50 protein-coding genes, 1 tRNA gene and 1 pseudogene (2 of these 52 running past the window's edge) are annotated in these 57,671 nt (G+C 71.4%); 24 read left to right on the top strand and 28 right to left on the bottom strand.

All coding sequences use genetic code 11. The annotated features are described in order from the left end of the window. A protein-coding gene (locus AB0B98_RS15315) for a phosphatase PAP2 family protein (protein ID WP_357363155.1) crosses the window boundary here: on the top strand, positions 1-92 show its 3' end. It extends 616 nt beyond the left edge of the window; 92 of the gene's 708 nt are visible here — the last part of the coding sequence; its start codon lies off the left edge, out of view; its stop codon occupies positions 90-92. A 19-nt stretch (positions 93-111) separates the two neighbouring features. Here AB0B98_RS15315 and AB0B98_RS15310 read toward each other — a convergent pair whose 3' ends face one another. The 6 genes from AB0B98_RS15310 to AB0B98_RS15285 all read right to left on the bottom strand — a co-directional run bounded on the left by AB0B98_RS15310 (position 112) and on the right by AB0B98_RS15285 (position 5,462). After that, positions 112-1,290: a MarP family serine protease gene (locus AB0B98_RS15310; RefSeq protein WP_091403296.1), complete on the bottom strand. Its 1,179-nt coding sequence runs from the start codon at positions 1,288-1,290 to the stop codon at positions 112-114. A gap of 63 nt (positions 1,291-1,353) precedes the next feature. Beyond that, on the bottom strand, positions 1,354-2,046 hold the full coding sequence (locus AB0B98_RS15305) for a CoA pyrophosphatase (RefSeq protein WP_357363153.1): 693 nt from the start codon (positions 2,044-2,046) through the stop codon (positions 1,354-1,356). Next, a complete protein-coding gene (locus AB0B98_RS15300) occupies positions 2,043-2,738 on the bottom strand; it encodes a redoxin family protein (protein WP_357363151.1) in 696 nt (231 codons plus the stop codon). The genes AB0B98_RS15305 and AB0B98_RS15300 overlap by 4 nt, the downstream gene beginning before the upstream one ends. Beyond that, complete coding sequence (gene nth / locus AB0B98_RS15295; RefSeq protein WP_357363149.1) at positions 2,735-3,523, bottom strand: endonuclease III; 789 nt, start codon at positions 3,521-3,523, stop codon at positions 2,735-2,737. The genes AB0B98_RS15300 and nth overlap by 4 nt, the downstream gene beginning before the upstream one ends. A 41-nt stretch (positions 3,524-3,564) precedes the next feature. Continuing rightward, entirely contained in the window at positions 3,565-4,743 is a 1,179-nt protein-coding gene (locus AB0B98_RS15290; protein WP_357363148.1) for a CapA family protein, read from the bottom strand. Positions 4,744-4,754: 11 nt separating this feature from the next. Further along, positions 4,755-5,462 carry an adenosylcobinamide amidohydrolase gene (locus AB0B98_RS15285; protein WP_238667242.1) on the bottom strand — a complete coding sequence of 236 codons (708 nt, stop codon included), beginning with the start codon at positions 5,460-5,462 and terminating at the stop codon, positions 4,755-4,757. A gap of 143 nt (positions 5,463-5,605) precedes the next feature. On the opposite strand from AB0B98_RS15285, the gene AB0B98_RS15280 reads away from it, so the two are divergent. The 9 genes from AB0B98_RS15280 to AB0B98_RS15240 all read left to right on the top strand — a co-directional run bounded on the left by AB0B98_RS15280 (position 5,606) and on the right by AB0B98_RS15240 (position 16,879). Continuing rightward, positions 5,606-6,283: a Crp/Fnr family transcriptional regulator gene (locus AB0B98_RS15280; protein ID WP_007466162.1), complete on the top strand. Its 678-nt coding sequence runs from the start codon at positions 5,606-5,608 to the stop codon at positions 6,281-6,283. 114 nt (positions 6,284-6,397) lie between these two features. Beyond that, positions 6,398-7,141 carry a metallophosphoesterase family protein gene (locus tag AB0B98_RS15275; protein ID WP_357363146.1) on the top strand — a complete coding sequence of 248 codons (744 nt, stop codon included), beginning with the start codon at positions 6,398-6,400 and terminating at the stop codon, positions 7,139-7,141. A gap of 507 nt (positions 7,142-7,648) precedes the next feature. Beyond that, positions 7,649-8,254, top strand: a complete 606-nt coding sequence (locus AB0B98_RS15270; protein WP_091403316.1) for a TetR/AcrR family transcriptional regulator — start codon at positions 7,649-7,651, stop codon at positions 8,252-8,254. 38 nt (positions 8,255-8,292) lie between these two features. Beyond that, positions 8,293-9,090: a TIGR03084 family metal-binding protein gene (locus tag AB0B98_RS15265; RefSeq protein ID WP_357363144.1), complete on the top strand. Its 798-nt coding sequence runs from the start codon at positions 8,293-8,295 to the stop codon at positions 9,088-9,090. Continuing rightward, positions 9,087-10,763, top strand: coding sequence for an acyclic terpene utilization AtuA family protein (locus AB0B98_RS15260; protein WP_357363142.1), 1,677 nt, complete (start codon positions 9,087-9,089; stop codon positions 10,761-10,763). The genes AB0B98_RS15265 and AB0B98_RS15260 overlap by 4 nt, the downstream gene beginning before the upstream one ends. Continuing rightward, positions 10,760-11,956 carry an acyl-CoA dehydrogenase family protein gene (locus tag AB0B98_RS15255; RefSeq protein ID WP_238667245.1) on the top strand — a complete coding sequence of 399 codons (1,197 nt, stop codon included), beginning with the start codon at positions 10,760-10,762 and terminating at the stop codon, positions 11,954-11,956. Before AB0B98_RS15260 ends, AB0B98_RS15255 begins: the two co-directional genes overlap by 4 nt. 55 nt (positions 11,957-12,011) lie before the next feature. Next, positions 12,012-13,613 carry a carboxyl transferase domain-containing protein gene (locus AB0B98_RS15250; RefSeq protein WP_357363140.1) on the top strand — a complete coding sequence of 534 codons (1,602 nt, stop codon included), beginning with the start codon at positions 12,012-12,014 and terminating at the stop codon, positions 13,611-13,613. A 69-nt stretch (positions 13,614-13,682) separates the two neighbouring features. Beyond that, the gene (locus tag AB0B98_RS15245; protein WP_357363137.1) at positions 13,683-15,692 is read left to right on the top strand and encodes a biotin carboxylase N-terminal domain-containing protein; all 2,010 of its coding nucleotides are present in this window, start codon (positions 13,683-13,685) and stop codon (positions 15,690-15,692) included. Further along, the gene (locus AB0B98_RS15240) at positions 15,689-16,879 is read left to right on the top strand and encodes an acyl-CoA dehydrogenase (protein ID WP_238667248.1); all 1,191 of its coding nucleotides are present in this window, start codon (positions 15,689-15,691) and stop codon (positions 16,877-16,879) included. The genes AB0B98_RS15245 and AB0B98_RS15240 overlap by 4 nt, the downstream gene beginning before the upstream one ends. A gap of 140 nt (positions 16,880-17,019) precedes the next feature. Here AB0B98_RS15240 and AB0B98_RS15235 read toward each other — a convergent pair whose 3' ends face one another. The 4 genes from AB0B98_RS15235 to AB0B98_RS15220 are packed head-to-tail and all read right to left on the bottom strand — an operon-like array spanning position 17,020 to position 20,547. Then, on the bottom strand, positions 17,020-18,033 hold the full coding sequence (locus AB0B98_RS15235; protein ID WP_357363135.1) for a hypothetical protein: 1,014 nt from the start codon (positions 18,031-18,033) through the stop codon (positions 17,020-17,022). Further along, on the bottom strand, positions 18,030-18,377 hold the full coding sequence (locus tag AB0B98_RS15230; protein ID WP_238667250.1) for a PadR family transcriptional regulator: 348 nt from the start codon (positions 18,375-18,377) through the stop codon (positions 18,030-18,032). Before AB0B98_RS15230 ends, AB0B98_RS15235 begins: the two co-directional genes overlap by 4 nt. 53 nt (positions 18,378-18,430) lie before the next feature. After that, complete coding sequence (locus AB0B98_RS15225; RefSeq protein WP_238667251.1) at positions 18,431-19,609, bottom strand: hypothetical protein; 1,179 nt, start codon at positions 19,607-19,609, stop codon at positions 18,431-18,433. Further along, a complete protein-coding gene (locus AB0B98_RS15220; RefSeq protein ID WP_357363133.1) occupies positions 19,606-20,547 on the bottom strand; it encodes a transporter substrate-binding domain-containing protein in 942 nt (313 codons plus the stop codon). The genes AB0B98_RS15225 and AB0B98_RS15220 overlap by 4 nt, the downstream gene beginning before the upstream one ends. Before the next feature lie 168 nt (positions 20,548-20,715). Here AB0B98_RS15220 and AB0B98_RS15215 point away from each other — a divergent pair, with 168 nt between their 5' ends. Then, positions 20,716-21,057 carry a hypothetical protein gene (locus AB0B98_RS15215; protein ID WP_238667253.1) on the top strand — a complete coding sequence of 114 codons (342 nt, stop codon included), beginning with the start codon at positions 20,716-20,718 and terminating at the stop codon, positions 21,055-21,057. Here AB0B98_RS15215 and AB0B98_RS15210 read toward each other — a convergent pair. The 7 genes from AB0B98_RS15210 to AB0B98_RS15180 all read right to left on the bottom strand — a co-directional run bounded on the left by AB0B98_RS15210 (position 21,044) and on the right by AB0B98_RS15180 (position 29,024). Beyond that, positions 21,044-22,540, bottom strand: a complete 1,497-nt coding sequence (locus tag AB0B98_RS15210; RefSeq protein WP_238667254.1) for a serine/threonine-protein kinase — start codon at positions 22,538-22,540, stop codon at positions 21,044-21,046. The genes AB0B98_RS15215 and AB0B98_RS15210 overlap by 14 nt on opposite strands. Before the next feature lie 30 nt (positions 22,541-22,570). Further along, a complete protein-coding gene (locus AB0B98_RS15205) occupies positions 22,571-23,074 on the bottom strand; it encodes a hypothetical protein (protein ID WP_354940006.1) in 504 nt (167 codons plus the stop codon). A gap of 202 nt (positions 23,075-23,276) precedes the next feature. Beyond that, on the bottom strand, positions 23,277-26,927 hold the full coding sequence (locus AB0B98_RS15200) for an adenylate/guanylate cyclase domain-containing protein (RefSeq protein ID WP_238667256.1): 3,651 nt from the start codon (positions 26,925-26,927) through the stop codon (positions 23,277-23,279). Beyond that, on the bottom strand, positions 26,924-27,760 hold the full coding sequence (locus AB0B98_RS15195; protein WP_357363130.1) for an MBL fold metallo-hydrolase: 837 nt from the start codon (positions 27,758-27,760) through the stop codon (positions 26,924-26,926). The genes AB0B98_RS15200 and AB0B98_RS15195 overlap by 4 nt, the downstream gene beginning before the upstream one ends. 123 nt (positions 27,761-27,883) lie before the next feature. Next, positions 27,884-28,345 (bottom strand): RidA family protein, encoded by a 462-nt coding sequence (locus AB0B98_RS15190; protein WP_357285030.1) that lies wholly within the window; start codon positions 28,343-28,345, stop codon positions 27,884-27,886. Continuing rightward, complete coding sequence (locus AB0B98_RS15185) at positions 28,342-28,497, bottom strand: DUF4177 domain-containing protein (protein WP_007466198.1); 156 nt, start codon at positions 28,495-28,497, stop codon at positions 28,342-28,344. The genes AB0B98_RS15190 and AB0B98_RS15185 overlap by 4 nt, the downstream gene beginning before the upstream one ends. A 44-nt stretch (positions 28,498-28,541) precedes the next feature. After that, positions 28,542-29,024, bottom strand: coding sequence for a hypothetical protein (locus AB0B98_RS15180; protein ID WP_357363128.1), 483 nt, complete (start codon positions 29,022-29,024; stop codon positions 28,542-28,544). Between the two features lie 716 nt (positions 29,025-29,740). Between AB0B98_RS15180 and AB0B98_RS15175 the strand changes: the two are divergent. The 3 genes and pseudogenes from AB0B98_RS15175 to AB0B98_RS15165 all read left to right on the top strand — a co-directional run. Then, positions 29,741-30,193: pseudogene (locus AB0B98_RS15175) on the top strand (hypothetical protein); the annotation flags it as partial. A gap of 26 nt (positions 30,194-30,219) precedes the next feature. Beyond that, positions 30,220-31,197 carry an ArsA-related P-loop ATPase gene (locus tag AB0B98_RS15170; RefSeq protein ID WP_357363126.1) on the top strand — a complete coding sequence of 326 codons (978 nt, stop codon included), beginning with the start codon at positions 30,220-30,222 and terminating at the stop codon, positions 31,195-31,197. A gap of 53 nt (positions 31,198-31,250) precedes the next feature. Next, positions 31,251-32,402 carry an ArsA-related P-loop ATPase gene (locus AB0B98_RS15165; RefSeq protein WP_357285040.1) on the top strand — a complete coding sequence of 384 codons (1,152 nt, stop codon included), beginning with the start codon at positions 31,251-31,253 and terminating at the stop codon, positions 32,400-32,402. Between the two features lie 6 nt (positions 32,403-32,408). Here the strand turns inward: AB0B98_RS15165 and AB0B98_RS15160 are convergent, their stop codons facing one another. Further along, the gene (locus AB0B98_RS15160) at positions 32,409-32,729 is read right to left on the bottom strand and encodes a WhiB family transcriptional regulator (protein ID WP_030328078.1); all 321 of its coding nucleotides are present in this window, start codon (positions 32,727-32,729) and stop codon (positions 32,409-32,411) included. 407 nt (positions 32,730-33,136) lie between these two features. Here AB0B98_RS15160 and AB0B98_RS15155 point away from each other — a divergent pair, with 407 nt between their 5' ends. Further along, positions 33,137-35,581, top strand: a complete 2,445-nt coding sequence (locus tag AB0B98_RS15155) for a transglycosylase domain-containing protein (RefSeq protein WP_357363125.1) — start codon at positions 33,137-33,139, stop codon at positions 35,579-35,581. Positions 35,582-35,692: 111 nt separating this feature from the next. Here AB0B98_RS15155 and AB0B98_RS15150 read toward each other — a convergent pair whose 3' ends face one another. Beyond that, positions 35,693-36,148 carry a GatB/YqeY domain-containing protein gene (locus AB0B98_RS15150; RefSeq protein WP_357363123.1) on the bottom strand — a complete coding sequence of 152 codons (456 nt, stop codon included), beginning with the start codon at positions 36,146-36,148 and terminating at the stop codon, positions 35,693-35,695. Between the two features lie 25 nt (positions 36,149-36,173). Between AB0B98_RS15150 and AB0B98_RS15145 the strand changes: the two genes are divergently transcribed. After that, positions 36,174-37,067 (top strand): metallophosphoesterase, encoded by an 894-nt coding sequence (locus AB0B98_RS15145; protein WP_357363121.1) that lies wholly within the window; start codon positions 36,174-36,176, stop codon positions 37,065-37,067. A gap of 216 nt (positions 37,068-37,283) precedes the next feature. Then, positions 37,284-37,357, top strand: a tRNA-Pro gene (locus tag AB0B98_RS15140). A 155-nt stretch (positions 37,358-37,512) separates the two neighbouring features. Here the strand turns inward: AB0B98_RS15140 and fxsT are convergent. After that, on the bottom strand, positions 37,513-39,513 hold the full coding sequence (gene fxsT, locus AB0B98_RS15135) for an FxSxx-COOH system tetratricopeptide repeat protein (RefSeq protein ID WP_357363119.1): 2,001 nt from the start codon (positions 39,511-39,513) through the stop codon (positions 37,513-37,515). A gap of 465 nt (positions 39,514-39,978) precedes the next feature. Next, positions 39,979-40,452 (bottom strand): hypothetical protein, encoded by a 474-nt coding sequence (locus tag AB0B98_RS15130; RefSeq protein WP_357363118.1) that lies wholly within the window; start codon positions 40,450-40,452, stop codon positions 39,979-39,981. Positions 40,453-40,602: 150 nt separating this feature from the next. Between AB0B98_RS15130 and AB0B98_RS15125 the strand changes: the two genes are divergently transcribed. Further along, positions 40,603-41,886 (top strand): MFS transporter, encoded by a 1,284-nt coding sequence (locus AB0B98_RS15125; RefSeq protein ID WP_357363116.1) that lies wholly within the window; start codon positions 40,603-40,605, stop codon positions 41,884-41,886. Between the two features lie 547 nt (positions 41,887-42,433). Here the strand turns inward: AB0B98_RS15125 and AB0B98_RS15120 are convergent. Further along, positions 42,434-44,140, bottom strand: a complete 1,707-nt coding sequence (locus tag AB0B98_RS15120; protein WP_357363114.1) for a bifunctional metallophosphatase/5'-nucleotidase — start codon at positions 44,138-44,140, stop codon at positions 42,434-42,436. 278 nt (positions 44,141-44,418) lie between these two features. On the opposite strand from AB0B98_RS15120, the gene AB0B98_RS15115 reads away from it, so the two are divergent. After that, positions 44,419-45,216: an alpha/beta hydrolase gene (locus AB0B98_RS15115; protein ID WP_357285068.1), complete on the top strand. Its 798-nt coding sequence runs from the start codon at positions 44,419-44,421 to the stop codon at positions 45,214-45,216. Between the two features lie 46 nt (positions 45,217-45,262). On the opposite strand, the gene AB0B98_RS15110 is transcribed toward AB0B98_RS15115, so the two are convergent. Together AB0B98_RS15110 and AB0B98_RS15105 are read right to left on the bottom strand one after the other, a co-directional pair. After that, positions 45,263-45,913, bottom strand: coding sequence for a histone deacetylase (locus AB0B98_RS15110; RefSeq protein WP_357363112.1), 651 nt, complete (start codon positions 45,911-45,913; stop codon positions 45,263-45,265). A 9-nt stretch (positions 45,914-45,922) separates the two neighbouring features. After that, complete coding sequence (locus tag AB0B98_RS15105) at positions 45,923-46,702, bottom strand: phosphodiesterase (RefSeq protein WP_238667270.1); 780 nt, start codon at positions 46,700-46,702, stop codon at positions 45,923-45,925. 204 nt (positions 46,703-46,906) lie between these two features. On the opposite strand from AB0B98_RS15105, the gene AB0B98_RS15100 reads away from it, so the two are divergent. Further along, entirely contained in the window at positions 46,907-48,316 is a 1,410-nt protein-coding gene (locus AB0B98_RS15100) for a sensor domain-containing diguanylate cyclase (RefSeq protein ID WP_357363110.1), read from the top strand. Positions 48,317-48,514: 198 nt separating this feature from the next. Here AB0B98_RS15100 and AB0B98_RS15095 read toward each other — a convergent pair whose 3' ends face one another. Together AB0B98_RS15095 and AB0B98_RS15090 are read right to left on the bottom strand one after the other, a co-directional pair. Beyond that, entirely contained in the window at positions 48,515-49,576 is a 1,062-nt protein-coding gene (locus AB0B98_RS15095) for an aspartate-semialdehyde dehydrogenase (protein WP_357363108.1), read from the bottom strand. A 5-nt stretch (positions 49,577-49,581) separates the two neighbouring features. Continuing rightward, the gene (locus AB0B98_RS15090; protein WP_238667273.1) at positions 49,582-50,847 is read right to left on the bottom strand and encodes an aspartate kinase; all 1,266 of its coding nucleotides are present in this window, start codon (positions 50,845-50,847) and stop codon (positions 49,582-49,584) included. 259 nt (positions 50,848-51,106) lie between these two features. On the opposite strand from AB0B98_RS15090, the gene AB0B98_RS15085 reads away from it, so the two are divergent. Then, positions 51,107-51,895: a hypothetical protein gene (locus AB0B98_RS15085; RefSeq protein ID WP_238667274.1), complete on the top strand. Its 789-nt coding sequence runs from the start codon at positions 51,107-51,109 to the stop codon at positions 51,893-51,895. Between the two features lie 84 nt (positions 51,896-51,979). Continuing rightward, positions 51,980-52,510 carry a nitroreductase family protein gene (locus AB0B98_RS15080; RefSeq protein ID WP_238667275.1) on the top strand — a complete coding sequence of 177 codons (531 nt, stop codon included), beginning with the start codon at positions 51,980-51,982 and terminating at the stop codon, positions 52,508-52,510. 13 nt (positions 52,511-52,523) lie between these two features. Here the strand turns inward: AB0B98_RS15080 and AB0B98_RS15075 are convergent, their stop codons facing one another. Continuing rightward, on the bottom strand, positions 52,524-53,510 hold the full coding sequence (locus AB0B98_RS15075; protein ID WP_238667276.1) for an ArsR family transcriptional regulator: 987 nt from the start codon (positions 53,508-53,510) through the stop codon (positions 52,524-52,526). Between the two features lie 77 nt (positions 53,511-53,587). Here AB0B98_RS15075 and AB0B98_RS15070 point away from each other — a divergent pair, with 77 nt between their 5' ends. Next, positions 53,588-54,859, top strand: coding sequence for an MFS transporter (locus tag AB0B98_RS15070; protein ID WP_357363105.1), 1,272 nt, complete (start codon positions 53,588-53,590; stop codon positions 54,857-54,859). Positions 54,860-55,096: 237 nt separating this feature from the next. Then, the gene (gene leuA / locus AB0B98_RS15065; protein WP_357363103.1) at positions 55,097-56,848 is read left to right on the top strand and encodes a 2-isopropylmalate synthase; all 1,752 of its coding nucleotides are present in this window, start codon (positions 55,097-55,099) and stop codon (positions 56,846-56,848) included. Positions 56,849-56,877: 29 nt separating this feature from the next. Here leuA and AB0B98_RS15060 read toward each other — a convergent pair whose 3' ends face one another. Then, on the bottom strand, positions 56,878-57,671 hold the 3' portion of the coding sequence (locus tag AB0B98_RS15060; protein WP_238667279.1) for an MFS transporter. It continues 700 nt past the right edge of the window; the window shows 794 of its 1,494 coding nt (coding positions 701-1,494); its start codon lies off the right edge, out of view; its stop codon occupies positions 56,878-56,880.

The following is a 57,671-nucleotide window of genomic DNA, read 5'->3' as shown; positions in this document are numbered from 1 at the left end:
TCATGGCCCGTGCCGTGCTGGACCGGGGGCTGCGGTGGGGACGGGCGAAGCTACCGACCGTCGGGCGTCGCCCCCTGCCGGCTCAGGGCTGAGCTGGCCGCGCAGCGACGCTCAGGTGCACTCACCGGTGGCGACCTGCCGGTTGCGTTCGGCACCGGCCAACGCCACCGGGCGGGCCTCGGCCGCCGTCACGGCGAAGCCGGTGTTCGGGTCGTCGGACGCCGCCGCGAAGATCACGCCGAGCACCAGGCCGTTGGCGGAGAGCAGCGGACCGCCCGAGTTGCCGCTGCGAACCAGCGCCCGGATCGTGTAGATCTCCCGGGTCACCTCACTGGACGAGTAGATGTCCGGTCCCTTGATCCGGTCGACGTCCCGGACCCGCGCCGACTGCGCGTTGTACGGGCCGTCGAGCGGGAAGCCGAGCACTATGGCGTCAGAGCCGCTGCCCGCGTTGCCGGCGGCGAACCGCAGGGACGGCCCGGGCAGCCCGGGCACGAGCAGCACCGCCAGATCCCGGTTCGGGTCGTAGACCACCACCTTGCCGTCGTACCGCTCGCCGCCCAGCTCCACGGCGACCGAGCGGGTGCCGGCCACCACGTGCGCGTTGGTCATCACCCGGTCGTCCGCGTACACGAAGCCGGAGCCCTCGATCCGGCGTGAGCAGCTGGGCGCGGAGCCGAGCACCTTCACCACCGACTGCTGACCGCTGACCACCACCTGCGAGCCGGCCAGAGCCGGGTCCGGCGGATCGACCTGCCGGGCCCGGGTGGGCGCGAGGTCACCGAAGACGTCCGGGAACCCGTCGGTGTCGACGGTGTCCTCCAGCGCCGTGGACAGCTGCTGGGCCTGCTCCGGCAGGACCTGGTTGACCACCGTGATCAACGCGCTGTTGCGGACCGAGGCGGCAAGCCAGGGCACCGAGGACGAGCCGAGCGGCACGGCGACCAGCCAGGCGAGCAGGAGCACCGCGAACAGCGAGACGAGCGCCCCACCGACGTCGTCGGCCCGTTTGCCGACGTCGCTGGTGATCGTCTTACGCAGGTGCGAGCCGAGCCAACCGGCCAGTGCCTGCCCGACAACTGCCAGCCCGAAGATGGCCACCAGCGAGATCAGGACACGGGTGCCGGCGTCGACGAACTGTCTGGCGAACAGCGGCCCGAGCTGGAGACCCAGCAGCAGACCCAGGAAGAAGCCGGACAACGACGTGACGCCGATGACGAAACCCTGGCGGTATCCGCTGATCGCGAACACGAGCATGAGCAGCAGCAGGACGAGATCCACGACGGACACGGGTCAAGCGTACGGGCAGTGTGCCCACCGGATGACCATCGCTTGCGGATGGTGACCGTGCGGTCAGCGCAGGGCGTTCTCGTCAGCCTCGTCGGTGCCGGCGGACGGGGCCGGTGTCGCACCGGTCGGCGGAAGCTCCACCACCCGGCCGCGCGACCACGGACGGGCCCAGCCGCCCATCTCGAGCAGGGTGGCGAGCACCCCGGCGGTGAAGCCCCAGACGAGCATCCCGCGCGCCGAGAACGCCGGCCCGATCCAGCCGCTCGGGTGCCGGACCAACAGTCGGTTGGCCGGATCGACCAGCTCGCTGACCGGCAGGCGGGCGACGTGAGCCACCTCGGCCGGCTCCCGTGGGTGCACGGGGTGCGGGTCGTGCCACCAGGCCAGCACGGGCGTGACCACGAAGTCGCTGACCGGGATCCACAGTTTCGGCAGCTCCGCCAGCACTGTCACGCTGGCCGGGTCGAGGCCCACCTCCTCGTTCGCCTCACGCAGGGCGGTGGCGCGGACGTCGGCGTCCTCCGGGTCGGCCGCACCACCGGGAAAGGCGGGCTGGCCGGCGTGGTTGCGCAGGGTGGCGGCGCGTTGCAGGACCAGCACGTCGGGGCCCGCGCCGGGCTGCTCGCCGAGCAGCACCAGCACGGCGCTCTCCCGACCGCCCTCGGCGGGCGTGACCAGCCTGGTGAAGTCCTCGGCGCGGGCGGTGCCCAGCCGGGTCAGCAACGGCTCGATCCATTCGGGGGGCCGACGGTTCACGCCGGCACCGCCAGGCCGAGGTGCTGGCCGACCAGCTTGGCGAGCTTCGCGTCGTCGAGAGCGCCGCTGGCGTCGATGTGCCGGACCTGACCGTCGGCGTCGACGAAGAGGGTCAGCGGAATCGCGTTGCGCTTCAGCTCGCGCTGGAGCGCCTCGCCCTGGTCCACAAGGATCGGGAACCGGACGCCGAAGTCCTCACCGATGGACTGGGCGCCGCCCCGGCTGTCCCGACTGTTGACCCCGACCACCTGGAGCTGACCGGCGGCCCGCTCGCTGAGGCGCTGGAAGGCGGGCAGCTCCTTGCGGCACGGCGGGCACCAGGAAGCCCACACGTTGATCACCGCCGGTCCGGCCACCTCCCGCAGCACTACCGGAGCACCGCCGGTGAAGCAGGAGAGCGTCAGCTCCGGCAGCGCCGACCCGCCAGCGGCGCGGGCCGTCGGGCCGGGCGTTCCGGGGGCCGTCGGGCTTGAGCCGGGCGACGCCGGGACCGCCGTTGCCGGGGTCGCCGTCCCGGAACCCTGTGCCGCGGCAGTGGGTGCCGTGCTCAGCGCGGCGCAGTCCCGGAACGGGGACGGACGCTCGGCGGCGGCCGGGCGGGGGGCTGGCTCGTCGTCGGCGGTGCCACTGGTGCAACCGGTGACCGCCAGCAGCAGCGGCAGGACGGCGAGGGCGAGGCGTCGGCGGTTCACGGCACCTCCGCCGCGATCGCCTGCGCCGGGACCAGCTCCGGATCGACCCCGGCAGCCACCGCCAGGTCGCGCGCCCGTGGGCCCTTGAGCAGCTTGGCGGCGGCCGCCGGCTCGGTCGGGCCGGTGCCGTACGAAGGGCAGAGCTTCGCGAGCGTGCAGGCGCCGCAGGCCGGCTTGCGGGCGTGGCAGACCCGTCGCCCGTGGAAGATGATCCGGTGCGAGAGCATGGTCCAGTCGCGCTTGTCGTACATGGCGCCGATCGCGTGCTCGATCTTGACCGGGTCGGTCTCGGTGGTCAGCCGCCACCGGTGGACCAGCCGCTGGAAGTGCGTGTCGACTGTGATGCCCGGGACGTCGAAGGCGTTGCCCAGGATCACGTTGGCGGTCTTGCGGCCGATGCCGGGGAGCGTCACCAGGTCGACGAGCCGGCCCGGGACCGTGCCGTCGTACCGGTCGAGGAGGGCCTGACCGAGCTTGAGCAGTGAGTCGGTCTTGTTGCGGTAGAAGCCGGTGGGCCGGATCAACTCCTCCATCTCGCCCCGGTCCGCGGCGGCGTACGCGGCAGCGCTCGGGTAGCGGGCGAAGAGCTTCGGGGTGACCTCGTTGACCTTCTTGTCAGTGCACTGTGCGGACAGGATCGTGGCGACGGCCAGCTCCAGGGCGTTGGAGTGGTCCAGCTCACAATGCGCGTCGGGATGCGTCTCGGCCAGCACCCGGCCGATCTTGCGGGCACGGCGTTTGCGCCCGAGATCGGTCTCGCTGGCACCGGGAGGGCTACTGGTCACGACGGTCAGCCTACGTCGCACCCCGGACGCTTCTCCTCGGGTCAGCCGGCGGTCGGCGCCGAGATCTTCCCCTGCCCGTCCAGGCGAGCGCCGCCCTTCGGGAAGTCGGCGCGACTCAACTCGGTGACCAGGCCCAGGCCCCGATCGTCCGGGTCCATCGTCGGCTTGCCCGCCGAGTTCATGTACGTGGAGGTGAACGAGCCGCCGGCCCAACTGCCGTCCGGCTTGAGCGACACCTTCAGCACCCCGCCCCAGCCGAGGCGACCGTCGTTGCTCAGCGAGTTGCCGCCGCCGGCGAAGTTGCCCAGGCTGTACGCGATCAGGCGCCCCTGGTAGAACTCCATCCCGCGCAACACGTGCGGGCCGTGCCCGACGATCAGGTCGGCGCCAGCGTCGATCATGGCGTGCGAGAACTTCACCGGGTCGCCCCGGTTTTCGCCCAGGAACATCTCGGTGCCCGGCTTCACCCGGGTCTTGTCGACGCCCTCGCCACCCATGTGCACCTGCACCACGACCAGGTCGGCCATGGTGGCGGCCTTGGCGACCACCGCCTTGGCCTTGTCGATGTCGACGAGGCTGTTGGACCAGACGTACGACGAGAACCCGGCGACGGCGACCTTGACGCCCTTGACGTCGACCACTGTGATCTCGTTCGGTGCGCCGGTGTGCTCCAGGTCGTACTTCTTCAGCGCCTTCTGGGTGTTCTCGTAGCCCTTGGGCCCGTAGTCGTAGCCGTGGTTGTTGGCCTGGTTGAGCACGTCGAAGCCGGCGTCGCGCAGGTGGGCGGCGTACTCCGGCGGGGCGCGGAACTGGAAGCAGCGGGTGGAGTTCGCCCCGCACTTGCCGGTGCCGGTGTCGACAGTCAGCGGCTCCTCCAGGTTGCCCATCACCAGGTCGGCCTTGAGGGCCGCGGTGACCGAGTTGAAGAAGCCCTTGCCGCCGGCGGCGGGCAGCCGAGCGGGCGCGTTGCCCATGATGATGTCGCCGGTGGCGGAGAGCGAGATCGCGCCACCCTGCCCGGACGATGCGGACCCGGTGGCCTTCGGGCCGGCAGTGGAGACCGGCGCGCCGGTGCCACCACCTCCCGCGCCGGGCTGCCAGACGGGTGCCTCACCACCGGGGTCGGCACAGCCGGCGACGAGGAGGGCGGCCAGCAGCGCGGCGAGGCCGAGGGCGACGCGGCGGCGCGGGCGGGACGCGAGGGGGGCGGGAGCGTACATCGCCCGCGACCCTACCGGTCGTTAAACACGCCAACGACAGCCGATCGGGTGGACTTTGCGCCAGTGAGCTGGTCGGACCACGGCACGACCGGCCGGGAACCACCGGCGAGCACCGCCGCGTGCACCGCTCGGGCGAGCGGGGCGCCCCAGGTGGAGCGCGGTCCGCCGTACGCGGCCTCCGGCCCGTCCACCGGGCAGAGCACTGTGACAGCGTCGGTGGGCGTGCCGGTCCCCGGAACCCCCAGCTCGGTGATCGCCTGGGTCTTCGCCTCGGTAGCGGTGGCCACCGCGTTGACCAGCGCCGAGTCGGCGAGCCGGGCCGGCACGTACACCACGATGTTGACAGTGCCGACGCGTTGGGTGAGCGCGGCCGGCGTCGGCGCGGCCGCGGGCACCGGCGTGCCGAGCCCGACGGTCGCCCAGGCCCGCACCCCGGCGTCGGTTCGCGCCACCACCTCGGTCACATCGACGCCGGTCAGCAGACCGATCCCGGGCCCGTCGAGGGCCAGCTCGGCGGCGAGCGAGGCCAGGTGCGCCGCCGGGTCCTCCCGGTCGTACGACATCGGTACAGTCGCGTTCAACACCCACCGCCGGACCCCGATGCCACCGCCCAGCGGAGCGCTGCTGACCGCCCGCAGGGGCACGTCCGCGCGCCAGACGAGCAGCGGTACGTGCCGCCCGTCCTCGGGGCGGCTGGTCAGAGTCGGCTCGTTCAGCACGTCGGGCAGGTTACGCCCTGCGATCACGATTCCAGGGGCGACCTCTGATTCATGCTCACGTGCGCCTAGACTTGGCGGCGCGCGAGGGGATCAGCGGACGGCGGCCCCGGCCGACGGACGGCACGCGCAACCGGAGGTGCGCAATGGACGAGGTACTGGCCCGCAGCGGGATCTTCCAGGGTGTTGACCCGGAAGCTGCCGAGGCGCTTGCCAAGGAGATGGAGACGATCGAGGTCCGCAAGGGCGAGATCGTCTTCAATGAGGGCGAGCCCGGTGACAGCCTCTACATCCTGCTGTCCGGGAAGATCAAGGTTGGTCGCCGCGCAGCGGACGGCCGGCAGAACCTCATCGCGGTGATGGGGCCGTCGGACATGGTCGGTGAGCTGTCGCTCTTCGACCCGGGTCCGCGTACGGCGACCGCCACCGCGGTGACCGACACCCGGCTGGTGCGGCTGCGTAAGCAGGCGCTGCGGCCGTGGCTCAACAACCGCCCGGAGATCGCCGAGCAGTTGCTCCGGGTGCTCGCCCGGCGGCTGCGCCGGACCAACGACTCGCTGGCCGACCTGATCTTCACGGACGTGCCGGGCCGGGTCGCCAAGAACCTGCTCCAGATGGCGGGCCGCTTCGGCACCCGCGACGGCGGCGTTCTGCGGGTGACCCATGACCTCACCCAGGAGGAGATCGCCCAGCTCGTCGGCGCCTCCCGGGAGACGGTCAACAAGGCGCTGGCCGACTTCGCCTCGCGCGGCTGGCTGCGTTTGGACGGCAAGAGCATCATCATCCTGGACCCGGAGCGCCTGGCCCGTCGCGCCCGCGTCTGAGCAGCACCAAACGTCCCCGCCCACCGTCACCGACGGTGGGCGGGGACGTTTCTGCCGTCTGCCCGACGCAGAATCGCTGGTGTGGAGGCGGTGCCCCTGGTGAGGCTGGGGCCCATGATGAACCGAGTTGCGGTGCTCTCCGACATCCATGGTGTCCTACCGGCGCTGGAGGCCGTACTGGCCGAGCCGGACGTCGCCGCCGCCGATCTGATCGTGCTCACCGGCGACATCGCGGCCGGCCCGCAGCCGGTCGAGGTGCTGGACGTGCTCGCCGAGCTGGGCGACCGGGTGTGCTGGGTCGGCGGCAATTGCGAACGCGAGCTGGTCGAGGCCCGGGCCGGCCGCCCGGCGTCGATCGAGGTGTCGAACTGGGCCGCCGGGCAGTTGCGCGACGACCAGGTGGCCCGGCTCGCCGCGCTGCCGGCGACTGTGACGCTGGAGATCGACGGCCTCGGGCCGACGCTGTTCTGCCACGCCACGCCCCGTGACGACGAGGAGGTCGTGCTCGTCGACTCCCGGATGGCGCGCTGGGCGGAGGTGTTCGACGGTCTCCCCACCGAAGTTTCCACGGTGGTCTGCGGCCACACGCACATGCCGTTCACCCGGCTGGTCGACCGGCGTCTGGTGGTCAACCCGGGCAGCATCGGCATGCCGTACGGGGGCGCGGGCGCGTGGTGGGCGCTGCTCGGGCCGGGCGTCCAGCTACGCCGCACCGCCTTCGACGTGGACGCGGCCTGCGCTCGGGTGGCTGCCGAGTCGACCTTCCCCGACGCCGCCGCCTGGGCCGACGAGTACCTGCGCTCCCAGCACAGCGACGCCGACGCGCTGACCGTCTTCGGCCCCCGCGACGGCCGCTGAGCCGGCCGGCAGACGGCCGGCGGGCGGCGGGCGGCGGCGGGCGGCGGGCGGCGGCGGGCGGCGGCGGGCGGCGGCGGGCGGCGGCGGGCGGCCGCAGGCTGCGGCGGGCGGGATACCGGTCAGGGAGCCTTTGGAGCTGAATCGTTTGCGGCATCAGCAGTAGGTGATCGGCAGGCCGAACCGCGAACGCGGGCGACGGGCGCGGGCGACGGGCGACGGGCGACGGGCGACGGGCGCGGGCGACGGGCGACGGGCGCGGGCGACGGGCGACGGGCGACGGGCGACGGGCGCGGGCGACGGGCGACGGGCGCGGGCGACGGGCGACGGGCGCGGGCGACGGGCGACGGGCGCGGGCGACGGGCGATTCGTTTGTGACATCAGCTCCATAGCGAGACCAGCAACCAAAGCCCACCTCCCGCGCCGCCCGCGCCGCGAGCCCACCCGAGCGTCGCGGGTTCAGAAAAAGTCAGTCTTGACTGTTTGTTTCGTAGGCAGCAGGCTGTCTCAGTGCCCACCGCATCGACGCGTGTCCCGCAGCAGGAACGCAGCCGCGCCACCCAGGCCCGGCTGCTGGAGGCGACAGTCGACTGCCTGATCGAGCACGGTTGGTCCGGCACCACCACCACAGTCGTCGCGGCGCGGGCCGGTGTTTCGCGTGGGGCACAGCTGCACCACTACCCGACGAAGGCGGCGCTGGTGACGGCCGCGGTGGCCCATCTGGCCGAGCGCCGGGCCGACGAGTTGCGCACCGAGGCCGAGGCGCTGCCGGCTGGTCCGCAGCGGTTGGACCGGGTCGTCGACCTGCTCGCCGTGGCGTTCACCGGGCCGCTGTTCGTGGCCGCGCTCGAGCTCTGGGTCGCCGCCCGCACCGATCGGGAGTTGCGGGACGCCCTGGTGCCGTTGGAGGCGACGGTCGGGCGGGAGATGCACCGGCTCACAGTCGCCCTGCTCGGTGTCGACGAACGTCGACCCGGTGTCCGCGAAGCGGTGCAGGCGACGCTCGATCTGCTCCGGGGGCTCGGGGTGGCCAACCTGCTCAGCGACGACTCCGCCCGTCGGGCCGCCCTGTTGACCACCTGGAAGCGCCAGCTCGCCACCCTGCTCACGCCCTGACCGCCGGCCGCACCCGGCCACCACCGACCGGAGGCACCATGGTCGACCTCAGCGATCTGCTCACGGACCTGGCCGACGAGTCCGCCCAGCTGGACGCCCTGGTAGCGCCACTACCCGTTGCCGACTGGGCGAGGCCGACCCCGGCCCCGGGCTGGAGCATCGGGCATCAGATCGCCCACCTCGCCTGGACCGACCACGTCGCGCTGTTGGCCGCGACCGATCCCGAGGCGTTCTACGCGACGGTCACCGCAGCGCCGGACGTGACCCGACTCGTCGACGTCGGCGCCGAGGAGTTCCTCGCCCCGCCGGCCGAGCTGCTCGCCCGCTGGCGGGCCAGGCGCACCGCGCTCGTCGACGCGCTGGCCGCCGTTCCGGCCGGCGGCAAACTGCCCTGGTACGGCACCCGGATGTCGGCCACCTCGATGGCCACCGCCCGGATCATGGAGACCTGGGCGCACGGCGGGGACGTGGCCGATGCCCTCGACGTGGTCCGCCCCGACAGCGACCGAATCCGGCACGTGGCACACCTGGGCGTGCGTACCCTCGGGCACGGTTTCGCCGCGCACGGCCGGGAGGCACCGACAGCGCCGGTCCGGGTCGAGCTGGTCGGGCCCGGCGGGGAGGCCTGGAGTTGGGGTCCGGCGGACGCCGCCGACCGGGTCACCGGCCCGGCTCGGGACTTCTGCCTGCTGGTCACCCAGCGCCGACACCGCGCGGACCTCGCTCTGGTCGCCACCGGGTCGGTCGCCGACGAATGGCTCGACGTGGCGCAGGCCTTCGCCGGGCCGCCGGGCGACGGCCGGCAGCCGGACGGCGGGATCGGGGCAGGGGCGTGATCCGCATCGGCAACGCCTCCGGCTTCTACGGCGACCGGTTCACCGCCTGGCGGGAGATGCTCGACGGCGGTGAGCTGGACGTGCTGACCGGCGACTATCTCGCTGAGTTGACCATGCTGATCCTGGCCCGGGACCGTATGCGCGACCCCGACCTGGGCTACGCGAAGACGTTCCTGCGGCAAATGGAGACCTGCCTCGGCACCGCCCTCGACCGAGGGGTGCGGATCGTGACCAACGCCGGCGGGCTGAACCCGGCCGGCTTGGCCGCCGCCATCGAGAAGCTCGCCCACCGGCTCGGCCTACCGACCCAGGTCGGGTACGTCGAGGGCGACACGATCCAGCGACCGGACGCGTTGAGCGCGAACGCCTACCTCGGCGCGTTCGGGATCGCCGCCTGTCTCGACGCAGGCGCGGATGTGGTGGTCACCGGCCGGGTCACCGACGCGTCGCTGGTGGTCGGCCCGGCCATCGCCCGGTACGGGTGGGGCCGCGACGACCTCGACGAGTTGGCCGGGGCCACCGTCGCGGGGCACCTCGTCGAGTGCGGCGCGCAGGTCACCGGCGGCAACTTCAGCTTCTTCACCGAGCTGCCCGACGGCGGCCACCGGCCCGGGTTCCCGATCGCCGAGGTGTACCCCGACGGCTCATCGGTGCTCACCAAGCATCCGGGCACCGGCGGCGCGGTCACAGTGGAGACGGTCACCGCCCAACTGCTCTACGAGATCGGCGGGCCCGCGTACCTCGGGCCGGACGTGGTCACCCGACTGGACACTGTGACGCTTCACCCCGAGGGGGCGGACCGGGTCCGGGTTTCCGGCGTGCGGGGCACGCCGCCACCTCCCACGCTGAAGGTGGGCGTCAACAACCTCGGCGGCTTCCGCAACTCGATGACGTTCGTCCTGTGCGGTCTGCACATCGAGGCGAAGGCGGCAGTGGTCCGGGGGCAGATCGAGGAGGCGGTGGGCACTGACGGGCTGGAGTTCACCCTTGCCCGGACCGACCATCCGGACGCCGTCGACACCGAGGCGGCCAGCGCCCTGCTGCACGTACACCTGCGGGACGGCGACAAGGCGCGGGCCGGGCGGGCCTTCTCGGCCGCCGCTGTGGAGTTGGCCCTGGCCTCGTACCCGGGCTGCACCCTGACCACAGTGCCGGGCGACGCGACACCGTATGGCGTCTTCACCGCCGACGCGGTGCCGCAGGACGCGGTGGCGCACGTCGCGGTGCTACCCGGTGGCGAGCGGGTTCCGATCGCCCCGCCGATCCGCACCGCCAGCACCTCGCAGGACGAGTCGACAGCGGGTGGCGACGCGGTTGCCGACGGCCCGACCCGGCGCGGGGCTCTCGGCGAGGTGGTCGGCGCACGATCCGGGGACAAGGGCGGCGACGCCAACCTCGGTGTCTGGGCGCGTTCCGAGACCGGGTACGCGTGGCTGCGGAACTGGTTGACAGTCGAACGGCTGGCCGAGCTGGTGCCGGAGACCGCGCCGCTGTCGGTGCGGCGCTACGAGTTGTCGAACGTGCGCGCAGTCAACTTCGTGATCGAGGGTCTGCTCGGTGCCGGGGTGGCCGCGTCCACCCGGTTCGACCCGCAGGCCAAGGCACTCGGCGAGCTGCTGCGCGCCCGGATCGTCGACCTGCCTGCCGACCTGCCGACCGGGGCGTCCCGATGAGCATCGTGGACTCCCCGGAGCGCCGGCAATTACGCGAGCTGACCCGGGCGTTCGTGACCCGGGAGGTGTTGCCGCACCTTGACGACTGGGAGCGGGCCGGCGAGGTGCCCCGGACGCTGCACGCGACCGCCGCGAAGCTCGGCCTGCTCGGCATCGGCTTCCCGGAGTCGGTGGGTGGCAGCGGCGGTGACCTACTCGACTCGATCATCGTGACCGAGGAGCTGATCCGCTCCGGTGGCTCGTCCGGGTTGGTGGCGGCCCTGTTCACGCACGGGATCGCGTTGCCGCACATGGTCGCGGCGGCCGGTGCCCGTACCGGTGGCTCGCTGGGCGGTCGACTCGGTGGCGTGTCGTCTCCGGGCGACGACAGCCTGATCGAACGGTACGTGCGGCCCACGTTGTCCGGCACGATGATCGGCGCGCTGGCCATCACCGAGCCGGACGGCGGCTCGGACGTTGCCGGCATCCGCACCACCGCCCGCCGCGACGGCGACCACTATGTGGTGAACGGGTCGAAGACGTACATCACCAGCGGGCACCGGGCCGACTTCGTGACAACGGCGGTGTGTACCGACTTCCCCGGCAGCGGTGAACTCACATTGCTGGTCATCGACAAGGGGTCGCCCGGGTTCACTGTGGGACGCCGGTTGGAGAAGCTGGGCTGGCACTGCTCGGACACCGCCGAGCTGTCCTTCGCTGACGTGCGGGTGCCGGTGGCCAACCGGATCGGCGCGGAGAACACCGGCTTCCTGGCGATCATGCAGCACTTCGCGGCGGAACGGCTGTCGCTGGCGACCCAGGCGTACGCCACAGCGCAGCGCTGCGTCGAGCTGGCGGTGCGCTGGTGCCGGGACCGGGAGACCTTCGGGCGTCCGCTGGCCAGCCGGCAGCTGATCCGGCACCGGTTGGCCGAGATGCACACCCGCGCGGAGGCGGCCCGGTCGTACGTGCACGAGGTGGCCAACCGGGTGGCTGCCGGCGAGCCGGTGGTGACAGAGGTAGCGATGGCGAAGAACGTCGCAGTCGCCGCCTGCGACCACGTCGTCGACCAGGCGTTGCAGCTGCACGGCGGATTCGGCTACCTGCGCGACGCCGAGGTGGAGCGGCACTACCGCGACGCGCGGATCCTCGGCATCGGCGGCGGCACCACCGAGATCATGAACGAGATCATCGCGAAGGGCATGGGCCTGTGAGTGCGAGGAGTGAGCCGGGCCTGCGAGCCCCTCAGTCGCGAACGAAGGAGGCACAGTGACCACACTGGGCAGCGCTGTCGACCCGTCCGCGGCCTCGTACCTGGCGAACCGGGCCGCGTTGCTGGAGCGGCTGACCGAGCTGGACGCCGCGCTGGACCAGGCGCGCGCGGGTGGTGGCGACAAGTACGTGACCCGGCACCACGCGCGCGGCAAGTTGCTCCCCCGGGAGCGGATCGAGCTGCTGGTCGACGCCGACAGTCCCTTCCTGGAGTTGTCGCCGGTCGCCGCGTACGGCTCGGACTTCCCGGTCGGTGCCAGCGTGGTCACCGGCATCGGGGTGGTCGAGGGCGTGGAGTGCCTGATCGTCGCCAACGACCCGACGGTACGCGGCGGCGCCGTCAACCCGTGGTCGCTGGCGAAGACCAGGCGGGCCGGCGAGATCGCCCTGGCCAACCGGCTGCCCATGGTCAATCTGGTGGAGTCCGCCGGGGCGGACCTGCCCACCCAGGCGGAGATCTTCATCCCCGGCGGTCGGGTGTTCCGTGACCTCACCCGGCTCTCGGCGGCCGGCATCCCCACTGTCAGCGTGGTCTTCGGCAACGCCACCGCCGGTGGCGCGTACGTGCCGGGAATGTCCGACCACGTGATCATGATTCGGGACCGGTCACAGGTGTACCTGGCCGGTCCGCCGCTGGTGAAGATGGCGACCGGCGAGGTCACCGACGACGAGTCGCTGGGTGGCGCGGCGATGCATGCCGGCACGTCCGGGCTCGCCGACTACCTGGCCGCCGACGAACGGGACGGCATCCGCCTGGCCCGGCAGTGCGTCCGCCGACTGAACTGGCGCAAGCAGGGCCCGTCGCCGCGGACGGCGGTGCCGCAGCCACCGAAGTACGACCCGGAGGAGCTGCTCGGCATCACCAGCGCCGACCTGAAGGTGCCGTTCGACCCTCGGGAGGTGCTGGCCCGGATCCTGGACGGCAGCGACTTCGACGAGTTCAAGCCGGCGTACGGGGACGCGCTGGTCACCGGTTGGGGCGAGGTGCACGGGTACCCGGTTGGTGTCCTGGCGAACGCCCGAGGGGTGTTGTTCAGTGCGGAGGCGCAGAAGGCGGCCCAGTTCATCCAGCTCGCGAACGCCTCGGACACCCCATTGATCTTCTTGCAGAACACCACCGGCTACATGGTGGGCACCGAGTACGAGCAGCGCGGCATCATCAAGCACGGCGCCCTGATGATCAATGCGGTGTCGAACTCGACGGTGCCGCACCTGACTGTGAACCTGGGTGCCTCCTACGGTGCCGGCAACTACGGCATGTGCGGCCGGGCGTACGAGCCGAGGTTCCTGTTCACCTGGCCGAACGCGAAGTCGGCGGTGATGGGCCCGGCGCAGCTCGCGGGGGTGCTGTCGATAGTGGCCCGGCAGGCGGCTGCCTCGCGGGGACGCGACTACGACGAGGACTCCGACGCGGCGATGCGGATGATGGTCGAGCAGCAGATCGAGTCGCAGTCCGGCGCGCTCTTCCTCTCCGGCCGGCTGTACGACGACGGGGTGATCGACCCGCGGGACACCCGGACCGTCCTCGGGCTCTGCCTCTCGGCGATCCACAACGGACCGGTGAAGGGCGCCGACGGTTTCGGCGTCTTCCGGATGTAAGCCGTGAGCGCGAGGAACGCAGCGAGGCGGAGTCCCGCAGTCGCGAACGAAAGGCAGGCTCAGGGGACCATGATCAACAGACTGCTCGTGGCCAACCGGGGCGAAATCGCCCGCCGGGTCTTCGCCACCTGCCGCGCGATGGGCGTGGAGACGGTTGCCGTGCACTCGGACGCGGACGCCGACACGCCGTTCGTGGCCGAGGCCGACCTGGCCGTACGCCTGCCGGGGAGTTCGCCGGCCGAGACGTACCTGCGGGCGGAGCTGATCCTGGACGCGGCCCGGCGCAGCGGTGCGGACGCCGTCCACCCCGGCTACGGGTTCCTCGCCGAGAACGCGGAGTTCGCGGCGGCGGTGACCGACGCCGGTCTGACCTGGGTCGGGCCGCCGGCCGCTGTGATCGCCGCGATGGGCGACAAGCTGGCGGCGAAGACGCTGCTCGCCGAGGCGGGCGTGCCGATGCTGCCGAGTTGGACCGACCCCGACGAGGTCACCGACTTCCCGGTGCTGGTCAAGGCGTCGGCCGGCGGTGGTGGCCGGGGCATGCGGATCGTGCGGGACGCTGACGAGCTGGCCGAGGCCGTCGCCAGCGCCAGCCGGGAGGCGGCTGCCGCGTTCGGCGACGGCACTGTCTTCATCGAGCGGTACGTCGAGCGTGGCCGGCACGTCGAGGTGCAGATCCTCGGCGACTCGCACGGCACGGTGGCCGCCCTCGGGGTGCGCGAGTGCTCGATCCAGCGCCGACACCAGAAGATCATCGAGGAGGCCCCCGGGGTGCTCCCGGGGGAGCTGCGCCCGGCGCTCAACGAGGCGGCGGTCTCCGCCGGACGTGCCGTCGACTACGTGGGCGCTGGCACCGTGGAGTTCCTGCTGGCCCCGACCGGTGAGTTCTTCTTCCTGGAGATGAACACCCGGCTGCAGGTGGAGCACCCGGTCACCGAGCTGACCGTCCCCGTCGGTCTCGACCTGGTCCGGTGGCAACTGCTGGTCGCCGAGGGCGTACCACTGCTGGAGCACCTGCACGAGCCGGGCGCACGCGGCTACGCGATCGAGGTGCGGTTGTGCGCCGAGGACCCGGCGCAGGGCTGGCTGCCCGCGACCGGCGTGCTGAGCCGGTTCGCGATTCCGGGGGTCGACCGGGAGTTCGGTGGCCTCCAGCGCGCCGGCCTGCGGCTGGACTCCGGCGTCGAGACGGGCTCCGAGGTGAGCGTGCACTACGACTCCATGCTCGCCAAGCTGATCGCCTGGGCGCCGACCCGGGCCGAGGCGGCCCGGGCCCTGGCAGGCGCGCTGACCCGAGCCGAGCTGCACGGGGTGGCCACCAATCGCGACCTCCTGGTCCGGGTGCTGCGCAGCCCGGAGTTCGCGGCTGCGGAGATCGACACCGGTTTCCTGGACCGGCACCCGGAGGTCTTCGCGCCACTGCTGCCCGCCGACCAGCTTCCGCTGACCGCCCTGGCCGCCGCGCTGGCGGGTGCGGCCCAGCGCCGAGCGACCGCGCCGGTGCTGGGCTGGCTCCCCTCCGGCTGGCGCAACGTGCCCGCCGTCGCGCAGGTCAGCCGCCTTACCGGGCCGAACGGCGACGAGATCGAGGTCCGCTACCGCCTGGACCGGACCGGTGGACTCGCCGACTGGTCAGCGGCGCTGCCCGGCGACCCGGCGGCGTCGGAGGCGAAGCCGCCGGCAGTGACGCTGGTGGAGGCCACCCCGGAGCGGGTGGTGCTCGACGTCGACGGGCTTCGGCGCGCGTACCGCGTACACCAGGTGGGGTCGGCTGTCTTCGTGGACGGCCCGGACGGCGCGGCGAGCCTGGCCGAGTTGCCGCGTCTCCCGCTGCCCACCGCGGCGGTGGCGGCCGGGTCGCTGCTCGCGCCGCTGCCCGGCATGGTGACCCGGGTGCACGTCCAGGTCGGCCAGTGGGTCTCGGCCGGCGATCCGCTGCTCACGTTGGAAGCGATGAAGCTGGAACATCCCGTGCTCGCCCCGATCGACGGCATCGTCGCCGAACTGCCGGTGCCGACCGGCGGTCAGGTACAGACGGGCGCCGTGTTGGCAGTTGTCGACGAAAAGGACCCCCGATGACCTTCGACCTCACCCCCGAGCAGGACCAGCTGCGCGACGCCGTGCGGGCGTTGGGCCGCCGCTACGGTCACTCCTACTTCGTCGAGAAGGCGAGGGCCGGCGAACACACCACCGAACTCTGGGCGGAGGCCGGACGGCTCGGCTACCTGGGGGTCAACATCCCCACCGAGTACGGCGGCGGGGGCGGCGGCATCACCGAGCTGGCCATCGTCTGCGAGGAGCTGGCGGCGGCGGGTTGCCCGTTGCTGCTGCTGGTGGTCTCCCCCGCCATCGCGGCGACAGTGCTGAGTCGGCACGGCACCGAGGACCAGCGCAAGCGGCACCTGCCGGGCCTCGCCGACGGCTCCCAGAAGATCGTTTTCGCGATCACCGAGCCGGAGGCCGGTTCCAACTTCCACCGACTCGGCACTGTGGCTCGCCGCGACGGCGACGGCTGGCTGCTCAACGGCCGCAAGTGCTACATCTCCGGAGTCGACGAGGCCGGTCACGTGCTGGTGGTGGCCCGTGTCGCCGTCGATGACGGCCCAGCCGGTTCAGCGGATGCGTCTCCGCAGAAGCTCAAGCCGGCGCTGTTCCTGGTGCCGACCGATGCGGCCGGGTTGACCCGCTCCAAGCTGGACATGGAGATCGTGTCCCCGGAGAACCAGTTCCTGCTCTACCTGGACGACGTGCGGGTGCCCGCCGACGCGCTGCTCGGTGAGTCGCTGGACGCCGGGCTGCCGGCGCTCTTCGCCGGGCTCAACCCGGAGCGGATCACTGTGGCCGCGATGGGCGCCGGCACCGGCCGGTACGCCATCGAGCGGGCCAGTGAGTACACCGCCACCCGCAAGGTCTGGGGTGGTCGGAGCATCGGTTCGCATCAGGGGGTGTCGCATCCGTTGGCACACGCGGCGGTGCAGGTGGAGCTGGCCCGCCTGATGATCCAGAAGGCGGCCACCCTGTACGACGCCGGTCGCGACCTGGAGGCCGGGGTGGCCGGCAACATGGCCAAGTACGCGGCCGGGGAGGCCGCCGCCCTCGCCGTGGACACCGCGGTGCAGGTGCTCGGCGGGGCCGGCATGACCACCGAGTACGGGGTGGCGACCCTGCTCGGCGCGGTCCGGGCCGGCCGGATCGCACCGGTCAGCCGCGAGATGATCCTCAACTTCGTGGCCCAACACGTCCTCGGCCAGGACAAGTCGTACTGACGCCCGCCCGCCTGCCTGCCTGCCTGTCCCGCGCGCCGCCCGCAAGATCGACTCGGTTTTCTTGAATCCGGGGGGTCCAAGGACCAACAACCCCCCGACTTCCTGAAAACCGAGTCGATCTCTGCCGAGGCTATGCGGCCTCACTCTCCTCGACCGGCCGGCCGCTCCCGCTGGTGCAGGATCGCCACGGCCACCGCGAAGAACAGCGTGGGCACCAGTGCCAGCACCAGCCACTGCGTCGGGGTGAGCGCGGCGAGGACACCGTCGTGGGTGGAACGCTCCCGGAACGTCCCCGTGGAGCCGAAGCCCACCCGGGTGAGCAGCAGCGTGACACCCACCGGAACCACCAGTGCGAGCAGGCGTCGCCGCAGCACCACCGGCGTCGACAGGATGACAAGGGCGAAGAGCAGGTATCCCGCCGTCAGCAGGATCGCCTCGATCCGGCCGACACCGACGGTGAAGATCCACGTGCCGTAAACCGGAGTCGTCGAGTCATCAGCACCACTCACCTGGGCGATGCTCGGAGCACCGACGCTGACCAGCGTCGCCGCCGCCAGCGTGCCGAGCCGCCAGGGCGCGAGGGAAGCCGTCATGAAACGGGGAGCGCGGACCACGAGCGCCAGCGGGACCATCACGGCGAGCACGGCGGGCCAGAGATTGCGCACAGTGGAATATTGCCCGTAATCCTCGGCGACCCGAACCACCTCGAACGACGCGCAACAGACGGCGATCGCGGCTGCTGCCCGGCCCCAACCGAACACGGCCGACACCGCCACAGTGAGCCACAGCAGCGCCACGAGACCGACCGGCCAGAGGACAAACTTCTCTCCCAACCCCTCGGGATAGCTGTCCGCGAACATGGCGAGGTGCAGCACCGGAACGCGTGCGGCTCGCACGAACAGCATCAACGCGGCGATCAGGCCGAACGCCTGCGCCGCCTCCCGCCACGAGTCTGCCGAGAATCGCGCACGCGCCTGGCGGACATGCGCGTGCAACGCCCCGCCGAGCAGTGCGAGCACGTCTCGCGCCGCAGGCCTGCGCTGGCCCGGTGACGCGTCGTCCAGCAGCACACCAATCAGTTCGTCCTCGTACTGCCGGCGGTAGGCGCGGGGATAGCAGGCCAGCAGCCACCGGTAACCGTGTTCCAGCGTCACGCCGCACCGCCGTCGACGATGAGACCGGCACGGCGCAGTCGCACGCTCGCCGCGTCGGCGTTGCTGCGCAGCCGCGCGGATTCCTCGGCGAGCCGTTGCGCCCCGGAGGCGGTGAGTCGGTAGTACCGGCGCAATCTGGACTGCACCTGCTCCTCGCGATCGATGTCGACGAGGCCCTCGGTTCGTAGCCGGTCGAGGGCTGCGTAGAGGGTGCCGGCGCGCAGGTCGACACGCCCGTCGGAGATTCGACGGACCTCGTCGAGGAGCGCGTACCCGTGCCGTGGGGCCTCGACGAGCGCGGTGAGGATCAGATAGGTGGACTCGTGCATGGAAGCCTTCGCCATCGCCACAGCATATACAGCGCGACTGTATATACGGGGAACCGTTCCCCGCAGCGTCAGGCTGGGGTACGGCAGGCGGCGTCGATGCGGTGGACCGGACGGACCCGGCGGCCCATCCCCTCCAACAGGGAATCCTCGACGTGGAAGTCGTGAATGCGCAGTTGGTGGCGGGGCAACTCTTCCTCGCTGGGGCAGAGCACCTGGGCGCGGACCAGGTCGACCGGGACGTACCGGACGCCGCCCCGTTCCTGAAGGATCACCATGTTGACGTCGTCGGTGGTGACCACGTGCCCGCGTACGTCCTCGGTGGGCCCGCTCTCTGGGCCCACTGTGGTGACGGTCAGCGGCAACACCGGTGTGGTGATCACCGGCACCGCGGCCCAGATCAGGGTGGCGAGCACCGCCACCTCGGTCACCGACGCCAGCGGCCGGATCACCAGGCCCGGCAGCGGCCCCGCGATGAACAGGGCCAGCAGTGGGGGCACCACGATGAGCGCCAGCACCAGCCACTCGTCGCCCTGCCGCATCGCGTCGCGCATCGTGGGCAGCATCAGCCAGCCGTACCCGGCGAGCAGCGCGCCGATCAGCAGCAGCCGAGGCACGACCCGCTCGTGCAGTCGCGCCGGGCGCAGTTGGAACGCCGCCACGAACGCCGGCAACAGCAACGGCAGGTAGAGCAGCGGCCAGGTGATCAGGGCGAGCAGGAAGCTGGCCAGCACCACCCAGGCCGGGGTGATGTCGGCCCAGCGGGCGAAGAGCGGGCGGCGACGGGTGCCCGGTGGAAGTCGATCCGCGCTGACGGCCAGTACCGCGCCGAGCGCGAAGACGGCGACCAGCCCGGTGGAGAGCAGCCGGGCGGCGGTGGTCAGGAAGCCGGCAAGCAGGTTGACCGGCCCCACGTTGGCCACCAGCAGCAGCGTGGTCTGGAGTTCCCCGCCGGCCTCCACACCGAGGCGGAGCACCGAGAAGATCGCCGGCACGCCCACCACTGCCGTCCAGAACGACTGGCTGGCGCGGGCGCGCCGCTCCGCCGGATCCCAGCGGACCCGCCCCGGCTCGACCTCGGCGACGACCGGTTCGGCCGGTTCGGCGACCGGCACTGCGGCCGGCCAGGCAACCTCACCTCCCGCGCCGGCCGCCGTGCCGTCGACTGTCGGCGAGTCGGCGGCGGGCACTGACGTGCGCGGCGGCGGGACCGGCCCGTCGCCGCTGGTGGCGGTCGGTGCCGCGCTCACTTCGCGGGCGCCTTGTCGTCGAAGTCGACAAGCTTCGGCACCTCCAGCGGCTGCGGCTGGCGCTTCTCGGCCTTCAGCCAGGGGCCCAGGGTCCGGTTGTACGCGGTCTGCCAGGGGCTGGCATCTCCGTCGCGGCCCTGCTCATAGCTCTTCTGCAGGAAGAACGCGACCAGGTCGCGCAGCGCGGGGTCACCGATCGGCACGCCGATGCCCAGCAACTCGCTGGTGCCGAACGGCATGTCTACGATCTCGAACTCCTTGGGGAAGCTGGCCAGGAAACCGGCAAGGATCGACTCGTCGGAGCTGACCGCGTCGTACCGACCCTTTCGGATGCCATCGACGCAGTCGCCGACGTCCTTGACCACGAACGTCTTGACCTGGTGCTTCTCCAACTCGGCCTCGGTGGTGGAGCCGCCGCTGGTGCAGACCTTGTAGGCCGGGTCGCGCAGATCCTCAATGGTGCGAATCTTGTCCTTCAGTCGGACCGGCACCATCACCTCCTGCGTGGTGACGAAGTACGGGCCAGCGAAGCTGATCAGCTTCTTACGCTCCTCCGTCATGGAGAAGCTGGACACCACCAGGTCGACGGTGCCACCTTGCAGCGACGGGATGCGGTCCTCGGTGGCGACGGACACGAACTCCAGCCGCTGGTCTCCCTCGTAGCCGAGGGAGGCCGCGACGTACCTGGCGATCTCGACGTCGAACCCGACGTGCTGGCCGTTTCGCAACTCACCCATCAGCGGCTCGTTCGTGGCGACACCGATCCGCAGCTTCGACTGACCGTAGATGTGCGTCTCGCGCATCTTCTCCTGCACGGAGGGCAGGGCTGGTTCCTGCCTGCTGTCGCAACCGGCCGCGGCGGCGAGCACGAGAGTGAGAGCGACGGCCAGCGTCGACGCGACCGAGCGGAGCCGGGACTGCGAACTGCCTGGGTTCATGGGCGACCTCGCTACCGGAAGGGCCTGCGGAACACCGAGAGTAGCCGTTCTTGTCCAATCCGTGTGCGTGCGGTGGGGCCTGTCGAATGCAGGGCTCGGATCGACGCCGATCGGCGCGGCGGTCGGCTCTGCGGTTGACAGCCGGCCTAGTCACGACATGCTGGACACGTGAGCCGATTGTCCAGACCCGATGCGCGCACGGTGGCTGTGCTCGCGGCGCTGGGAGCCCTTGCGCCGCTGGTCATGCTGGTCGTGTGGCGCCGACAGGACCTCCTCGGCGTGGTCCTCGCGCTGCTCTGCGTGCTAATGACGATGGTCGCCGGGGTCGCAGTCTCCGCCGCCCGTCAGGTCGACGATCCGGAGCCGGCGGACCGGTCGGCAGTCATCGGGCCGCCCGAACTGATGCCGTACGGGATCGACGCGGACACTCTCGACGCCCTGGACCCCAGGGACGCGTTGCGTGCGGTGCGTGACCGCCGGCGCGGGTCGAACGGGCTCAGCGGCCGGTGAGCGTGGGCGCGGAGAGCGCGTCCGCACCGCGCCCCGCCAGACACCGGTAGGTCCGGTCGATGCTGCCATCGACCGGTGGTAGCACCTCCAGGTGCCAGCCGGTCGCCTCGGCGATGCCGGTGGTCAACCGGAACGTCCTGGCGCTGCACACCTGCCGCACCGGCTCAGCGGCGGCCACCTCGTCGTAGTCGGCGCCGACCAGCGACACCGGCAGGATGCCCTCGGCGTACGTCTCCCAGGTGTGTCGGCCGGCGCAGGACAGCCGAGCCGCTTCGGCGCGGCTGCCGCGGATCCGCATCGGGCCGAAGCACTCCAGCTCGGGCAGGCACCGGGCGCCCTCGGGCAGGGCGGTGGGCGCACCGGTGCCGGTCGCGCAGCCGGGCAACGGCCCGGTCGCCGGTGCGGCGATCTGGGTTGCCGACGGGTACGGGGTGGGTGGTGGCGCCCGGTCGGCGACCCAGGCCCCGGCGGTCGCGGAGGCAGCGAGCGCGAGCACCCCGGCGCCACCGAAGAGCCAGCGCCGCCACCGGCGACCGGCGGGGAGGGTTCGCTGAGTGTCCTCGATGGGCGCTCGGGGCACCGGCTGGCTGGCCGCGTACGGGCCGGAGAGGGTCGCGGCACCACTGACCGGAGCGCCGCTGACAGGTGCCGTCGGCGAGCCGAGTGGCAGATTGGTGAGCAGGTCGTGCAATTCCAGGGCGGAGGGGCGCTCTCCCGGATCGTTTGCCATGCCGACGCGCAGCACGTCGATCAGCTCGTCCGGCACCCCGGGCAGGGCGGGGAGCGGCTGGTTGAACATCTCCAGCACTGTGACCAGGCTCGGGTTGCGCTCGGACTGCCAGCGCGGCGGCCGGCCGTGCATCACCGCGTAGAGGGTGGCGCAGAGCGCGTACACGTCGACGGCCGGTGACGGTGGGCTGTGGCTGAACATCTCCGGCGGCGCGTACGCCGGGGTGAGCACCTCCAGGGTGACCGAGGCGTCCCGGTGCTCGGCGAGGACGGCGAGCCCGAAGTCGGCGAGCACCGCCGAGTTGAAGTGCGAGTGGAGGATGTTTGCCGGTTTCACGTCCCGGTGCAGCACCCCGGCGGCGTGTGAGTGGGCCAGCGCGTCGGCGATCTTGATGCCGAGGTCGCGGGCCTCCACCGGGCCCAGCGGCGAGGTGCGCATCCGTTCGGCGTACGAGCCGTCGCACAGCTCCATGATCAGGTAGGGGTGCTGATCGACTGTGACCCCCACGTCGAAGAGGTCCACCACGTGCGGGTGGGACGACATCCTGCCGGCCGCCCGCGCCTCGCGCAGGAAGCGGGCCTGATCGCGCTCGCTGTCCAGCGTCCGGTTCTCCACCTTGACGGCGACCTCGCGACCCACGGAGATCTGGGTGGCCTGGTAGACGGTCGCGTACCCGCCCCGGGCAAAGACCCGCAAATCAGTCAGGCCGGGCACGATCGGCACTGGCAGGCCGCCGGTCGGGGTGTCGGTCACCGCTCGAAAATACCCAACCCGACCGATGGCTCAGCGCACCGCGTCCGCCGGAGCCGCACCGGCGGGACCGGTACCCTCCTCGGCGACCGCAGTCGTCCCGGCACCCTCGGACGATCCGACCCCGCCGGCCGGGATGCCCCGCCGGGCGTCCAGACGCAGACCGATGGCGGTGGCCACGGCGCCCAGCCCTTCCCACGCCGCCACACCGAAGAACCGGTCGGGAGCGATGTCGGCCAGCACCGCGATGGTGAACACGGTGAACGTGACCAGCCGGAAGACCACTGTGAACCGGTAGAACGCCCGCCACTCGGTCACAGTGGCGAGCAGGTAGTAGACGCCCATGTTGAACGCCGCCATCGAGGACGCCAGCAGGAACGTCCCGGTGTGATCACCGACGGCCCGCGTCGCCGGCACCTCGAAGCCGAGCATGCGCAGCTGCGCCTCCGGCCAGAGCAGCCCGACCGCGCCCATCACCAGCGCCAACACGCCGAAGACCGCGATGGTCCAGCCCGCGATGGATCGCGGCAGCTTCATGAAGGGCCTCCCCAGGCACGGCGACGGTCACCACTGTGGACCCGTACGCGGTGGTGACACGCTAGCCGCTCCCCGAGACCACCACATCCCCGGAACCGGCAAAACCTGCACCCCCTGCCACAAACCCGTTGATCATGAAGTTATTGCCCTGCGCGTCGGCGTGTCGAGGCAATAACTTCATGATCAACGGGGACGAAGGGGGTTAGACCAGGGCGGTCAGGCGGGCGTGGAGGGCGTCGGCTGCGGCGCGTTCGCTGCGTTGCTCGGTGGCGTACGCCAGACGGACCGCCTCCTGCGCGCAGGACAGCGCCTCCGCCGGACGACCGCAGGCGGCCAACGCCTCTGCCAGCACACTCGCCGCGATCACCTGACTACGCACGTCCTCGGCCGGTGCGGTGACCGCTCGACGGGCCCAGTCCAACGCCTGCTCCCGCTGACCGTGAGCGAGCAGCGCCGCAGCGTACTGGGCCATCGTCTGGCGGCGGGAGAAGAGCAGCGAGGGTGCGTTCGCGGCGGCAGTGGCCACCGGGGCGAGCAGCCCGACCGCTGTCGCCGAGTCGCCGACGGCGAGACGGGCCGTCGCCAACAACACCCGGGGCGCCACCTGCGCCGGGGCCTGCGGGTTGTGCGGCTCCACAGCAGTCAGCACCGAGCGGGCCACCCGCTCGGCCGTCTCGCAGTCGCCCATGTCCAACGCGACGAAGCCACGCAGTGTGCCGGCCATCCCGGTGAGCAGCGGATGCGAGGTGCGCTCCGCGTACGCCAGGGCGTCGGTGAGCAGGTCCGCCGCGTGCTCCGGCTCGCCCAGGCCGCGCGCCACCACCGCCCGGACCACCAGGGCGAACCCGCGCCCCCAGTCGTCGGAGGCGGCGGCGAACTCCCGGTACGCGCGCCGGGCCTCCCGGTCCGCCTCGGCCAGGTCACCCAACTCGGCCGTGGCGAACGCCGCCACAGCGCGCAACGTGCCCACCGCCCACGCCTCACCGACCCGCTCGCCGAACGGCAGGAACACCTGCGCCATCCGACACGCCTCGCGCAGTCGGCCGGCGAGCAGCCGGGCGAACGCAGTGGTGCCGCGCAGCCAGGCCCGCCCGTACGGGTCCTTCAGCTCGGCGAAGAGCCGGGCAGCCCGGCCGAGCACCGCGTCGGTGCCGGCGAAGTCACCCCGGGTGGTGGTGACCCAGGCCAGGTTCTGCAGGGACCACGCCTGCCCGCGTCGATCCTGCGCGCCGAGGCTGACCTGGTACGCGGCCGCCAACCGGCTGCTCGCCTGGCTCAGCCGCCCCGCCACGAAATCGGCCATGCCGAGTCGGCGCATCGCCGTGGCGCGCTGTGTGGGCAGCCGACCCTCGGTGGCCACCTGCAACGCCTCCTGCCAGGCGGTCACCGCCCGGCCCTGGTCACCGAGGGTCTCCTGGGCCTGCCCCGCCAGCAGCAGCGCACTGACCCGGGTGGCCTCGTCCCCCGCGTTGGCGGCGATCTTCTCGGCGTACGCCAACGCGTCGCCGACCCGGCCGACCTGGAGCAACGCCCGAGCGTGCACCACCCGATCGGCTGCCGGCACCCCGTCGCGGGCCAGTTCGGTGGCGCGCTCGGCGTACTCGACGGCCATTGCCGGCTCACCGGCGGACAGCGACCGGCGGGCAGCCCGACCGAGCGCGGCGATGCCGAGCGGAACCACAGCCCGGGCCGGCGCGTCCGGGCGCAGCTTCACCGCGTCGGCGAGCGTGGCGGCCCGCTCGACGTGCGTCGCCACGAAGTCGTCCCGGGCCTCGTCGGTGAACCCGCCCACGGTGCTGACAGTGGTCTCGTCCACCGGCGCCGCCCAGCGGGCCAGCGCGGCGTGCCGCTCGGCCAACTCGGCCTTGCTCACCCCGGCGTACGCGGCCTCCCGCATGAGCGGTGTCGCGAACGCGTAGCCGGCACGCGAGCGGTGCAGCATCCGGCGTTGCAGCAACTCTTCGACCGCCCGGTCGAGCTCGACGGCGACCACTGCCGACGGCCGCCCGTCGCGGCCACCGCGCTGCTCCCGCATCGCCTCCAGGGCACCGGTCGGCACCGTGTCACCGGTGACCGCCGCGTCGCGCAGCACCGAACGGGCGTCCGGCGGCAGCGCGTCGATCCGGGCCGCGAGCACGGCGGCGAGGTCCCGGGAGAGCAGCCGGCTGCCCAGCGAACCCGGCACCAGACGCCAGCCCGCCGACCCCCCGCTCTGCTCCCGCTCACCGGAGCCGGGCCGCTCCGCCGCGGCACCCCGCGCTGACGCGGCACCGCGCACCGACTCGGTGGTGAGCGCGCCCCGCTCGATCAGCAGGGTGACCAGCTCAGCCAGGTAGAACGGATTGCCCTGCGCGGTGGCGAGCAACCGGTCGGCGTCGGCCTGTGGCAGCTTGCCGCCGCCGAGGTAACTGGTGAGCAGCCGGGCCGCGTCGGCACCGCGCAGCGGCGGCAGCGAGTGCACCTCGGCGTCCGCGACCCGGGTCAGCGCACCGGCGGTACGCACCAACTCGGGGCGGCCGAGCAGCAGCACCAGCACCGGACCGGTGAGCCTGGACAGGGTCAACCCGAGGGCACTGATCGTCTCGGCGGTGGCATCGTGCAGGTCGTCCACAACGATCACCAGCGGTGCCTCCGAGGCCAGCCCGCTGAGCAGGTCGGCGACCGCGTTCGGCACCACCTCGGCATCCGCGGCCGGAGTGCCCGACCCGCCCCACTCGCCGCTGTCGGTGCCGCCGTGCGCCGGGAGTTCGGCGTAGCCGAGCAGGGCGAGCAGCTGCTCGGTGGCGATCGGCGCGGTCTCCGCAGCGGAGCGGGCGAGCCGCTGCCCTAGCCGGCGCAGCCGCTCCTCGACGGCCGGGCGGGTCAGCGCGGTGGACGCGTCGCTGGGCAGACCGACGGCGGCCCGCACCAGATCGGCCAGTGGGGCGAGCCGTCGCCGCTCCCCGAACGCGGCACAGCGCACCGAGAGCACCCGGGCTCCGGTGTGCGCCGCGTACCGGCCGGCACCGACGTCGTAACCGGCGGCGAGGCGCTCCACCTCGGCGGCGAACCGGGACTTGCCGATACCCGCCTCGGCGGTCATCAGCAGCACCCGTGGGTCACCCTGGTCGATCACCTCGGCGAGCCGGCCGGCGACCCGGCCGATCTCCGTCTCCCGACCGACGTACGGCGCCTCGTCGCCGAGCCCCGAGCGGGTGCCCGGCGCGTCCAGCAGACCCAGCAGCTCGTACGCCTCGACCGGCTCACGCTTGCCCTTGAGCCGCAGCGGGCGCAGCGCCCGCCAGGAAGCGACGTGCCTGGTGGCCGCCGCGGTGCGTCCACCGGCATAGACGGCCCCGACCGCTGCGGCGTCGGCGAGCCGGGCCGCGGTGTTCACCGTGTCGCCGATGACCGTGTACTCGATGGCGGCCTGGATGCCCGCGATGACGTCGCCGGTGTTCAGCCCGACCCGCAGCCCGAGCGGCGCGCCGCCACCCCGCTCGTCGTCGAGCACCCGGCGGACGGCCCGTTGCATGGACAACGCGGCCCGGACGGCGCGTTCGGCGTCGTCCTCGTGGGCAACGGGGGCACCGAAGACGGCCATGATGCCGTCCCCCGTCAGCTTGTCGACGTGCCCGCCGAACGTCTTCACCGCACCGGCGAGGGCGGCGAGCACCCGGTCGGTGACAGCGCCGACGCGTTCCGGGTCGAGATCCTCCGACCAGGAGGTGAACTCGGAGAGGTCACCGAAGAGCACTGTGACCACCCGACGCTCGGCCGCCGGCAACGTGGCGGCGGCCGGCAGCGCGGCACCGCAGTTGTGGCAGAACCGCGCGCCGGGAACGGCAACGGTTCCACACACGGGGCAGGTCACATGTGCTCCAACCCACTGACCCCGGGCGCGGATTCCCCGGTGTCGACGCCCAGATACTCCAACTGGGCCCGGACCGACCATTCGGCCGCCCACCAGAGTGAGCGGTCCACGTCCGCGTAGACGGTCGCCACCACGTCGGCGGGGGTGTGGGCGCCGGCGGCCACCGCCGCCCGGACCTGGTCAAGCCGGGCCCGGCGGTGGGCGAGGTAGAAGTCGGCGGCGGCGGCGCAGTCGGCCAGTGCCGGGCCGTGTCCAGGCAGCGCCGGGATCCCCCGGTACGCGGACAGCAGCTCGAGACTGCTCAGGTAGTCGCCGAGGTGGCCGTCGGGGTGGGCGACCACCGTGGTGCCCCGGCCGAGGATGGTGTCACCGGTGAGCACCACCCGCTCGTCGCCGTGCTCGACCAGGAAGCAGACCGAGTCGGCGGTGTGCCCTGGCGTCTGCAACAGACTGATGTGCAGACCGAAGCCGCCGAAGTGCTCACCCGGCCCGGTCAGCGGCTCGCCACCGATGGTGTGCGCCGGGTCGACGGCGAGCACGTGCACGCCGCCGAGCAGCTCACTCAGCCGGGCCGCGCCCTCGGTGTGGTCGGGGTGGCCGTGAGTGATCAGGATCAGCCCGATCGGGCCATGCTCGGCGATCCCGGTCAGGTGCCCCTCGTCCGCCGGCCCAGGGTCGACCACGACGGCGTACTCGGCTGCCGGGGCGCGCAGCACCCAGGTGTTGGTGCCGTCGAGGGTCATCGGCCCCGGGTTCGGCGCACGCAGCAGTGAAACCCAGCGGGGCAACTTGTCGGCAAGCGCCGCCACCGCCCCCGTCACGTGCCCGCTCATGGCTGCGATCGTACGACCCCGCCCGCCACACCCCACGATCTTGCACTTGCGGCCCCTGATTCATCCCCGTTCAGGGCTTTCGTCCGAGCGGAAAGTGCAAGATCGCGGGGCGATGGGGACGCGTCAGGCGACCTCGACGATCAGCTCGATCTCCACCGGGGCGTCCAGGGGCAGCTCGGCCACACCCACGGCGCTGCGCGCGTGCCGGCCGGCCTCCCCGAAGACGGTGCCGAAGAGGTCGGAAGCACCGTTGATCACGGCGGGCTGACCGGTGAAGCCGGGCGCGGAGGCCACGAAACCGGTCACCTTGACCACCTTGATCACGTTCTCCAGGCCGACCAGCGAGTCGACAGCGGCCAACGCGTTGAGCGCACACCGCTGGGCCAGATCCTTCGCCTGCTCGGCGGAGATGCCCGCGCCGACCTTGCCGGTCGCGAGCAGCTTGCCCTCGGCCATCGGCAACTGACCGGAAACGTAGACGTGCTGCCCGGACTGCACGGCCGGGACGTAACTGGCCACCGGCGGCACGACCTCGGGCAGTTCGAGACCCAGCTCGGCGAGCTTCGCGTGCGGACCGTTGCTCACGCCTTGGGCCGCTTCAGGTAGGCGACCAGCTGGTCCGGGTTCGGGCCGGGGACCACGGCGACGAGCTCCCACCCGTCCTCGCCCCAGTTGTCGAGGATCTGCTTGGTCGCGTGGACCAGCAGCGGGACCGTGGAGTATTCCCACTTCTGCATCGCTGAAGGGCTCCCTCTCGGTGCGGAATTGTTCGAGGGACAGCCTACGGTCCGCTGGCCGGACGAGGTACAGGACGCTGCTCCGGCGCGGCCGGCAGCTCCCCGCAGCGCCCTTCGTGCTCGTACCCCTGGGGGCAGCGGGACCGGTCGGGCAGCAGCAGGTCACAGAAGACCCGGTGCCGGTTGTTCTGATCGTCGGCGTTGGAGACTGTGGTCTCCCCGGCGTCCAACTCGGGCAGGAAGCCCAGCGACACCGCGACCCGGCCGGCCAGCACTGTCGCCGCCGCCAGATTGGGCACCCGGATCGGCAGGTGGATGACGAAGCCCGGCTCGTCGTCCTCGCGGGCCCGCTCGGCGGGCTGGCTCGGCACCCGGGCCGTCTCCGCCTGCTCCGGCTGCCGGCGGTACGACCGTTCGTTGATCGGCTGGCTGGCGACCTGCCCGCCGGCCTCGACCACTGACCCGCTCCGGCGGGGCCGGTCGTTCGTCGGGAACTGGGTGCGAGGGATGTTGTCCGCGTCGCGCATGCACTGCCTCCGGTCGTACCTCTCGGACCATGCTTCCGGCCCGGACCCATTCGTCCGTTCCGGCCCCCGCACCGGGACGAAGGTAGGTCTGTGGCTGCGGTCCCGCCAACAGGACGCGCACAAGAGGTCACCAACAGTCACATATGCGACACACCGCAGGTCGGGGGGCCGACACCGAAACCGACGCGGGTACCGCTCACCGGATCGCTGGACCGCTCGACAGGCAGGGGCGACACCGATCCGGTCATCGACCGCTACCCTTCCGGTCGGACGGTCGCGCAGCGCCCGGCCGCCCGCTCGATCACGCTCGGCGCCAGGGGTGGCGGCGGGCGCCGCACCCCTGGGGGAACGACATGACCCACCCGCCCAGCGGCGACCAGGCCGGCACACCCGCTCACCCGCCGGCCCACCCGGATCCCGCCGGTCAGCCCGCGCCGACCATCCCCAGCCAGCCGACCCCCGCTCCGCCGTCCGGGCAGCTCGCCCTCCCCGCCTCCCCCACCCAGCCGGCACTCTCCGCCGCCCCCACCTCACCGGCCTTCCCCGGCCAGTCCAGCGGCCCCGGCCAGCCAGCCTTCCCCGGGCAGCCCGGCGGCCCCGGCCAGCCGGAAGGGCCTGGCGGCCCCGGCTCGTCCGCCGCACCGACGCAGCCGGGCACCCCGAACCCCTCGTCGATCCCCCCGCCCCCACCGGCCTACCCGCCCTACCCGGGCACGGCCGCGCCGAAGAAGAAGCGCGGCCTGCTGATCGCGGCGATCGCCCTGGTCGTGATCATGGTGCTCTGCGTGGGCGGCGGGGTGGTGGCCTTCCTGACCCTGCGCGATGCCGAGACCGGCGAGGGCGCCAAGGAACCGGCGGTCGCCGTCGACGAGTTCCTCACCGCGGTCTACAAGGATCGCGACGCGACAAAGGCTGCCGACCGCGTCTGCGCCGCTTCCCGGGACGAGGACAAGATCGCCGCGAAGGTAGCCGAGGTGGAGAAGTACGCCTCCACCTACCAGAACCCGCGCTTCCGGTGGACCACCCCGAAGGTGGACAACCAGACCGGGGAACGGGCCACCGTCTCCACCCGGCTCACCATGACCACCGCGGACGAGAAGGTGGCCGACCAGGAGTTGCGCTTCACTGTGGTGCAGAAGACGGGTTGGTGGGTCTGCGAGGTCGCCTGACCGTCAAGCCTGGATAGGCTCGACTGGTGTGTGCAGCTGAGCGTCCGATCGACCCGGCCGGTACCGGATGGCCCGCCCGTCTCCACGTGGTGACCGGCAAGGGCGGCACCGGTAAGACCAGCGTGGCGGCGGCGCTGGCCCTGGCGCTCGCCGCCGGCGGCCGGCGCACCCTGCTGGTCGAGGTCGAGGGGCGGCAGGGCATCGCCCAGCTGTTCGGCATCGAGCCGCTGCCCTACGAGGAGCGGCACCTGGCCGACGCGCCGGACGGCGGTGAGGTGCGCGCGCTCGCTGTGGACGCCGAGGAGGCGCTGCTCGAGTACCTGGACATGTTCTACAAGCTGGGCGCGGCGGGCCGGGCACTGCGCAAGCTCGGCGCCATCGACTTCGCCACCACCATCGCGCCCGGCCTGCGCGACGTCCTCCTCACCGGCAAGGTGAAGGAGGCCACCACCCGCACCACCGGGCAGCGGCGCGCGTACGACGCGGTGGTGCTGGACGCCCCGCCGACCGGGCGGATCGGCCGGTTCCTCAACGTGACGGCGGAGACGGCCCGGCTGGCCAAGGTGGGCCCGATCAAGACCCAGAGCGAGGGGGTCGCCGCGTTGCTGCGGTCCCCGATGACAGCGGTGCACGTGGTGACGTTGCTGGAGGAGATGCCGATCCAGGAGACGGTCGACGCGATCGCCGACCTGACCGCCCTCGGCTTCGGTGTCGGGAAGGTGCTCGTCAACGGAGTCCGACCTCCGCTGCCCGCCGGAGCGGCGGTCACCGCCGCAGAGTTGAAGCGCGGGCTGGTCGCGGCCGGGCTGTCGGCCGATCGGGACATGGTGGCCGGGTTGCACGATGAGGCGCGTGACCAGCTCATCCGACGCGAACTGGAAGATTCGCTCCGCGCCGACCTGGTGGAGTTGGGGCTGCCGATGATCGAGCTGCCGTTGCTGCCCGACGGGGTGGATCGGGCGGGGCTCGCGACGCTGGCCCAGGCCCTCGTCCGCGCCGAATGACTCACACCTGAGCTCAGCACGGGCGCACGGACCCACCGGCCCGATACGCTCGATTGGTGCCTTCCGAAGACGCGGCGCCGCAGCTGGACGTCGACCAGATCCTCGCCGACCCAGGCGTGCGGATCGTCGTGTGCTGCGGTGCCGGCGGAGTGGGAAAGACGACCACCGCCGCGGCGCTGGCGCTGCGGGCCGCCGAGCACCACGGCCGGCGCACTGTGGTGCTCACCATCGACCCGGCCCGCCGGCTGGCCCAGTCGCTGGGCCTGACCGAGCTGGACAACACCCCGCGCCAGGTCAAGGGGATCGACGTCGAGAGCAGCGGCGGCGAGCTGCACGCCATGATGCTGGACATGAAGCGCACCTTCGACGACGTGGTGTTGCAGCACACCGACCCGACGAAGGCCGCGGAGATCTTCGCGAACCCGTTCTACCAGGCGATGAGCTCGACCTTCGCCGGCACGCAGGAATACATGGCAATGGAGAAGCTGGGCCAGTTGCATGCCCGGGGCGAGTGGGACCTGATCGTGGTGGACACCCCACCCTCCCGCTCGGCACTGGACTTCCTGGACGCGCCGGCTCGGCTCTCCCGTTTCCTCGACGGCCGGATGCTGCGACTGCTGCTGGCCCCGGCGCGCAGCGGCGGGCGGAGCATGTTCAGCCTGGTCACGGCCTCGTTCGGGATGTTCTCGAAGGTGGTGCAGAAGGTGCTCGGCGCGCAGCTGCTCACCGACCTGTCCGGCTTCGTGGCGGCACTGGATTCGATGTTCGGTGGTTTCCGGCAGCGCGCCGAGCAGACGTACCGCATCCTGCAGGCGCGGGAGACGGCCTTCCTCCTGGTAGCGACGCCGGAGCCGGACGCGGTCCGGGAGGCCGCCTACTTCGCGGGCCGGCTGCGGGACGAGCGGATGCCGCTGGCCGGCCTGGTGCTCAACCGGGTGCACCGTCCGGTGGTCCCTGAGCTGGACGCCGAGCAGAGCCGGGTCGCCGCAGAGCGGCTGACCCAGCTGGGTGGGCATGAGGCCACCGCCGACGTGCTGCGGGCGCACGCGGCGTTGGCTCGTCAGGCGGTACGCGAGCAGCAGGTCGCCGCGCGCTTCACCGAGGCGTTCCCTGCCGTGCCGGCGGTTTCGGTCACTGCGCAGCCCGCCGACGTGCACGACGTCGACGGGCTGCGGACGATCGGCGCGGCGATCAGCCGGCCGTGACCGGCGTCAGTTGGCCGCGCTGACGAGAATCTTGTCCTTGCCGGCCTTGTCCTTGCTGTTCTTCTTCATCGCGGCCTCGAACATCTTGCGCCAGCTCGTCACCTGAGGATGACGACGCAGTAGCGCCCGCCGTTCGCGTTCGGTCATGCCGCCCCACACACCGAACTCGATCCGGTTGTCCAGCGCGTCGGCCAGGCACTCGTACCGAACTGGGCAGCTCCGGCAGATCCGCTTCGCCACGTTCTGTTCGGCACCCTGTACGAACAACGCGTCCGGGTCCCCGTTCTGACATGCCGCCAGTGACGGCCAGTCAGTGATCATGCCCATGTGTACACGTCCCCCCTTGCAGTACCTACCGACCTCGTCGATGCACGTCAGCCGGCAATTCCCCCCGATCGCCCGGCCTGCCTTCCCCAAGGCGGCGCGGACGACATGTGGCGCTGTCGCCGCCCCCATCATGCTCTGTAGTCGACTGATTACGCAACGTTGTCGACGAAATCCATCATTCCGGACACTCCCGGCTTCCCGGGCCTTCGACCGCCGGTTACCCCGCCGAGGTCAGCGATAACGCTGCGCCGCCTCACTGAATCGGAGGAGACTCACGCCAGGTCACACGCAACCAAGCACCGGGGGTCGTGCGTTTAGCACAACGAGGGCAGCGCGCGCAGGAAATGGGGAAAGAACGCCCCGGCGCCCCTCGTTCCCTACTCGCGTACCCTGCTGAGGTGACCTGGATGCGGAAACGTGACCACAATGTGCTGACCAACGCCGCATCGCTAGCCGTGTGTGGCCTGCTGGCCGGCGTGGTGGTCGCTGCGGCGGCCTTCCCCGCGGTGGCGATGTCCGGCTTGGCCGCGAAGGCCGGCGCCGAGACATTCGGTGCCCTGCCCACAGAGCTGACGGTGGCCCGCGCGCCACAGATCAGCTACCTGCTGGCATCGGACGGCAAGACACCGCTCGCAACGATGTACGACGAGAACCGGCGGGACGTGAAGCTCGCCGACATCTCGGTGCCCATGCAGAAGGCCATCATCGCGGCCGAGGACCATGACTTCTACAAGCACAACGGCGTCGACATCAACGGTGTCGCCCGCGCGTTCGTCAACAACCAGAGCGAAGGCTCCGGCCGACAGGGCGCCTCGACGCTGACGATGCAGTACGTCCGGCTGGCCATCGCCTACTCGGCCACCCACCCGGCGGACGTCGTCGCGGCCACCGAGGACACCAGCGCCCGCAAGCTGCGCGAGATGCGGCTGGCCCTCCAGGTCGACAAGGAGTTCTCCAAGGACGAGATCCTCACCCGCTACCTCAACCTCGCCTCGTTCGGCAACGGCGCGTACGGCATCTACGCCGCCAGCCAGGTCTACTTCGGTAAGCCGCCGAGCAAGCTGAAGATCGAGGAAGCGGCGTTGCTGGCCGGCATGGTCAAGGCGCCGACGACGAACGACCCGACCACCGAGGCCGGTTACCCGCTGGCGCTGGATCGGCGCAACTACGTCATCCAGAACATGGTCGACATCAAGGCCATCACCCAGCAGGAGGCGGACGTCGCCAGGGCGACCAAGCTGGTGGTGAAGGACAAGCGCACCCCCAACGGCTGTGTCGCCGCCAACGTCAACGAGTGGGGCTTCTTCTGCGACTACTTCTACCGCTGGTGGATGGATCAGGAGACGTTCGGCTCGACCACGTACGACCGGGAGCGCCGGCTGAAGAGCGGCGGCTACACCGTCGTGACCTCGATCGACGTCCAGGCACAGCGCGGCGCGGACAAGGCGGTCCGTAAGGCCAAGAGCGTGAACAGCAAGGAAGCGGCCATGGTCGCGGTCGTCGAGCCGGGCACCGGTCGGGTGCGGGCGCTCGCGGTCAACCGGCAGTTCAAGCTCGACGACCCGAAGAACCCCAAGAACAAGATCTCCAGCGATCCGGCGAAGAGCAGGAAGGGCATCCGGGGCAACTACCCGGCGACGGTCAACCCGCTGCTCACCGGCGGCAACGGCATCACCGGCTACCAGGCCGGCTCGACCTTCAAGATCTTCAGCATCGTCGCCGCCCTGGAGAAGGGCATCCCGCTCAGCTACACCTTCAACGCCCCGCAGCAGTTCAAGTCGGAATACATCATCGACAGCAGCAGCCCGGCGGCCTGCAAGGGCACCCACTTCTACTGCCCGACCAACTCCGGCCTCAAGGCCGGCGGCGTGCAGAACATGTGGAGCGCGTTCGCCCAGTCGGTCAACACCTACTTCGTCCCACTGCAGCAGCAGGTCGGCGCGGAGAACGTGGTCGACGCCGCCCGGCGGGCCGGCATCCAGTTCCGGGCGAGCAACGACGCCAAGTTCGCCGCGACCAAGAACGATGCCCACCAGTGGGGCGCCTTCACCCTGGGTGTCTCCTCCACCACCCCGCTCGACCTGGCCAACGCGTACGCGACCCTGGCAGCCGACGGCAAGTACTGCGAGCCGATCCCGGTGCAGGAAATCCGGGACCCGGAGGGCAACAAGCTGGACATCGCCAACCCGCGCTGCGAGAAGCGGTTCAGCACCGAGGTGGCCCGGGCCGCCGTGGACGCCGCCCGTTGCCCGGTCGGCGACAACTCCAGCACCAGCAAGTGCGGTAGCAGCCGTACGGCTGCCGTCGTGAAGGGCATCGTCGACGCGCCGGTGGCCGGTAAGTCCGGCACCACCGACTCGGAGAAGACGGCCGCCCTGGTCGCCATGACCAAGCAGTACTCGGTGGCCGGCATCATGGCCGACCCGGACTGGCCGCAGACGAACGTCAAAATGAAGCACAAGGAGAAGGACGGCATCAACCCGCCGGTGTACGAGACCCTGCGGGATGCCATGAAGGGCAAACCGCGGATCCAGTTCGAGCCGCCGGGCCAGAAGATCTCCGAGGGTGACCAGCGCAGCATCCCCGACGTGAAGTGCGTTTCGGTGGATCAGGCGAAGTCCCGGCTCAAGGGCGCCGGCTTCGAGCCGGTCGTCTCCAGCGCGAAGGTCCCGTCCTCCTGCAAGGCGGGTGACGCGGCCGGCACCAGCCCGGACGGCCGCACGATCAAGGGTGGCGTGGTCACCATCCAGGTCAGCAGCGGCGGCGGCACGCCGGGCAACACCGACGGCACGCCTGGCAACCCGCCCGGCAACCAGCCAGGTAGACCCGGCAACGGCCGCCCCAACGGCTGAGCCGACGCGTAGGACACGACGGGCGGGCACCCTCCTCGGGTGCCCGCCCGTTTCGTCTGTCCGGACCCGCTGGCGGCTACGACGCTCGTGCCGCGCCACGGACCCGGTGAGTCAGAGACCGAGCTGTCGGCGTACCTCGGCAGCCACCCGGCCACCCTCGGCCTGGCCCGCCACCGCGGCCTGGGCCGCCTTCATCGCCGGGCCCATCTGGGCCTTGCCGGTGAAGCCGCCCGCGGCGAGCGCCCCCGACACCAGCTCGGCCAGCTCGGCGTCCGAGAGCTGCCTGGGCAGGTAGCGGTCCAACACCTCGCCCTCGGCGCTCTCCTTCGCGGCCTGCTCGGCGCGGCCGGCGTCGGCGAAGGCGGTGGCCGCCTCCCGACGCTTCTTGGCTTCCTTGGTCAGCACCGCGAGCACCTCGTCATCGGTGAGCTCGCGCTTGGCCTTGCCGGCGACCTCGGCGGTGCCGACGGCGGCCAGGGCCATCCGCAGGGTGGAGGTGGTCAGCTCGTCGCGCGCCTTGAGCGCGGAACGCATGTCGGCAGTGAGGCGGTCCTTCAGCGTGCTCATGGACGGTCAAACTACCCTGAACGCCATGCGAAAGCGCACACTATTCCGGCTCGCCGCCGGAACCGCCACGATCGGCGCGGCCACCCTCGCGTACGCGTCGCTCATCGAGCGCAATATGTTCACCCTCCGGCGGTACGACGTGCCGGTGCTCCCGGCCGACGCGGAACCGCTGCGCGTGCTGCACCTCTCGGACCTGCACATGATGCCCGACCAGGCGCGCAAGCAGCGCTGGGTGGCGTCGCTGGCCGCCCTCGACCCCGACCTGGTGGTGGTGACCGGCGACAACATGGCGCACCCAGGCGCGGTGCCCGGGGTGCTGCGGGCCCTGCAACCACTGCTGGACTACCCGGGTGCGTTCGTGTTCGGCTCCAACGACTACACCGGGCCGGTGCTGAAGAACCCCTTCACCTACTTCCTGCCCGACCGGGAGTACACCGAGGGCGTCGACCTGCCCTACGAGGAGCTGCGTCAGGTCTTCACCGGCGCCGGCTGGGCGGACCTCAACAACGCCCGGACCATGCTGAAGGCCGGCGGCCGGCAGCTCGACCTGGTCGGCGTCGACGACCCGCACATCGACCGGGACGACTACCCCTCCGTTGCCGGCGCGGTGTCGTCCTCGGCAGACCTCTCCATCGCGCTGACGCACTCACCCGAGCCACGGGTGCTCGACCAGATGGCGGCGGACGGCTTCGGGCTGCTGCTGGCCGGGCACACCCACGGCGGGCAGGTCTGCGTACCCGGCTTCGGAGCGCTCGTGACCAACTGCGGCCTGCCCCGCTCGATGGCGCGCGGCCTGCACCGGTGGCCGGGCTCGGACTCCTGGCTGCACGTCTCCGCCGGCCTCGGCACCCACCCGACCGCCCCGATCCGTTTCTCCTGCCCCCCGGAGGCCAGCATCCTGACCCTCATCCCCCGCTGACCGCTGCGCGCCCGCCGCCGCGAGACCAGCCAGCAGTCGTTGATCGACTCGGGTTCCTGAAAGCCGGGGTGTCCTGGTCCCATCGACAGCCCGGCTTCCGTGAACCCGAGTCGATCACCACCCGGCCCAGCCGGCGATCGCGCCCGAGGAGTCCGGACGGCGGGGGTACCGAGTTTGACCATCGGGGCGGGTGGGCTACTATTTGTCGGCACGCCTCGGGGTGTGGCGCAGCTTGGTAGCGCGCTTCGTTCGGGACGAAGAGGTCGTCGGTTCGAATCCGGCCACCCCGACCGAGGTCAGAGGGCACATCCACTCGATGGATGTGCCCTCTGGTGCGTCATGGGTGACCAACTGAGTGACCACGCCTCAGCAGCCGGCGCGAAGATGCGATCCATGAGCGCCGCGTCCTGGAGCGGCACCGGCGAAGCTGATGACGGTAGACCGGCTAGGTGCCTGTGGTGCCGGAGTGCTTGCGTTTCCAGTAGGCAAGGGCCTCGCTGGCGGCGAGGGTGCTGGGGTGGTCGGGACCGCGGACGCGCAGCATGTCGGTGAGCACTTGCTCGAGGGCGGCGACGGCGCCGCTCGGGTCACCAGCTTCGCCACGCCAGTAGGCGAGGTTGTGGCGGGTGGTGAGGGTGTCGGGGTGATCCGGACCTAGCACGCGCAGCCGGTCGGTGAGCAGGTGCTCCAAGGCGGTGACGGCACCGCTGAGGTCACCAGCTTCGAGACGCCAACCGGCGAGGGTGCTGCGCGTGGTGAGGGTGTCGGGGTGGTCGGGACCGTGGACGCGCAGCATGTCGATGAGCACTTGCTCAAAGGCGGCGACGGCGCCGCTCGGATCACCAGCTTTCCCACGCGAGTAGGCGAGGTTGTGGCGGGTGGCGAGGGTGTTGGGGTGGTCGGGACCGCGGACGCGCAGGATGTTGGTGAGCACTTGCTCGAAGGCGGCGACGGCGCCGCTCGCGTCACCGGTCTTGCCACGCCAGTAGGCGAGGGTATGGCGGGTGGCGAGGACGTAGGGGTGCTCAGGGCCGAGGACGCGCAGCATGTCGATGAGCACTCGCTCGAAGGCGGTGACGGCGCCGCTCGCGTCACCAGCTTCTCCACGCCAGTGCGAAAGGTGGTAGCGGGTGGCGAGGGTGCCGGGGTGGTTGGGACCGAGGACGCGCAACACTTCGGCAAGCAGCCGCTCCGACCCGGCCTTGGCGGCGGCAGCCTGGCCGCTGTAGCCGAGGCTGTCGAGGTTGCGGAACAGCAAGCTATGCACGTCAGCCTTCAACAGAGCGCCACCGCTGCAGGCATGAAGCACAACGGCGTTCTCACGCAGAATGTGGGTATAGCGAGATTCGCGGTCGATGTTGGGCCAGATTTCCAGCAGTCCGTCAGCCGCAGTGCGGGCGGTAGCCCTCAGTCGTGGAGCGTCGAGGTCATCGCGGGTGACACGTTGAATCAGGGCGTGCACGCGAGTTTGGCCGGTGGCCGGGTCGTGGGTGACCAGGTGGAGGCGGTGCAGGTTCCGCAGAGCATCCCAGACCTCTTCGGTGGTGACATCGCGGCCACTGATCCGCGTCAGATGGGCGGTAACCGCGTCGGTCTTGAATAGCGCGTCCGGGATGCCGTTCGGATCCAGCACCGCGGCCAGCTCCAGCACCCGCCTAGCTAATCCCGAAGGCGGGTGGCTGTCCGCCGCATCGATGGAAAGCGACCAAATGGCACCAGCAACTGTGCGCTGGTCATCGGGTAACGCATCCTCCGGGGGAACCAGGTCAGCCAACTGCTTATGTCGATCGGCCAACCGCGCCCGGTAGACGGAAGCATCGATAGCGCGGTCACGAATGAACGCGGCGGCTTGGGCTGCCGCTATCGGCAGATACTCCAATTCGGCAGCCAGTCCCTCCAGCTCCGGTTCCTGGTCGACGCCAGCACCAATGGCCGAGCGGAGGTAGGCGACCGCTTCGCCAGGAGTGAACAGGTCAACCTCGACCAACGACCGGCGGTCGGTGTCCAGGACAGCATCCCGCCGCCGGGTGGTGACGATTGTGCGGCCGTGCCGACTGTCCGGCGGCCACCACCGGGCGGCATCCCCCGGGGCATCAAGGTTGTCCAATACCACCAACCACCGACGGTCAGTGCGCCCGAACCACTCCATCAACCGCTGCGCCGCAGACTGATCATCAGCATCTACCAGCGCGACACCCACCGCCCGCGCCGCCTCGGAATAACTAACGACGATCGCATCCTCGCTCGACGCAGTCACCCAGACCCGCACGTCCACCTCACCAGTGGACTCCAGATGCCGCACGAACTGAGCCGCCAACTGCGTCTTGCCCACGCCCCCCATGCCCGACAACACCTGCGTCAGTGCAGCCGTACGGCCAGCCTTCGCAGCCCTGACCAAATCAACACCGGCAGCCCGGTCCTGAAACCAGGCCGCCAACTGGGGCACCAGGCCAACCCGTACCCCACCCCCCGGCACTGGTGGGCGTCCTATCCGCCGACGCTCCGACCAAGCCGTCAAGCGTGCATCCAGCACGGCAACGAGCGCGAAGACCCCGCCAACAATCCCCGCCAACCAACTGGCCTGCTCCGCTACGGCCCACCCCCACTGCGGCGCCCGCCAAGCAAATGGGTTCCACCACAACAACACCGCCACCACCGCGCAGGCACTCGCCGCCATCACCCACGTGACGACGCGCCGACGCCCACGCGGAAAGACCCGAACCATCTCTCCATAATCGACGCAATTAAATACCCCGGCAGTCATGAGTCGAGTTGACGTCACAGAACCGGTACAGCAGGGTGCGCAGCGGACAACCGAGACCGACACCTGGAACCAGGAGTGATGGTGTTCGGATGACCGCTGACACGGTGACGGCGGTCCGCGCCACGCCGTTCGAGGTGGCGCGGCCGGTCAGTCCTGCCGCTCGGTGCGTTCGATCTCCGCGAACGCGGCTGCCAGGTAGTCGTCCAAGGGCACACTTGTCGCCGCCAACAGGTCGGCCACCAGCAGCGGAGCGTGTCGGGCCAGCGCCGCCGCGTCCGGCGGTGACTCGTCGCCGTCGGGGTCGTACACCCCCAGCGCGCCGGCCAGCAGAACGAGCACCACGTGCGGGTCGACATCCGTTCGCCACCGCGTCGACTCCTGCACGCAGCGGGTCAACACCTGGCGGATGTCGTCGCCGGTCAACCCGTCCGGATGGCTCTCCTCCAACAGCAACCGGACCACCGCGCCGAGCACCAGGCCGGAACGCTCGTCAGCGGCGAGACCGCCGACCGCCTCGTCGTACGCCTGACCGTCGCGTGCCTGGGCGGCGGCGACGGCCGTCGTTGCGGTCACCGCGATGGCGCGGGCGGTAGCGGGCAGATGTCGCCAGGTGCCGGTCATCGCGCCAGCATCGCAGACCCGGCGGACACCAACCGACAGCCATCACAGCCAGTGGATCAACGTGGGATTGGTCACCAGTTGATCCCGGTGACCGCGAGGCGTGGCCAAAACGGTTCGCGCGGCGTCAGACCCACCGCACAGAATGCCGGCATGCTGCGTCGTGCCCTGCCCCGCCGTTCGGAAGCTCGCCGACTCCTGATCGGCACCCTGCTGTCGGCGATCGGGCGCGGTCTGACCCTGCCGTTCCTGTTCATCTACCTGACCGACGTACGCGGGCTCACCGACACCCGCGCCGGGCTCGTCATCGGTTGGTACGGCGTGGTCACCCTGGCCCTGTCGCCGCTGGGCGGGACGCTGATCGACCGGATCGGCGCCCGCCGGGTGGTGGTGCCCTGTCTCGTGATCGAGGCGATCGGCACCGGCTCGTTGGCGCTGGTCCACTCGACCGGCTCAGCCCTGCTGGTGATGACGGTGATCGCCATCGGCAGCTCCGCGATCTGGTCCGGGCAGAACACCATCCTCGCATCGCTGACCGACGACGACGAGCGGCAACGCGTCTTCGGGTTGAACTTCGCCCTGCTCAACCTCGGCATCGGCATCGGTGGCATGACCTCCGGCGCGATCGTCGACACCGCCCGGCCCGGCACCTTCCAGGCGATCTACCTGCTGGACGCGGTGACCTACCTGATGCCGGCGCTGATCCTGCTCACCCTGCCCGGGGTGGGCCACCGACTCGGCAAACGTCGAGGCGTCGACGAACCGTCAGCCGGTGGCTACCTGACCGTGCTCCGCGACCGCCCGTTCCGGCGGCTGGTGATCTTCGGGCTGATCCTCACCACCTGCGGCTACGCGCAGGTGGAGGTGGGCTTCGCCGCGTACGCGGTGCGGGTGGCCGAGGTGAACCCGCGGGTAGTGGCCTGGGCACTCGCGGCCAACACCGTGATGATCGTGCTCGCGCAACTGCTGGTCATCCGGCGGATCGAGGGGCGCAGCCGCACCCGGGCGTTGGCAGTTGTGGGAGCTGTGTTCGCCGCCGCCTGGCTGGTCCTCGGCGTGGCCGGCCTGGTCAGTGCCGAGAACGCCGTGCTGGCCGCCCTGTGCGTGGTGCTCTGCTCGGCGATCTTCGGTTTCGGCGAGACGATGCTGTCCCCGGTGATGCCCGCACTCACCAACGCGCTGGCCACCGACGAGCTGCGCGGCCGGTACAACGCCATGAGTTCAATGATCTTCGGAATCAGCGGTGTGATCGGCCCAGTGACCGCCGGCCCACTCATCGGCGCTGCCAACGGCATGGTCTGGGTGGCGACGGTTGTCGGCGGCTGCTTGGTGGCTTCGCTGGTCGCGCTCTCCCTGCGCCGGCTGCTCACCACGGAGCAGGACGGCCTCGCGACGACCACCCCGACATCCCCCACCCCCACGCCCGCCCCCGCCTGACCTCGAACACCCCTCCCTACCCCGCGCCCTCGCCGCGCGCACCCCACGCCGCCCGCCGCACCCCGCACCCCGCACCCCGCACCCCGCACCCCGCACCCCGCACCCCGCACCAAGATCACGCTCAATCCTGGATGTAGTGGCATCCCCGCGCACCGATGCCACTACATCCATGTTCGAGCGCGATCTTGCCCGGTGGGGCGTGCACGAGCGGAGCGGCAGGCGGCAGGCGGGCACAGGCACAGGCAAGCGCAGGCACAGGCAAGCGCAGGCACAGGCAAGCGCAGGCACAGGCAAGCGCAGGCACTGACAAGCGCAGGCACTGACAAGCGCAGGCACTGACAAGCACAGGCACGGACAAGTACAGGCACAAGCGCAGGCGCAGGCGCAGGCACGGACAGTACAGGCACAAGCGCAGGCGCAGGCACAGACAAGTACAGGCACAAGCGCAGGCGCAGGAACGGACAAGCGCAGGCGCGGGCAGGCGACGTCGGGGACGGGTCGGGCCCCGGAGCTGGTGCTCCGGGGCCCGATGTCGCTGGGTCGGCCGTCAGGCGGCGGGGACCTCGGCGGTGGTGCGGATCCGGTCCAGCGTCGGTGCGGAGACCGGCGACTGGGCGGTCAGGTAGTCGACGAAGGCGTCCAGGTCGATCTGGCCGGTGACCAGGTTCGTGCCGCCGGTGAGGGCGCTGAATCCGTCGCCTCCGCCGGCGAGGAAGTTGTTCACCGTCACCCGGTAGGTGGTGGCGGTGTCGACGGCGGTGCCGCCGAGGGTGAGGCTGCCGCGGACCACGCGGGTGCCGGCGCACGGGTCGGCGACCGTACCGGTGGTGCCGTTCGGGTCGACCACGTAGCCCACGGTGGCCGACGGGTACAGGGTCCGGCCGGTCACGAACTGCTGCTCCAGTACGCAGTAGAGCTGCGCGCCGGTGAGGTCCAGCGTCACCAGGTTGTTGGCGAACGGCTGAACGGTGAACGCCTCTTCGTAGGTGACCGGGCCGGCGTTGAGGTCGGCCCGGACCCCGCCCGGGTTCATGAAGGCGGCGACTGCGTTCTGTTCGTCGTCGGTGGCCGCGAGTTGCGCGTCGGCGATCACGTTGCCCAGTGGCGATTCGCCCAGACTCGTACCGAAGAGGGTTTCCTGGGTCTTGGTGATGGCCTCGGTGGTCTCACCGACCTGGCGGTCGGCGACCGGCCCGAGCACCGTCTTGTACCGGTCGATCAGCGCGGTCTGCTTCGGGTCCTTGGCGACGTCGCGGGTGACCACCACGTTGTTCGCGGCGGCGGAGATCACGTCGCCGCTCCGACGGTCGATCTTGAGGTCGATGTCGGTGACCAGGCGACCGAACGAGCTGGCGCTGGTGACCAGCTTGCCGTTGATGTCGCAGTTGTACGCCTGGTGGGTGTGCCCGCTGACCACCACGTCGATCGACGGATCCATCCGGTTGGTGATGTCCACGATGGGGCCGGTCATGCCGACGCAGTCGTTGATCCCGCCGGTCGCGGCCTGGGTGCCACCCTCGTGCAGCAGGACGACGATCGCCTGTACGCCCTTGCGGCGCAGCTCGCGCGCGTACCGGTTGGCGGTGTCCGCCTCGTCGGCGAAGCTGAGGCCGGCGACGCCCTGCTGGCTGACGATCTGCGGGGTGCCTTCCAGGGTCATGCCGATGAAGCCGACCTTGACGCCCTGCACCTTGTGGATCGCGTACGGCGCCATCAGTGGCTTGCCGGTGGCGGTCTTGAAGGCGTTCGCGGACAGGTACTGGAAGCCGGCCCCCCGGTACGGGGTGCCGTCGATGCAGCCGTCCACCGGGTGGCAGCCGCCGTTCTGGATTCGCAGCAGCTCGGCGGCGCCTTCGTCGAACTCGTGGTTGCCGACGCTGGCGTAGTCCAGCCCGGCCATGCTCAGCGCCTCGATGGTCGGCTCGTCGTGGAACGCGGCGGAGAGCAGCGGGGACGCACCGATCAGGTCGCCGGCGGCGACGGTGATGGTGTTCTTCTTCTTGGCTGCGGCGCGCAGCTCGGCAAGGTGGGTGGCCAGGTACTCGACGCCACCCGCGGTCTGCCCGGCGATGGTGCCGCTGGACCCGCTCGGCGGTTCGAGGTTGCCGTGGAAGTCGTTGAGGGCGAGCAGGGTGACGTCGACCGGCTTCGGCCGCGCGTCGGCTTGCTCAGGGCTGGTGGCGACCGCGCCGAAAGCGGCCACCGCGAGCGCGGTCAGGCCGACAGCGGCCCGACGCATCCCGGGTATGAACATGGATCTCCTTGTGAGAATCGGCGTGTGCGGTGCCCGGCCTCTGGGTCGACCTGGGCCGCCGACGGACGCCGTCGAAAGGGTCGCGGATGACGGTGGTTGAGCTTGGCCCCCGCCCCGACAGCCTCTCATCCGGACGCCCGCCGGTCGACCCGGGCAGCGCATCGGAGCAGCGCGTACGCCGAGGCCGCTATCGATCATCGTTTAGCGCGGTCTGCCGGACAACGTCGGAGCCGGGGTCTAGAAAGGACGGGACGACTACGAGGAATGGGGACGGCATCGTGAGCGGAACGACACCAGTGGCGGAGCAGGTTCGATCGGTCGACGGCACACCCATCGCGTTCGAGCGGTCCGGTGCCGGGCCGGCGGTCGTCCTCGTCGGCGGCGCGTTCAGCGATCGCAACGCGACCCGTGACCTGGGTGCGGCACTGGCGCCGGATTTCACCGCCTTCAGCTATGACCGTCGCGGTCGGGGCTACAGCGGCGACACCCCACCGTACGAGGTCGGCCGCGAGATCGACGACCTTGCCGCCCTGATCGCGGCGGCGGGTGGTTCCGCCGCCGTCTACGGCATCTCCTCCGGTGCCGTCCTGGCCGCCCTCGCCACCGCACAGGGCCTGCCGGTGACCACGTTGGTCATGTTCGAGCCACCGTTCCAGGTCGGCCCACACGTGGGTGTCCGCAAGGACATCACCCCGCAGCTCATCGAGCTGATCGCCGCCGATGACCGGGACGGCGCTGTGGAGATCTTCCTCAGCGCCTCGGTGGGGCTGCCGGCCGAGCAGATCGCCGGGATGCGGTCGCAACCGATGTGGGGTGGGCTCACGGCGGTCGCGCACACACTGGTGTACGACGCGATCGTCACCGCCGGAGGGCGACTCCCGGCCGAGCGGCTGGCGGCCATCACCGCGCCGACCCTCGCGGTGGACAGCACCGGCAGTCCACAGTGGTTGCGGGATGCGAGTCGGGCGGCGGCCGAGGCCGTGCCGGGCGGCCGGTCCGTGAGCCTCGACGGCGGTTATCACGACGTGCCAGCGACGACGCTGGCCCCCGCGCTGCGCGAGTTCCTGCTCGGTTGACCGCACCTGCGGGCGCCGAGGCGCGAGCCGGCGGGAGATCGTCGGCTCAGCCGTCAGCCAGCGCCTTGTCGACCAGGGCTGCGACGGCGTCCGGTGGCCAGGCGCCCGCTACGCCGGGCCGGGCGGCCAGGTAGGTGGCGATCCGCTCGGCGGGCCAGCCGTGCGACTCGCGCAGCCCTCGGGCGATCATGCCGAGGTAGATCGGCGCGGGAGGCCGGCACGGCACGGCTGACGCCCCCTCGGGGGCGGTGAAGGTGAGCATCGGTACACCGTCGCGGCTGCCTGGGCAGATCAGCGTCTCGTACCGCCCCGGGCCGAGTGTGGCCCGTCCGTCGGCTACGGCGGCGTCGATGGCCGCGCCGGTCGCCGGGATCAGCTCGGTGGTGTCGCCCGGCGGGCGGTACATCTCCTGGGCCGCGATGTCGGTGAACTGCTCCAGGGTGACCAGGTAGGCGCGGGCTGCGGCCTCGCCCGACAGGTGCGGGTCGTAGAAGGCCATGCCGCCGGTCCAGGCGCCGGACTCGCCGGCGAAGTAGATGCCGCCGGGCAGCGACACGGGTGCCGATCGGCTGGGTGGACGCCGGTCGCGGCAGCCCGGGTACGTCCGCTTTCCGCCGGGTGGGCAGCCGCCACCGATGTACCAGCCCAGCCGGGCGGCGTGCATGTTCGAACCGTACGAGACGTACCAGGCCAGCACGACGACCCCTCAGAAGCCACCGGTCTGCCCGGCGGAGTGGCTCACCTGCACGGTGTGGGTCACGCAGCCACCGGCTTCGACCGAGTGCAGCAGGAAGGCGGTGGGTTCGTTGACCCAACCGATCTGCTCGTCGGCGCTCATGGTGAGCGTGCTCTGCTTCCACGTGCTGGGCGCCACGGTGAGGACAGTGCCCGCGTACGCCGTGGTGACCGGGCGGTGGAGGTGGCCGGCGCCGACCCGCACCACGTGCCGGTGCCGGCCGATCACCTCGGCGAGCGCGTCGCCGTCGGCAAGCCGGATGGAGTCGGCAACGGGGATGCCGACAGCGACCGGCGGGTGGTGCAGGAAGATCACGGCGGGTACCTCGGGCCGCCCGGCCAGCACCCCGTCGAGCCAGCCGAGCTGTTCCTCGCCGAGTCGGCCGCCGTCGCTGCCGGGGACGAGCGAGTCGAGCACCACGACGGACGCCGCCTCGTGGTCGACGTGGTAGTAGGCGGAGAAGCCGCCGCCGAGCAACGGTGTGCCGCCGAACGTGTCGAGCAGGGCCTCCCGGTCGTCATGGTTGCCGGTGGTCAGGTGCACCGGCAGCGGGAAGCGGCCGATCACCTCGCGCAGCGCCACGTACTCGTCGGGCTGGCCGTGGTCGGCCAGGTCGCCGCTGATCACCACGCAGTCCGGTCGGGGTCGCAATGCCAGCACCCGGCCGAGCGCTCGGTGCAACCCGGCGGCCGGTTCGGCGGCGAGCAGGCCGGTGGTCAGGTGCGGATCACTGAGCTGGGCGATGAGCATGGGCTCGCCTCCTCGGCGCCGGGATGCTCCACGCTATCGCCGGTCGCGGCGTCCCGGGGGGAGGGTCAGGCGTCCACAGGCTGCGTCCACAGCCTGTGGATAGCACGTGTGTACGAAGCCCGGCCGGTCCCAGCCACCGTGAGTACGCTTGATCGAGCGGTTCGGCGTCGGCCGGGCCCCTCCCCTACCTGGAACGACGTGCGAGTGGATCATCAGCGAGTCATCCGTGACGTCACCGTCCGCCTGCCGATGGCGTCGAGCACGCCGGAGGCGTGTCGGTGGACGGTCGCCGCGCTGTCCCGCCACACCCCGGCGACCATCTCCGTGCTGCTCGCGGTCCACGATCGCCTGCGCTGCGTCGCGGCGACCGGGGCGTGGCAGGTCTTCGCCACCGTGCCGGCGGGGACCGGCATCGTGGGCCGGGTGTACGCGACCGGCGCTCCCGCCGTCGTCCCGGACGTCACCGTCGACCCGGACTACCTGCCGGTCCGCCCGGATGTGACAGCCGAGTTGTGCGTACCGGTGCTGGACCCCACGGGCCGGGCGATCGGCGTACTCGACCTGCAGTGGAGTGAGCCGACCGACCTGGAGCCGTGGCGGGAGACCGCGCAGCGGCTCGCCGACGGGCTCGGCGCTCGGATCGCCGCCCTGGGTGGCCCACCTGCGGAGAGCCGCAGTGAGAAGCTGCTCCGGCATGCGGCAGCGCTCTCCTCCGCACCGACCGAGGGAGAGGTGATGGGGGCGGCCGCCCGTGCCGCCCGGGAGGTCTCCACCCTCTCCACCGCACTGCTGCTGATCGGCGGTCAGCTCGGCCCGTCCCCGGCGACGCCGAGCGACCTGGAGACCCGGATCCGCGCCGAGCTGGCGGCGGCGGGTCCGGCCGCCCTGGACCGGATGGTCGAGCGGGCGCACCGGTACGGCGCCGGGTACACGCTGGGCGAGGCCGGGCATCCCCCGACCGAGGACTACCGCCCGCTGACCCGTGCGGGGGTACGGACGCTGGTCGCCGTGCCGGTCGGGCCGACGGACGCCGGTGGGGTGCTGCTGGTCGCCGACGAACGCGCCCTGCGCCCGGACCCGACAACTGTCAGCCTGATGGAGTTGCTCGCCGGGCAGTCCTGGACGAGCGTGGACCGTCTGCGCACGCTGGCCCGGCTGCGGGAGCAGGCCAGCTCCGACCCGCTGACCGGGTTGCGGCACACCGGCCCGTTCGGGCAGCGGATCGCTGCGGCCACCCCCGGGCGTACGGCCCTGCTGGCGATCGACGTGGACGGCTTCAAGACCGTCAACGACACGTACGGTCACCAGGCCGGCGACCGGGTGCTGGTCGGGTTGGCCCGGGCGCTGGAGGGGGCGCTTCGGCACGGCGACGAGTTGTACCGGATCGGCGGCGACGAGTTCGTCGCGGTGATCGAGGTGAGCCGCCCGGAAGAGGCGGTCCGGATCGCCGAACGGCTCACCGAGGCGGCCCGACGCATCGGCCGCACGATCAGCGTGGGCGTCGCGCTTCCCCGCCCCGGCGAAACCCCCGACCGCACCCTGAAAAGAGCCGACCAGGCCCTCTACGCGGTCAAACGCCAAGGCCGGGACGGCGTCCTACTCTCCGCCGCGTAAACCACCCCCGTCCCGACCCCGTCGAGACCCGCGTCCCGACCCGCGTCCCGACCCCGTCGATCATGCACTTGTGGTGGGGGACATTTGCCGCCGTCGGTGTCAAACCGCCCACCACAACTCCATGATCGACGGGCTGGGCGCGGGGCGCGGGGAGGCGCGGGGGCGCGGGGAGGCGCGGGGGCGCGGGGAGGCGCGGGGTTAGGGGGTGCGGAGTTCTTTGGCTAGGAGTTCGGCGATCTGGGCGGTGTTGAGGGCCGCGCCCTTGCGGAGGTTGTCGCCGGTGACGAAGAAGTCGAGGGCGCGGGGGTCGTCCAGGGCGCGACGGATCCGGCCGACCCAGGACGGGTCGGTGCCGACGGCGTCGATCGGCATGGGGAACTCCCCGGCCGCGGGGTCGTCGACCACGATCACTCCGGGGGCGTTGCGCAGCGCCTCGCGGGCGCCCTCGGCGTCGACCTCGGTGGCGAAGTTCGCGTGCACAGCGACCGAGTGGGCGGTGACCACCGGCACCCGGACGCAGGTGGCGGAGACCTTGAGGTCGGGGAGGCCGAGGATCTTCCGCGACTCGTTGCGGATCTTCATCTCTTCCGATGACCAGCCGCTGTCGGCCGGGGAGCCGGCCCAGGGGACCACGTTGAGCGCCATGGGTGCCGGGAACGGGCCCAGGTCGTCGCCGACCGCCTGGCGTACGTCGCCGGTGCGCGAGCCGAGCGCCCGATCGCCGGCGACCTTGGTGAGCTGGTCGTGCAGGATGTCGACGCCGGACTGACCGGCTCCGGAGACCGCCTGGTAGGAGGCGAGCACCAGCTCTCGTAGGCCGTACTCGCGGTGCAGCGGCGCGACGGCGACGATCATCGCGAGGGTGTTGCAGTTGGCGTTGGCGATGATGCCCCGGGGTCGGTTGCGGACCTGCTCGGGGTTGATCTCGGGAACGACCAGCGGGACGTCGCGGTCCATCCGGAACGCGCCGGAGTTGTCGACAGCTATCGCGCCCCGGGCGACGGCGATCGGCGCCCACTCGGCGGAGACCTCGTCGGGCACGTCGAACATTGCCACCTGGACCCCGTCGAACGCTTCGGGGGTCAGCGCCTGGACGACGAGTTCCTCGCCCCGGCAGCGCACCCGGCGCCCGACGGAGCGCTCGGAGGCGAGCAGCCGGATCTCACCCCAGACGTTGCGTCGCCCGGTGAGCAGCTCGCACATCACGGTGCCGACGGCACCTGTCGCTCCGACCACGGCGAGGGTGGGCAGCGCCGTCATTGGCGCTACCTACCCGTCCCCGCGTAGACCACGGCTTCGGTGTCGCCGCTCAGCTCGAACGCGTCGTGGATGGCGCGGACGGCGGCGTCGAGGTCGGTGTCCCGGCAGACCACTGAGACCCGGATCTCGGAGGTGGAGATCATCTCGATGTTGACCCCGGCCGCGCCGAGCGCGGCGAAGAAGCCGGCCGCCACACCGGGGTGCGAGCGCATGCCCGCGCCGATCAGCGAGACCTTGCCGACGTGGTCGTCGTAGAGCAGGCCCTTGAACTTGACCGGCTCCTGGATCTTGCTGAGCGCCGCCATCGCGGTGGGCCCGTCGGCCTTGGGCAGGGTGAACGAGATGTCCGTCCGGCCGGTGCCCTCGGTGGAGACGTTCTGCACGATCATGTCGAGGTTGATCTCGGCGCTGGCGACGGTGTCGAAGATCCGCGCGGCGGCACCCGGCTCGTCGGGCACCCCGACGATCGTGATCTTGGCCTCGCTGCGGTCGTGCGCGACCCCGGTGATCAGTGCCTGCTCCACGGAAAGGTCCTCCATCGATCCGGTGACCATCGTGCCGGTGTTGGTCGAGTATGACGAACGGACGTGGATCGGCAACCCCGCCCGGCGGGCGTACTCCACGCTACGCAGGTGCAGCACCTTCGCGCCGCAGGCGGCCAGCTCCAACATCTCCTCGTAGGTGATCTGCTGGATGTGCCGGGCGTTGGGCACGATCCGTGGGTCGGCGGTGAAGATGCCGTCCACGTCGGTGTAGATCTCGCAGACGTCGGCGTGCAGGGCGGCGGCGAGCGCCACGGCGGTGGTGTCCGAACCGCCACGGCCGAGCGTGGTGACGTCCTTGGTGTCCTGCGAGACGCCCTGGAAGCCGGCCACGATGACCACCGAACCCTCGTCGAGCGCGCCCTTGAGCCGCCCGGGGGTGACGTCGATGATCCGGGCGCGGCCGTGCACCGAGGTGGTGATCACGCCGGCCTGCGAACCGGTGAACGAGCGGGCTTCGTACCCCAGGTTGTGGATGGCCATGGCCAGCAGGGCCATGGAGATCCGCTCCCCGGCGGTGAGCAGCATGTCCAGCTCGCGGCCCGGCGGCAGCGGGCTCACCTGGTTGGCCAGGTCGAGCAGCTCGTCGGTGGTGTCGCCCATAGCGGAGACCACCACCACCACATCGTCGCCGGCCTTGCGGGCGGCGACGATGCGCTCGGCCACCCGCTTGATCCGCTCGGCGTTGGCGACGGAGGACCCGCCGTACTTCTGCACCACGAGCGCCACGACGGTGCACTCCCTCCCAGCGACCCTGAGCGTGCCGACGCCGCCGGAACCGGGGCCGGCGGCGCGTGTCAGACCCCATGAGGGTATCCGGCGGATAACGAAGCCGGGTCAGGTGATCCCACCATCCGGCCCGGCCGGGCCCGGCCGGGCCGGTCCCACCAGGTCGGACGGGCACGCCGGGAAGCCCCGCCCGACACGCCGGAACGAGGTCGGTACGCACCGGCACCCGCCAACCGTCCGCACCCACCAGAATGGGCCGGTGCCCGTCCTCATCCGCTCGGCCGGCCGCGTGATCGGGCCGCTCGTCCTCGCCCTGCCAGCCCTCCTGGTCGCCTGCACCAGTGAGCAGCCTCCGACACCGCCGCCCGCCGATCCGGCGCCGGTCGAGGTGGACGCCGCACGGGATGAGCTGGCCGCGCTGGCCGCGGCGGCTCAGGACCGTCACCTGGTGGCTCAGTACGTCTACAGCCAGGCGGGTCAACCGGACCGCACCATCGTGTTCACCAGTGCGAACGACGGGAGTTGGCGGGTGGACGTGCCGGGGGGCGCCCTGGGTGGCACCGCCGACGTGTCGATGGCCAGCACGGCGGACGGGCTGTTCCAGTGCGCCCTGCCGTCGGCCGGTCATACCGAGTCGGCGAGTTGCGTACGCCTGGGTGATCGCGACGATGCGATCCCACGCCGGTCGGATCCCCGGGTACAGCACCTGCTCACCGGTTGGCTGGACGTCCTCACCGACCGACGCGCGCCGTTGGCTGTCGCCCCGGCCAACGCGCCCGAGGGCCTCACCGGCGCCTGCTACTCGGTGGATTCCACCTCGGCGTCGCTCAACGCCCCGCTGGACGTGGGCATCTACTGCTACGACCAGGACGGCACGCCGACGGGCGTTCGGACCGGGGCCGGGACGTTGAGGCTGGCCGCCGCACCGGGCCCGGCACCGGCCACGGTGCAGCTGGCCGGCCCGGTGGTGATCGACCGGGAGCCGCTCGACACTGCGGCGCCGCCTACCCCGGACCCGTCGGAGAGCCCGGGCGCGGGAACGCCCTGATCTTCGTCCCGTTACGGGTGCTCTTGCCCACATTCAGCCACCCCGTCCTGAGGGGCGAATCACCCATACAGGACGATCCGGTGTATGGCCGACCTCACCCCGCTGCTCGCCTACCGCTGGAGTCCACGAGCCTTCGACCCGAGCGCCGAGCTGACCCCGGAGGAGTCCGCCTCGCTGCTTGAGGCCGCGCGCTGGGCCCCGTCGGCGGAGAACGGACAGCCCTGGCGGTTCGCCCTCGGCCACCGCGACGACGAGACCTGGAAACGGATCCTGATCAGCCTCCCGGTCGACGACCAGATCTGGATCCGGCACGCCGCGACCCTGGTGGTCGGCGCCCACACCGGCCTCGACGCCGAGCGGGCCGCGTACGACCTGGGGCAGGCGATCGCCCACCTGACAGTGCAGGCCACGGCACTCGGCCTGCACGTGCACCAGCTCACCCGGTTCGACCGGGCTGGCCTCTCCACCGAACTCGACCTGCCCGGCGGCGTTCGCCCGTTGGTGGTCGCCGCCGTCGGCCGACTCGGGGACCCGTTCGCCCTCCCGGCCGACCTGCACGCCCGCGAAACCAGCCTGCGGCACCGCCGCCCGGTCGCCGAGCTGCTGCTGCGCTGATCGAGCGCCGGGGTCACCCGCCCCGGCTGGCCCGGAGCAGGACCGCCGCGGCATCGGTGTTGCGATAGCGCACGTGCCGACCCTCGCGGGACCGGGACACCAGGCCGGCACCGTGCAGCGCGGCCAGGTGCTGGGAGACATTTCCGGCGGACATGCCGGTGAGTCGGGCCAGGTCGGTGGTGGTCAGCGCCGTCTCAAGCAGGTGCAGCAGCGCGGTCCGGCCCGGCCCGATCACCCGTGCCAGGGGGTCGCCGGGCGGCGACGCGCTCGTCTCCCAGAGCGTCCCGACGGCACGAACCGGGTACGCCCCGGCCGGCAGCGAATCCTCCAGCAGGTTCCACAGCACGTGCTGCTCGGTGAACACTGTCGGGTTCAGCGCCAGCCCACGACCGCGGAGGTCGAAGTCCCGCCCGAACGTGTCGTCGCTGATCACCCGGTCGCCGTGCCAGCGCAGGCTCGGGTGGAGCTGCTCGAAGAACCGACCGGCGCCACTCTCGGCGAGTTGGGCGGCCCGGTACGCCACGTCGGCGTCGAGCAACGCCCGCATCCGCTGCCAGTCCGGGGCGATCGCCTCGTCGTACCAGACCCGCACCGCGTCGACGACCTGCGGCAGCAGCCCGCCGGGGTCGGCGAGCAGCGCCCGCCCGAACGGGCTCAGCGGTTTTTGCCAGGTGGTCGACAGCAGGTCCGCGACCACCACGGCCGGCGGCGTCGCGGCGATCTGGTCGAGCTGCTCGGCCATCTCCACGTTCGGTCGGGCCGCCGGGGTGAGGAAGTCGGGCAGCCAGCGACCCGGCACGGCCAACCCCACCAGAGGTCGGACCCGTTCGGCCACCTCCGGACGACGCAACGTCACCCGGGCCCTGTCGATCCACTGCAGGTGCACCGCGTAGCGGACCGGGTTGGCCAGCGCCCACATGCTCATGACCGTCTCGTTGACCGGTGACACGGCGAGCCGTACTCCCGCCACGTCGGCCAGGCTGAACCGCAACTCGGACACACGCCCCCCTGGAGCAGGATTCGGCCCAGCCTAAAAGACTCGACCGCAACGGTGGGGGCCCGCTTCACTCCCCGGACATGGGGACCAGAGAAACAATCCGCACCGTCGTTCGAGACGTCGTACCGCCGGCCGGGCTGACCCGCGCCCTGGCCGTGCAGGCAATGGTCTACGCCGTAGGAAGCGGCCTGTTCCACGCCGGCAGCGCCGTCTTCTTCACCCGGGCGCTCGGGCTCAGCGCCGCACAGGTCGGGTTGGGGCTGTCCATCGCGGCGGGGGTGTCGCTGCTGGGCACGGTGCCGCTGGGTGGGCTCACCGACCGGTACGGGCCGCAGCGGGTCTGGGTGGTGGGGCTGGTGCTCAACGCGGCGCTGTTCGCGACCTACCCGTTCGTGGGCGGCTTCGCGGGGTTCCTCGCCGTGGTGGTGGCGCTGGCCGCCGTGGACGCCGCTGTCGGCGTGGCCCGGCAGGTCTACTCGATCAACGCGCTCCCGCCAGCCGAACGGGTCACGGCGATGGCGTACCAGCGCTCGTCGCTGAACGTCGGCTTCGGGCTCGGCGCGGTGATCAGCGGCCTGGTGCTGACGGTGGACACCATCACGGCGTACCGGGGGATGGTGTGGTTCATCTCGTCCGTCTTCCTCGTGACTGCCCTCTTCGTTCGGCGACTGCCCCGGCTGCCGCAGGTGGCCCGACCCGCGCAGCCGACGAGTCGGCTCGCCGTACTCCGGGATCGGCCGTTCATGGCGGTGTCGGTGCTGTCCGGGCTGCTCACCGCGCACCAGACGCTCTACCTGACGGTCATGCCGCTGTGGATCCTGACGCACACCGACGCCCCGAAGACTGTGATTGCGGCTCTGGTGCTGCTCAACACGGTCCTGATCGTGCTGCTCCAGGTGCGTGTCAGCCGGGGCGCTGACACCGCGGCGGGCGCGGCCCGGGCCTCCCGTCGCGGTGGACTGCTGATCGCCCTGTTCTGCCTGGCCCTGCCAATTTCCGGCGTCACTCGGGGCGCGCTCACCGTCGTGGTGCTGGTGGCCGCCGCGTTGCTGCTGATCCTGGCCGAGTTGATCGAGTCGGCTGGCACCTGGGGGCTCACCGCCACACTGCCGCCGGCCGACCAGCGCGGCGCGTACGTGGGTGGGCTCGAACTCGGCGTGCAGGTGCAGTACCTGATCGCGCCGGCCGGACTGACAGCGCTCGGGGTGACCACCGGCGGGTGGGGTTGGTTACCGACGGCAGCGATCTTCGTGCTGGTCGCGCTGGCGATCGTGCCCGCGGTGGCCTGGGTCGGACGCACGCCGCGGTTGGGTGCCGAGGCCGCAGCGCCGGCCATGACTCCGGTCCCATAGTCCGGACCTGTCTTTCCACCCCCCGTTCCATCACGTAGGGTGACCTGGTCATGTGGCAGGCGCTGCTCCTCCTTAGCCGCCGCGACGAGGCCTGACCGGCCGGCACCTCGTCGCGGAGTCGCATCGCGCCGTCCAGCACATCCGAGTTTCTTCTCGGCACCGCCGCGCACCGTCGCCCGGCATCTCGCCGACACCTTCCGATCTGCTGACGCCACATGTTCCAGGGAGCACTCTGAGATGGCTCAACCTGTCACCGACGCCGAAACCGATCCGATCGCCCGGCAACGCCCGAGCCGGATGCCGTACCACCGCTACCAGCCGTACCGGGAGCAGTTCCGGGTCGAACTGCCGGACCGCACCTGGCCCACCCGCACCGTCGAGGCCGCCCCTCGCTGGTGCGCGGTGGATCTCCGCGACGGCAACCAGGCCCTGATCGACCCGATGTCGCCCGAGCGCAAGCGCCGGATGTTCCAGCTGCTGGTCCAGATGGGCTACAAGGAGATCGAGGTCGGCTTCCCGTCGGCCAGCCAGACCGACTTCGACTTCGTCCGGCAGCTCATCGAAGACGACATGATCCCGGACGACGTCACCATCCAGGTGCTCACGCAGTGCCGGGAGCACCTGATCGACAGGACGTTCGAGTCGCTGCGCGGCGCGAAGCGGGCCATCGTGCACTTCTACAACTCGACCTCCACCCTGCAACGGCGGGTGGTCTTCGGCCTGGACCGGGACGGCATCGCCGACATCGCCACCACCGGGGCGCGGCTCTGCCAGAAGTACGCCGAGATCCACACCCCGGACACGGAGATCTTCTACGAGTACTCGCCGGAGTCGTACACGGGCACCGAGCTGGAGTACGCGCTGGAGGTCTGCTCCCGGGTGATCGACGTGATCGACCCGACCCCGGATCGGCCGCTGATCATCAACCTGCCGGCCACCGTCGAGATGGCCACCCCCAACGTGTACGCCGACTCGATCGAGTGGATGCACCGGCACCTGCCGCGGCGCGACAGCGTGGTGCTGAGCCTGCACCCGCACAACGACAGGGGCACCGGCGTCGCCGCCGCCGAGCTGGGCATGCTCGCTGGCGCGGACCGCATCGAGGGCTGCCTGTTCGGCAACGGTGAGCGCACCGGCAACGTCGACCTGGTGACCCTGGGGCTCAACATCTTCTCCCAGGGCATCGACCCGATGATCGACTTCTCGAACATCGACGAGATCCGGCGAGCCGTCGAGTACTGCAACCAACTGCCGGTGCACGAGCGCCACCCGTACGCGGGCGACCTGGTCTACACCGCCTTCTCCGGTTCTCACCAGGACGCGATCAAGAAGGGCTTCGACGCCCTCGCCGCCGACGCGAAGGCGGCCGGCGTGCCGGTGGAGGAGCACACCTGGGCGGTGCCGTACCTGCCGATCGACCCGAAGGACCTGGGTCGCACCTACGAGGCGGTCATCCGGGTCAACTCGCAGTCCGGCAAGGGCGGCGTGGCGTACATCATGAAGAGCGAGCACCAACTGGACCTGCCGCGCCGGCTCCAGATCGAGTTCTCCGGGGTGGTGCAGCAGGTCACCGATCACGATGGCGGCGAGGTCGACCCGGCCGCCATGTGGGAGATCTTCGCGACGCACTACCTGCTCGACCACCAGCCCGACCCGGCGGTCCGGCTGAGCGGCTACACGATCAGCACGGTGGACGGGAAGGTCGAGATCGAGGCCCAGGTCGGTGTGGGCGGCGAGCAGCGGTCCCTCGCCGCGGTCGGCAACGGCCCGATCGACGCGTACGTGAACGCGCTCCAGTCGGTCGGGGCGGGCGTACGGGTGCTCGACTACCACGAGCACGCGCTCTCCTCCGGTGGTGACGCGCAGGCCGCCGCGTACGTGGAGTGTGAGGTGGACGGCAGGACGGTCTGGGGTGTCGGCACCGACGCCAACATCGTCACCGCGTCGATCAAGGCGGTCACCAGCGCCGTCAACCGCGCCCGCCGCTGACCTGGGCGCGACACCCCCGAAGTGGCTTCCTACTTCGGGGGTGTCGCGGCGGGCAGTGAATGGCAGGGCTGGGACGGCGGGGCTTTCCGGGGCGGTCGGTGGACCAGCACGAGGGCCAGCAGCGCGCCGGCCACGAGCAGCCCGGCACACCACTGCATCGCGCCCCGGAAGGCGTCGGTCAGCTCGGCCTTCTGCTCGTATCCGCCGCCGGAGAGCCCGACCAGCAGCGGCAGCGCCGCCACCGCGAGCAGGCCGCCGGCGCGGGACGCGGCATTGTTGAACCCGCTGGCCACCCCGGAGAACCGGTCCTGCACGGCGGCCAGCACCGACGCGGTCAGCGGTGCCACCACCAGGGTCAACCCGATGCCGAAGAGCAGCACCCCGGGCAGCACGTCCCGCCAGTACGACGCGCCCGGTCCGACGCCGCGCAGCAGCAGCAGGCCGACCGCGGCGACCACGGGTCCGATGGCCAGCGGCAGCCGTGGGCCGATCCGGGCGGACAGCGCACCGGCGCGCGCGGAGCCGACCAACAGCAGCAGTGTCATCGGCAGCAGCGCGATGCCGGTGCGGAAGGCCGACCAGCCGACCACGTTCTGCAGGTAGACGGCGAAGAAGAAGGTGAAACCGCCGAGCGCCGCGTACACGACGACTGTGAAGATGTTCAGCACCGAGAAGAGTCGGCTGCTGAACAGCCCGGTGGGCAGCATCGCGGCGTCGCCACGCCGCCGTTCCAGCAGGACGAAGGCCACTGCGGAGAGCACCCCGACCGCTGCCGCGATGAGCACCTCGGCGGAGTCGAACCCGCGGGCCGGCGCGTCGATCA

Origin of the sequence: Micromonospora sp. NPDC048947, from assembly GCF_040649495.1 — a bacterium.
GTDB lineage: Bacteria > Actinomycetota > Actinomycetes > Mycobacteriales > Micromonosporaceae > Micromonospora > Micromonospora alfalfae.
The sequence above is the reverse complement of the archived record's forward strand: the minus strand, read 5'-3'. Positions and strand labels throughout refer to the sequence as shown.

Bases quoted from the DNA above. Each gene is read 5' to 3' on its own strand.
- AB0B98_RS15095 (WP_357363108.1), bottom strand. From the start codon at position 49,576: ATGACGGCGCTGCCCACCCTCGCCGTGGTCGGAGCGACAGGTGCCGTC.
- AB0B98_RS15220 (WP_357363133.1), bottom strand. From the start codon at position 20,547: ATGAACCCAGGCAGTTCGCAGTCCCGGCTCCGCTCGGTCGCGTCGACG.
- AB0B98_RS15240 (WP_238667248.1), top strand. From the start codon at position 15,689: ATGACCTTCGACCTCACCCCCGAGCAGGACCAGCTGCGCGACGCCGTG.
- AB0B98_RS15230 (WP_238667250.1), bottom strand. From the start codon at position 18,377: ATGGCGAAGGCTTCCATGCACGAGTCCACCTATCTGATCCTCACCGCG.
- AB0B98_RS15130 (WP_357363118.1), bottom strand. From the start codon at position 40,452: ATGACCGGCACCTGGCGACATCTGCCCGCTACCGCCCGCGCCATCGCG.
- AB0B98_RS15155 (WP_357363125.1), top strand. From the start codon at position 33,137: ATGCGGAAACGTGACCACAATGTGCTGACCAACGCCGCATCGCTAGCC.
- AB0B98_RS15070 (WP_357363105.1), top strand. From the start codon at position 53,588: ATGGGGACCAGAGAAACAATCCGCACCGTCGTTCGAGACGTCGTACCG.
- AB0B98_RS15255 (WP_238667245.1), top strand. From the start codon at position 10,760: ATGAGCATCGTGGACTCCCCGGAGCGCCGGCAATTACGCGAGCTGACC.
- AB0B98_RS15080 (WP_238667275.1), top strand. From the start codon at position 51,980: ATGGCCGACCTCACCCCGCTGCTCGCCTACCGCTGGAGTCCACGAGCC.
- AB0B98_RS15150 (WP_357363123.1), bottom strand. From the start codon at position 36,148: ATGAGCACGCTGAAGGACCGCCTCACTGCCGACATGCGTTCCGCGCTC.
- AB0B98_RS15120 (WP_357363114.1), bottom strand. From the start codon at position 44,140: ATGTTCATACCCGGGATGCGTCGGGCCGCTGTCGGCCTGACCGCGCTC.
- AB0B98_RS15180 (WP_357363128.1), bottom strand. From the start codon at position 29,024: ATGCGCGACGCGGACAACATCCCTCGCACCCAGTTCCCGACGAACGAC.
- AB0B98_RS15195 (WP_357363130.1), bottom strand. From the start codon at position 27,760: ATGAGCGGGCACGTGACGGGGGCGGTGGCGGCGCTTGCCGACAAGTTG.
- AB0B98_RS15265 (WP_357363144.1), top strand. From the start codon at position 8,293: ATGGTCGACCTCAGCGATCTGCTCACGGACCTGGCCGACGAGTCCGCC.
- AB0B98_RS15275 (WP_357363146.1), top strand. From the start codon at position 6,398: ATGATGAACCGAGTTGCGGTGCTCTCCGACATCCATGGTGTCCTACCG.
- AB0B98_RS15280 (WP_007466162.1), top strand. From the start codon at position 5,606: ATGGACGAGGTACTGGCCCGCAGCGGGATCTTCCAGGGTGTTGACCCG.
- AB0B98_RS15290 (WP_357363148.1), bottom strand. From the start codon at position 4,743: ATGTACGCTCCCGCCCCCCTCGCGTCCCGCCCGCGCCGCCGCGTCGCC.
- AB0B98_RS15105 (WP_238667270.1), bottom strand. From the start codon at position 46,702: ATGCTCATCGCCCAGCTCAGTGATCCGCACCTGACCACCGGCCTGCTC.
- AB0B98_RS15185 (WP_007466198.1), bottom strand. From the start codon at position 28,497: ATGCAGAAGTGGGAATACTCCACGGTCCCGCTGCTGGTCCACGCGACC.
- AB0B98_RS15160 (WP_030328078.1), bottom strand. From the start codon at position 32,729: ATGGGCATGATCACTGACTGGCCGTCACTGGCGGCATGTCAGAACGGG.
- AB0B98_RS15245 (WP_357363137.1), top strand. From the start codon at position 13,683: ATGATCAACAGACTGCTCGTGGCCAACCGGGGCGAAATCGCCCGCCGG.
- AB0B98_RS15145 (WP_357363121.1), top strand. From the start codon at position 36,174: ATGCGAAAGCGCACACTATTCCGGCTCGCCGCCGGAACCGCCACGATC.
- AB0B98_RS15125 (WP_357363116.1), top strand. From the start codon at position 40,603: ATGCTGCGTCGTGCCCTGCCCCGCCGTTCGGAAGCTCGCCGACTCCTG.
- leuA (WP_357363103.1), top strand. From the start codon at position 55,097: ATGGCTCAACCTGTCACCGACGCCGAAACCGATCCGATCGCCCGGCAA.
- AB0B98_RS15205 (WP_354940006.1), bottom strand. From the start codon at position 23,074: ATGAAGCTGCCGCGATCCATCGCGGGCTGGACCATCGCGGTCTTCGGC.